The 55,226-nt window shown below is 65.9% G+C and carries 57 protein-coding genes (2 of these 57 cut by a window edge); 29 read left to right on the forward strand and 28 right to left on the reverse strand.

Annotated features, from left to right (window positions below):
• The 4 genes from WJT74_RS03710 to trxB all read left to right on the forward strand — a co-directional run.
• A protein-coding gene (locus tag WJT74_RS03710; RefSeq protein WP_343347020.1) for a hypothetical protein crosses the window boundary here: on the forward strand, nt 1–86 show its final stretch. It extends 550 nt beyond the left edge of the window; 86 of the gene's 636 nt are visible here — the last part of the coding sequence; its start codon lies off the left edge, out of view; its stop codon occupies nt 84–86.
• A 162-nt stretch (nt 87–248) separates the two neighbouring features.
• Entirely contained in the window at nt 249–641 is a 393-nt protein-coding gene (secG, locus tag WJT74_RS03715) for a preprotein translocase subunit SecG (RefSeq protein WP_343347022.1), read from the forward strand.
• Nucleotides 642–722: 81 nt separating this feature from the next.
• Nucleotides 723–2,357, forward strand: a complete 1,635-nt coding sequence (locus WJT74_RS03720) for a CTP synthase (protein ID WP_343347025.1) — start codon at nt 723–725, stop codon at nt 2,355–2,357.
• 35 nt (nt 2,358–2,392) lie between these two features.
• On the forward strand, nt 2,393–3,361 hold the full coding sequence (trxB, locus tag WJT74_RS03725; RefSeq protein ID WP_343347027.1) for a thioredoxin-disulfide reductase: 969 nt from the start codon (nt 2,393–2,395) through the stop codon (nt 3,359–3,361).
• Between the two features lie 84 nt (nt 3,362–3,445).
• On the opposite strand, the gene WJT74_RS03730 is transcribed toward trxB, so the two are convergent.
• On the reverse strand, nt 3,446–3,742 hold the full coding sequence (locus WJT74_RS03730) for an acyl carrier protein (protein ID WP_343347030.1): 297 nt from the start codon (nt 3,740–3,742) through the stop codon (nt 3,446–3,448).
• Between the two features lie 59 nt (nt 3,743–3,801).
• On the opposite strand from WJT74_RS03730, the gene WJT74_RS03735 reads away from it, so the two are divergent.
• Nucleotides 3,802–5,250: an AMP-binding protein gene (locus tag WJT74_RS03735; RefSeq protein WP_343347031.1), complete on the forward strand. Its 1,449-nt coding sequence runs from the start codon at nt 3,802–3,804 to the stop codon at nt 5,248–5,250.
• On the forward strand, nt 5,247–6,479 hold the full coding sequence (locus tag WJT74_RS03740) for a pyridoxal-dependent decarboxylase, exosortase A system-associated (RefSeq protein WP_343347033.1): 1,233 nt from the start codon (nt 5,247–5,249) through the stop codon (nt 6,477–6,479). Before WJT74_RS03735 ends, WJT74_RS03740 begins: the two co-directional genes overlap by 4 nt.
• On the opposite strand, the gene truA is transcribed toward WJT74_RS03740, so the two are convergent.
• Together truA and fmt are read right to left on the reverse strand one after the other, a co-directional pair.
• Nucleotides 6,464–7,210 carry a tRNA pseudouridine(38-40) synthase TruA gene (truA, locus tag WJT74_RS03745; RefSeq protein ID WP_343347035.1) on the reverse strand — a complete coding sequence of 249 codons (747 nt, stop codon included), beginning with the start codon at nt 7,208–7,210 and terminating at the stop codon, nt 6,464–6,466. The genes WJT74_RS03740 and truA overlap by 16 nt on opposite strands.
• The gene (gene fmt / locus WJT74_RS03750; protein WP_343347037.1) at nt 7,207–8,112 is read right to left on the reverse strand and encodes a methionyl-tRNA formyltransferase; all 906 of its coding nucleotides are present in this window, start codon (nt 8,110–8,112) and stop codon (nt 7,207–7,209) included. Before fmt ends, truA begins: the two co-directional genes overlap by 4 nt.
• A gap of 48 nt (nt 8,113–8,160) precedes the next feature.
• Here fmt and recR point away from each other — a divergent pair, with 48 nt between their 5' ends.
• The gene (recR, locus tag WJT74_RS03755; RefSeq protein WP_343347039.1) at nt 8,161–8,757 is read left to right on the forward strand and encodes a recombination mediator RecR; all 597 of its coding nucleotides are present in this window, start codon (nt 8,161–8,163) and stop codon (nt 8,755–8,757) included.
• Between the two features lie 31 nt (nt 8,758–8,788).
• Entirely contained in the window at nt 8,789–9,331 is a 543-nt protein-coding gene (gene def / locus WJT74_RS03760; RefSeq protein WP_343347041.1) for a peptide deformylase, read from the forward strand.
• Nucleotides 9,332–9,355: 24 nt separating this feature from the next.
• Here def and WJT74_RS03765 read toward each other — a convergent pair whose 3' ends face one another.
• Nucleotides 9,356–9,748 (reverse strand): four-helix bundle copper-binding protein, encoded by a 393-nt coding sequence (locus WJT74_RS03765; RefSeq protein WP_343347043.1) that lies wholly within the window; start codon nt 9,746–9,748, stop codon nt 9,356–9,358.
• A 108-nt stretch (nt 9,749–9,856) separates the two neighbouring features.
• On the opposite strand from WJT74_RS03765, the gene rmuC reads away from it, so the two are divergent.
• Entirely contained in the window at nt 9,857–11,188 is a 1,332-nt protein-coding gene (gene rmuC, locus WJT74_RS03770; protein WP_343347045.1) for a DNA recombination protein RmuC, read from the forward strand.
• Nucleotides 11,189–11,191: 3 nt separating this feature from the next.
• On the opposite strand, the gene WJT74_RS03775 is transcribed toward rmuC, so the two are convergent.
• Genes WJT74_RS03775 through WJT74_RS03815 form a run of 9 tightly spaced genes read right to left on the reverse strand, consistent with a single transcriptional unit; the run spans nt 11,192 to nt 17,749 of the window.
• The gene (locus WJT74_RS03775; protein ID WP_343347047.1) at nt 11,192–11,620 is read right to left on the reverse strand and encodes a hypothetical protein; all 429 of its coding nucleotides are present in this window, start codon (nt 11,618–11,620) and stop codon (nt 11,192–11,194) included.
• Nucleotides 11,621–11,644: 24 nt separating this feature from the next.
• On the reverse strand, nt 11,645–12,562 hold the full coding sequence (locus WJT74_RS03780) for an META domain-containing protein (RefSeq protein ID WP_343347049.1): 918 nt from the start codon (nt 12,560–12,562) through the stop codon (nt 11,645–11,647).
• A gap of 23 nt (nt 12,563–12,585) precedes the next feature.
• The gene (locus WJT74_RS03785) at nt 12,586–13,389 is read right to left on the reverse strand and encodes a TrmH family RNA methyltransferase (RefSeq protein ID WP_343347051.1); all 804 of its coding nucleotides are present in this window, start codon (nt 13,387–13,389) and stop codon (nt 12,586–12,588) included.
• A gap of 9 nt (nt 13,390–13,398) precedes the next feature.
• Nucleotides 13,399–13,677 (reverse strand): HPr family phosphocarrier protein, encoded by a 279-nt coding sequence (locus WJT74_RS03790; protein ID WP_343348083.1) that lies wholly within the window; start codon nt 13,675–13,677, stop codon nt 13,399–13,401.
• Between the two features lie 2 nt (nt 13,678–13,679).
• Nucleotides 13,680–14,090 carry a PTS sugar transporter subunit IIA gene (locus WJT74_RS03795; RefSeq protein WP_343348085.1) on the reverse strand — a complete coding sequence of 137 codons (411 nt, stop codon included), beginning with the start codon at nt 14,088–14,090 and terminating at the stop codon, nt 13,680–13,682.
• Nucleotides 14,091–14,101: 11 nt separating this feature from the next.
• The gene (gene rapZ / locus WJT74_RS03800; protein ID WP_343347053.1) at nt 14,102–15,028 is read right to left on the reverse strand and encodes an RNase adapter RapZ; all 927 of its coding nucleotides are present in this window, start codon (nt 15,026–15,028) and stop codon (nt 14,102–14,104) included.
• Entirely contained in the window at nt 15,025–15,444 is a 420-nt protein-coding gene (locus WJT74_RS03805; RefSeq protein ID WP_343347055.1) for an HPr kinase/phosphorylase, read from the reverse strand. The genes rapZ and WJT74_RS03805 overlap by 4 nt, the downstream gene beginning before the upstream one ends.
• Nucleotides 15,441–17,027 carry a sensor histidine kinase gene (locus WJT74_RS03810; protein WP_343347057.1) on the reverse strand — a complete coding sequence of 529 codons (1,587 nt, stop codon included), beginning with the start codon at nt 17,025–17,027 and terminating at the stop codon, nt 15,441–15,443. The genes WJT74_RS03805 and WJT74_RS03810 overlap by 4 nt, the downstream gene beginning before the upstream one ends.
• Nucleotides 17,024–17,749: a response regulator transcription factor gene (locus WJT74_RS03815; RefSeq protein ID WP_343347058.1), complete on the reverse strand. Its 726-nt coding sequence runs from the start codon at nt 17,747–17,749 to the stop codon at nt 17,024–17,026. The genes WJT74_RS03810 and WJT74_RS03815 overlap by 4 nt, the downstream gene beginning before the upstream one ends.
• A gap of 181 nt (nt 17,750–17,930) precedes the next feature.
• Here WJT74_RS03815 and WJT74_RS03820 point away from each other — a divergent pair, with 181 nt between their 5' ends.
• Entirely contained in the window at nt 17,931–19,535 is a 1,605-nt protein-coding gene (locus WJT74_RS03820) for a phosphoenolpyruvate carboxykinase (RefSeq protein ID WP_343347060.1), read from the forward strand.
• A gap of 91 nt (nt 19,536–19,626) precedes the next feature.
• Here WJT74_RS03820 and WJT74_RS03825 read toward each other — a convergent pair whose 3' ends face one another.
• From WJT74_RS03825 to WJT74_RS03845, 5 genes are all read right to left on the reverse strand, one after another.
• The gene (locus WJT74_RS03825) at nt 19,627–20,064 is read right to left on the reverse strand and encodes an FKBP-type peptidyl-prolyl cis-trans isomerase (protein ID WP_343347062.1); all 438 of its coding nucleotides are present in this window, start codon (nt 20,062–20,064) and stop codon (nt 19,627–19,629) included.
• Between the two features lie 145 nt (nt 20,065–20,209).
• Nucleotides 20,210–21,499: an amidohydrolase family protein gene (locus tag WJT74_RS03830; RefSeq protein ID WP_343347064.1), complete on the reverse strand. Its 1,290-nt coding sequence runs from the start codon at nt 21,497–21,499 to the stop codon at nt 20,210–20,212.
• A gap of 43 nt (nt 21,500–21,542) precedes the next feature.
• The gene (locus WJT74_RS03835; protein WP_343347067.1) at nt 21,543–23,372 is read right to left on the reverse strand and encodes a DUF885 domain-containing protein; all 1,830 of its coding nucleotides are present in this window, start codon (nt 23,370–23,372) and stop codon (nt 21,543–21,545) included.
• Between the two features lie 5 nt (nt 23,373–23,377).
• Complete coding sequence (locus tag WJT74_RS03840; RefSeq protein WP_343347069.1) at nt 23,378–23,833, reverse strand: NfeD family protein; 456 nt, start codon at nt 23,831–23,833, stop codon at nt 23,378–23,380.
• Nucleotides 23,833–24,840 (reverse strand): SPFH domain-containing protein, encoded by a 1,008-nt coding sequence (locus WJT74_RS03845; RefSeq protein WP_343347070.1) that lies wholly within the window; start codon nt 24,838–24,840, stop codon nt 23,833–23,835. Before WJT74_RS03845 ends, WJT74_RS03840 begins: the two co-directional genes overlap by 1 nt.
• 54 nt (nt 24,841–24,894) lie before the next feature.
• Between WJT74_RS03845 and WJT74_RS03850 the strand changes: the two genes are divergently transcribed.
• From WJT74_RS03850 to WJT74_RS03865, 4 genes are read left to right on the forward strand one after another with little or no spacing between them, the layout of a single operon-like run.
• Nucleotides 24,895–25,728: an HpcH/HpaI aldolase/citrate lyase family protein gene (locus WJT74_RS03850; protein WP_343347072.1), complete on the forward strand. Its 834-nt coding sequence runs from the start codon at nt 24,895–24,897 to the stop codon at nt 25,726–25,728.
• A gap of 39 nt (nt 25,729–25,767) precedes the next feature.
• Entirely contained in the window at nt 25,768–27,231 is a 1,464-nt protein-coding gene (gene guaB / locus WJT74_RS03855; protein ID WP_343347074.1) for an IMP dehydrogenase, read from the forward strand.
• Entirely contained in the window at nt 27,228–28,397 is a 1,170-nt protein-coding gene (locus WJT74_RS03860; protein ID WP_343347076.1) for an RsmB/NOP family class I SAM-dependent RNA methyltransferase, read from the forward strand. The genes guaB and WJT74_RS03860 overlap by 4 nt, the downstream gene beginning before the upstream one ends.
• A gap of 30 nt (nt 28,398–28,427) precedes the next feature.
• Nucleotides 28,428–28,925, forward strand: a complete 498-nt coding sequence (locus tag WJT74_RS03865; RefSeq protein ID WP_343347078.1) for a hypothetical protein — start codon at nt 28,428–28,430, stop codon at nt 28,923–28,925.
• On the opposite strand, the gene rsmA is transcribed toward WJT74_RS03865, so the two are convergent.
• The 4 genes from rsmA to WJT74_RS03885 all read right to left on the reverse strand — a co-directional run bounded on the left by rsmA (nt 28,922) and on the right by WJT74_RS03885 (nt 34,374).
• Complete coding sequence (gene rsmA, locus WJT74_RS03870) at nt 28,922–29,743, reverse strand: 16S rRNA (adenine(1518)-N(6)/adenine(1519)-N(6))-dimethyltransferase RsmA (protein ID WP_343347080.1); 822 nt, start codon at nt 29,741–29,743, stop codon at nt 28,922–28,924. The two genes, WJT74_RS03865 and rsmA, sit on opposite strands and share 4 nt — an antisense overlap.
• Nucleotides 29,740–30,774, reverse strand: a complete 1,035-nt coding sequence (pdxA, locus tag WJT74_RS03875) for a 4-hydroxythreonine-4-phosphate dehydrogenase PdxA (protein WP_343347082.1) — start codon at nt 30,772–30,774, stop codon at nt 29,740–29,742. The genes rsmA and pdxA overlap by 4 nt, the downstream gene beginning before the upstream one ends.
• A 10-nt stretch (nt 30,775–30,784) precedes the next feature.
• Nucleotides 30,785–32,113, reverse strand: a complete 1,329-nt coding sequence (locus tag WJT74_RS03880) for a peptidylprolyl isomerase (RefSeq protein ID WP_343347085.1) — start codon at nt 32,111–32,113, stop codon at nt 30,785–30,787.
• 65 nt (nt 32,114–32,178) lie between these two features.
• The gene (locus WJT74_RS03885; RefSeq protein ID WP_343347088.1) at nt 32,179–34,374 is read right to left on the reverse strand and encodes an LPS-assembly protein LptD; all 2,196 of its coding nucleotides are present in this window, start codon (nt 34,372–34,374) and stop codon (nt 32,179–32,181) included.
• A gap of 143 nt (nt 34,375–34,517) precedes the next feature.
• Between WJT74_RS03885 and WJT74_RS03890 the strand changes: the two genes are divergently transcribed.
• The 4 genes from WJT74_RS03890 (at nt 34,518) to WJT74_RS03905 (ending at nt 37,568) form a co-directional block, all read left to right on the forward strand.
• Complete coding sequence (locus WJT74_RS03890) at nt 34,518–35,963, forward strand: leucyl aminopeptidase (protein WP_343347090.1); 1,446 nt, start codon at nt 34,518–34,520, stop codon at nt 35,961–35,963.
• Nucleotides 35,964–35,967: 4 nt separating this feature from the next.
• Nucleotides 35,968–36,408, forward strand: coding sequence for a DNA polymerase III subunit chi (locus WJT74_RS03895; RefSeq protein ID WP_343348087.1), 441 nt, complete (start codon nt 35,968–35,970; stop codon nt 36,406–36,408).
• 69 nt (nt 36,409–36,477) lie between these two features.
• Complete coding sequence (gene ndk, locus WJT74_RS03900; protein ID WP_343347092.1) at nt 36,478–36,900, forward strand: nucleoside-diphosphate kinase; 423 nt, start codon at nt 36,478–36,480, stop codon at nt 36,898–36,900.
• A 125-nt stretch (nt 36,901–37,025) separates the two neighbouring features.
• Complete coding sequence (locus tag WJT74_RS03905) at nt 37,026–37,568, forward strand: NADPH-dependent FMN reductase (protein ID WP_343347094.1); 543 nt, start codon at nt 37,026–37,028, stop codon at nt 37,566–37,568.
• Here the strand turns inward: WJT74_RS03905 and purN are convergent.
• Together purN and purM are read right to left on the reverse strand one after the other, a co-directional pair.
• Nucleotides 37,565–38,524, reverse strand: coding sequence for a phosphoribosylglycinamide formyltransferase (purN, locus tag WJT74_RS03910; RefSeq protein ID WP_343347096.1), 960 nt, complete (start codon nt 38,522–38,524; stop codon nt 37,565–37,567). The genes WJT74_RS03905 and purN overlap by 4 nt on opposite strands.
• Complete coding sequence (gene purM / locus WJT74_RS03915; protein WP_343347098.1) at nt 38,514–39,581, reverse strand: phosphoribosylformylglycinamidine cyclo-ligase; 1,068 nt, start codon at nt 39,579–39,581, stop codon at nt 38,514–38,516. The genes purN and purM overlap by 11 nt, the downstream gene beginning before the upstream one ends.
• A 67-nt stretch (nt 39,582–39,648) precedes the next feature.
• Between purM and WJT74_RS03920 the strand changes: the two genes are divergently transcribed.
• Genes WJT74_RS03920 through WJT74_RS03935 form a run of 4 tightly spaced genes read left to right on the forward strand, consistent with a single transcriptional unit; the run spans nt 39,649 to nt 45,129 of the window.
• A complete protein-coding gene (locus WJT74_RS03920) occupies nt 39,649–40,902 on the forward strand; it encodes a heavy-metal-associated domain-containing protein (protein ID WP_343347100.1) in 1,254 nt (417 codons plus the stop codon).
• On the forward strand, nt 40,899–41,507 hold the full coding sequence (locus WJT74_RS03925; protein WP_343347102.1) for an HdaA/DnaA family protein: 609 nt from the start codon (nt 40,899–40,901) through the stop codon (nt 41,505–41,507). The genes WJT74_RS03920 and WJT74_RS03925 overlap by 4 nt, the downstream gene beginning before the upstream one ends.
• Nucleotides 41,504–43,666, forward strand: a complete 2,163-nt coding sequence (locus WJT74_RS03930) for an RNA degradosome polyphosphate kinase (protein WP_343347103.1) — start codon at nt 41,504–41,506, stop codon at nt 43,664–43,666. Before WJT74_RS03925 ends, WJT74_RS03930 begins: the two co-directional genes overlap by 4 nt.
• Entirely contained in the window at nt 43,663–45,129 is a 1,467-nt protein-coding gene (locus WJT74_RS03935) for a Ppx/GppA family phosphatase (RefSeq protein ID WP_343347105.1), read from the forward strand. Before WJT74_RS03930 ends, WJT74_RS03935 begins: the two co-directional genes overlap by 4 nt.
• Here the strand turns inward: WJT74_RS03935 and WJT74_RS03940 are convergent.
• Both WJT74_RS03940 and rnd read right to left on the reverse strand, forming a co-directional pair.
• Entirely contained in the window at nt 45,126–45,356 is a 231-nt protein-coding gene (locus tag WJT74_RS03940) for an I78 family peptidase inhibitor (protein ID WP_343347107.1), read from the reverse strand. The genes WJT74_RS03935 and WJT74_RS03940 overlap by 4 nt on opposite strands.
• Before the next feature lie 59 nt (nt 45,357–45,415).
• Nucleotides 45,416–46,591: a ribonuclease D gene (gene rnd / locus WJT74_RS03945; protein WP_343347110.1), complete on the reverse strand. Its 1,176-nt coding sequence runs from the start codon at nt 46,589–46,591 to the stop codon at nt 45,416–45,418.
• Nucleotides 46,592–46,700: 109 nt separating this feature from the next.
• Here rnd and aspS point away from each other — a divergent pair, with 109 nt between their 5' ends.
• The 3 genes from aspS (at nt 46,701) to WJT74_RS03960 (ending at nt 49,560) form a co-directional block, all read left to right on the forward strand.
• Nucleotides 46,701–48,524: an aspartate--tRNA ligase gene (gene aspS / locus WJT74_RS03950; RefSeq protein WP_343348090.1), complete on the forward strand. Its 1,824-nt coding sequence runs from the start codon at nt 46,701–46,703 to the stop codon at nt 48,522–48,524.
• A 97-nt stretch (nt 48,525–48,621) separates the two neighbouring features.
• Nucleotides 48,622–49,392, forward strand: coding sequence for a hypothetical protein (locus tag WJT74_RS03955; RefSeq protein ID WP_343347112.1), 771 nt, complete (start codon nt 48,622–48,624; stop codon nt 49,390–49,392).
• Nucleotides 49,393–49,404: 12 nt separating this feature from the next.
• Entirely contained in the window at nt 49,405–49,560 is a 156-nt protein-coding gene (locus tag WJT74_RS03960; RefSeq protein ID WP_432215232.1) for a DUF2256 domain-containing protein, read from the forward strand.
• Here the strand turns inward: WJT74_RS03960 and WJT74_RS03965 are convergent.
• A complete protein-coding gene (locus tag WJT74_RS03965; RefSeq protein WP_343347117.1) occupies nt 49,545–50,027 on the reverse strand; it encodes a GreA/GreB family elongation factor in 483 nt (160 codons plus the stop codon). The genes WJT74_RS03960 and WJT74_RS03965 overlap by 16 nt on opposite strands.
• Nucleotides 50,027–52,006 (reverse strand): lytic transglycosylase domain-containing protein, encoded by a 1,980-nt coding sequence (locus tag WJT74_RS03970; protein WP_343347120.1) that lies wholly within the window; start codon nt 52,004–52,006, stop codon nt 50,027–50,029. The genes WJT74_RS03965 and WJT74_RS03970 overlap by 1 nt, the downstream gene beginning before the upstream one ends.
• Before the next feature lie 99 nt (nt 52,007–52,105).
• On the opposite strand from WJT74_RS03970, the gene dapA reads away from it, so the two are divergent.
• The 4 genes in view from dapA to WJT74_RS03990 are tightly spaced (at most 26 nt apart) and all read left to right on the forward strand, a layout consistent with a single transcriptional unit that may run on beyond the window.
• Nucleotides 52,106–52,987, forward strand: a complete 882-nt coding sequence (gene dapA / locus WJT74_RS03975; RefSeq protein WP_343347122.1) for a 4-hydroxy-tetrahydrodipicolinate synthase — start codon at nt 52,106–52,108, stop codon at nt 52,985–52,987.
• Nucleotides 52,984–53,454: an SsrA-binding protein SmpB gene (gene smpB / locus WJT74_RS03980; RefSeq protein WP_343347124.1), complete on the forward strand. Its 471-nt coding sequence runs from the start codon at nt 52,984–52,986 to the stop codon at nt 53,452–53,454. The genes dapA and smpB overlap by 4 nt, the downstream gene beginning before the upstream one ends.
• Nucleotides 53,447–54,001 (forward strand): DUF2062 domain-containing protein, encoded by a 555-nt coding sequence (locus WJT74_RS03985; RefSeq protein WP_343347127.1) that lies wholly within the window; start codon nt 53,447–53,449, stop codon nt 53,999–54,001. Before smpB ends, WJT74_RS03985 begins: the two co-directional genes overlap by 8 nt.
• 26 nt (nt 54,002–54,027) lie before the next feature.
• Nucleotides 54,028–55,226, forward strand: partial view of a M13 family metallopeptidase gene (locus WJT74_RS03990; RefSeq protein WP_343347130.1) — the 5' portion only. 844 nt of this gene lie beyond the right edge of the window; the window shows 1,199 of its 2,043 coding nt (coding positions 1–1,199); the start codon lies at nt 54,028–54,030; the stop codon falls past the right edge of the window.

The raw sequence follows: 55,226 nt of genomic DNA on the forward strand, positions 1-55,226 counted from the left end.
TGGTGGCCACCGAAACCGCTCCGGCCGATGAGATGGTGGAGATGGAAGAAAATGGCGGCGACGCGATGGACGCCGACGTCCTCTAGGCCGATCCATCCCATAACTTTCGAAGGGGTCGGGGCGTCATCGCTCCGGCCCCTTTTCGTTTCGCACGGCAGGACCATTGAAAACCGGCCCCGTCGCGGCTAGGTCGCCTGCTGACCGCCGTCGATGGCGATTAACTTCCTTCCGATCGAGATCCGTCAGCCATGTTCACCTTTCTTCTTGTCGTCCAGACCCTCGTCGCCGCCGCGCTGGTAGGCGTGATCCTGATGCAGCGGTCCGAGGGCGGCGGACTGGGCGTCGGCGGATCGTCGTCCGGCTTCATGAGCGCAAGGGGGCAGGCGGACTTCCTGACGCGGTCGACCGGCGTGCTGGCGATCGTGTTCGTCGTGATGGCGATCGTGCTGGCCGCGCTGGCCGCGACGCGCGACACGGGCGGCGAACTCGACACCAGTCTGCAGGGTGAGACCACGATCGACATCCAGGCGCCGCTGGAGGGCGACGAGCCCGAACCGGTGCCCGTCGGATCGCAGCCGACGCTTCCCGAACAGGCCGATGGTGCGACCGAGGGCGAGGCGGACGTTCCGCTCGGCCAATAGTCGCGCATCGCGAAAAACAATTCGCACCTTCGATTCGTGCGCTTGCCTAAGTCGGCAGGCTGGTCTTAAGGCTCAACTCCCATGACGCGGTTCATCTTCGTGACCGGCGGCGTGGTTTCCTCGCTCGGCAAAGGTCTTCTCGCAGCCTCTCTTGGGGCCCTGTTGCAGGCGCGCGGCTATACCGTGCGCAATCGCAAGTTCGACCCCTATCTGAATGTCGATCCGGGGACGATGAGCCCGTATCAGCATGGCGAGGTGTTCGTGACCGACGACGGGGCGGAAACCGATCTCGATCTCGGTCATTACGAACGCTTCACCGGCGTGTCGGCGCACCAGAGCGACAATGTGACCAGCGGGCGGATCTACCAGTCGATCATCGCCAAGGAACGGCGCGGCGATTATCTCGGCGCGACGGTGCAGGTCATCCCGCACGTGACCGATGCCATCAAGGAATTCGCGCTTTCCAACATCGAAGGGCTCGATTTCGTGATTTGCGAGATCGGCGGGACGATCGGCGATATCGAAAGCCTACCGTTCATCGAGGCGCTGCGCCAGCTGTCCTACGATCTGGGACGCGAGAATGTGTGCTTCGTTCACACGACGCTGGTCCCCTATATTGCGGCAGCGGGCGAACTGAAGACGAAGCCGACGCAGCACAGTGTGCGCGAAATGACCGGGTACGGTATCCAGCCCGACGTACTGCTGTGCCGCACCGAACATGAAATCCCGCCCGAGGAACGGCGCAAGATCGCGCTGTTCTGCAACGTGGACAAGGATGCGGTGATCCAGGCGCTGGACGCCAAGTCGATCTATGACGTGCCGCTGCAATACCATCGCGAGGGCTTGGACGATGCGGTTCTCAAATCATTCGACCTCGACGCGCCCGACCCCGACCTGACCGTCTGGCACGACATCATGGACCGCTTCGACCATCCCGAGGGCGAAGTGACGATTGGCGTGGTCGGCAAATATGTCTCGCTACCCGATGCGTACAAGTCGCTTCGCGAGGCGCTGGTCCACGGCGGGTTCGCCAACCGGTGCAAGGTCCACATCAAGTGGATCGACGCGGAACTGTTCGAACAGGGCGCGGAAGACGATCTCGTCGCTGCGCTCGAGCCACTGCACGGCATCCTCGTCCCCGGCGGCTTCGGCGAGCGGGGGAGCGAGGGCAAGATCGCGGCGATCAGCTTTGCGAAAAAGCGCGACATTCCCTTCTTCGGGATCTGTCTCGGCATGCAGATGGCCTGTATCGAAGCGGCGCGCAGCGAAGCGGGTATCGCGAATGCGACCACCAGCGAATTTGGCGAGCAAGGCGAACCGATCATCGGCCTCATCACCGAATGGATGAGCGAGGAGGGGCTGCAGCAGCGCAGCGCCGACGGCGATCTGGGCGGCACGATGCGTCTGGGTGCCTATCCGGCAACGCTGGACGCGAACAGCAAGGTCGCGAGCATCTATGGCGAAACCGACATCTCCGAACGCCATCGCCACCGCTACGAGGTCAACGCCAACTACATGGATACGCTCGGGAAGGGCGGGCTGGTCTTTTCGGGCATGAGCCCCGACGGGCGGCTCCCCGAAATCGTCGAGCGGCCCGATCTCAATTGGTTCGTCGGCGTCCAATTCCATCCCGAGTTGAAGAGCCGTCCGTTCGATCCGCACCCCCTGTTTTCCAGCTTCATCGCCGCCGCGCTCGAACAGAGCCGTCTCGTCTGATTGAACCCCGCGTCATGCGGGCCTAGGTAGAAACCATGTCCGATACCAAACGCACCAAGTTGCTCGTCCTCGGGTCCGGCCCCGCCGGCTGGACCGCCGCCATCTATGCCGCTCGCGCAGGGCTCGAGCCCATTGTCGTCGAGGGGATCCAGCCTGGTGGGCAGCTGACCACCACTACCGATGTCGAGAATTACCCCGGATTTCGTGACGTCATCCAGGGTCCCTGGCTGATGGAGGAAATGAAGCAGCAGGCGGTCAACGTCGGGACCGAGGCGGTGTGGGACCATATCACCGAGGTCGACGTCTCGAAGCGTCCCATCGTCCTCAAGGGCGACAGCGGGACTATCTACGAGACCGACGCGCTTGTCATCGCTACGGGCGCGCAGGCCAAGTGGCTGGGGCTGCCGAGCGAGGAACATGCCAAGGGCAAGGGTGCGAGCGCCTGCGCGACCTGCGACGGCTTTTTCTATCGCGGCAAGAAGGTCGCGGTCATCGGCGGCGGCAATACCGCGGTCGAGGAAGCGCTCTATCTCACCAATCATTCCGACGATGTCACGTTGATCCACCGCCGCGACGAACTGCGCGCGGAGAAGATCCTTCAGGACCGCTTGTTCGCCAGCGAGAAGATCACGGTCCTGTGGGACCATCAGGTCGAGGAATTCGTTCTGAACGGCGAACCGCAGGCGCTCGTGGGCCTCGACGTCAAATCGACCAAGACGGGCGAGGTCACGCGGCTCGATTGCGAAGGTGCCTTCGTCGCCATCGGCCATGCCCCCGCGACCGAATTATTCACCGAACAGCTGAAGATCGACGATGACGGCTATCTGTGGGTCGAACCCGGCACCAGCCGCACCAGTATCGAAGGTGTGTTCGCCTGCGGCGACGTGATGGACAAGCATTACCGCCAGGCGGTCACCGCCGCGGGCACGGGCTGCATGGCTGCGCTCGATGCGGAGCGGTATCTGGCGGAGATGGCGTTCGCGCAGAAAGCGGCGGCGGAGTAATGATCCGCAGCGGTATTCTTACCGCTGCCCTCACATTATCGAACGCCGCTTGTTCGAATGCCTCGCCATCGACGCCGGGTACCGTTACCCCAGCGCCAGCCGCTCCGCGAAGGCGATGAGGCGGCCGTAGGTGAGGAAATCTTCAGCTTCGACGTCGTCGTCCTCGATCAAAACACCGAGCCGCTCTTCGAGCGCCGTCAGGAACTGGGCGACGGCCATGCTGTCGAATTCGGGCAGGGTGCCGAACAACTCGCTGTTCTCCTCGAATGCAGCGACTCGTTCGGAGTCGAGGCCGACGACTTCGACGAGCAATCGGTCGACGTTGCGGTCGACGAGGTCGCGATCGGTTTCGCTGGGCGTGGCATCGGGTCGGGCCGTCATGGCGCGATGCCCTAGGCAAAGCGTGGCGCGCGCGCAAGCTTGCCGCTAGGGCTTTGGGCATGGACGTGGCGCCGCTCGATCACCTGACGACCTTCGGCAAACCCGATGCGCCTGCGCTGACGGTGGGCGGCGTCACGCTCGATTATGCCGCGCTCGAGACGACAGTCGGTCGAATCGCGCGCTGGTTGCTCGAACAGGGGTTTGCGTCGGGTGAGCGGGTCGCGACGTGGGATGGCAAGGGGCTGACGACCTGCCTGATGCCGCTGGCGGCGGCGCGGGCGGGGCTGGTGCACGTGCCGATCAATCCTGCGCTCAAGGCCGCGCAGATACAGCAGATTATCGACGATTGCGATGCGACCGTCATCTCGACGCGGGCACCCGTCGATGACGCACGGTGGTTGACGCTCGACCCCGCGACCTTGGACGGAGAGCCGATGCCGCCGTCGGACCACGCCATCGATGCGCTGGCCGCGCTGCTCTATACGTCGGGATCAACCGGCAACCCCAAAGGCGTGATGCTGACTCACGCCAACCTGATGCTCGGCGCGGAAGCGGTCGCGGACTATACCGCCATCACGCCCGAAACACGGACGCTTGCCGTCCTGCCGTTGGCCTTCGACTACGGGCAGAACCAGTTGCTGGCCACTTGGCGCGGGGGTGGGCATGTCACCGCGATCGATTATCTCCTGCCGAACGACGTACGGAAGGCGGTGTCCCGCCACGCGATCACCTATCTGGCCGCCCTGCCGCCGCTATGGCACCAGTTAATGCGGCTCGACTGGTCGGCCGGCGAAGGGAAGAGCGTGACCACGATCACCAATACGGGCGGGGCTATGACGGGGCCCCTGCTGGCGCAGCTTCGCGACGCTTTCCCCAATGCCGACGCGCACCTGATGTACGGCCTCACCGAAGCGTTCCGTGCCGCCAGCCTGCCACCCCAACTGGCCGATACGCATCCGACCAGCGTCGGCACCGCGATCCCTCATTGCGAACTGATGGTCGTGCGGGAAGACGGCGCGGCATGCGATCCGGGCGAGGAGGGCGAGTTGGTGCAGGCAGGGCCGCTGGTGGCGAAGGGCTATTGGAACGCGCCGGACAAGACCGCCGAGAAATTCCGTCCCGCGCCGCGGCACAGCCGCTTCGGGGGGATCGCGGTATGGTCGGGCGATCGGTTCGTTCGTGATGGCGACGGCCTGCTCCACTTTCGGGCGCGCGCCGACCGGATGATCAAGATCTCCGGAAACCGCGTCAGTCCCGACGAGATCGTGCAGGTGGCGATGAAGGCCGAAGGGATCGAGGAGGCCGCGGTCACGACGATACCCGACGAGAGCCTCGGCGCTGCGATCGTGCTGCACGTGGTGGGGACGAACGATGAAGAGGCGATCCGCCGCGCGTTTCGCGCCGCGCCGAGCTGGTTCGCTCCGCAGCGGATCGTCCGACACGACCAGCTCCCGCGTAACCCCAACGGAAAGATCGATCATCAGGCGCTGGAACGGCTCGCCCGATGAAATCAATGGGCCCCATTCCCGATAGCTTTGTGCCCGCGTCAAATGGCGCGCTTTGCATCGCCGATCATCCGGTGGCCTATTGGGCCGAGAAGGCCGGGCGTTCGCCCTTCTTTCTCTACGACGCCGATCGGATCGCCGCGAAGGTTTCCGCGTTCCGCGCCGCCATGCCCGAACGAATTCGCCTGCATTATGCGGTCAAGGCCAATCCCTTCGGGCCGTTGCTGAACGCAATCGCGCCCCGGGTCGATGGCTTCGACCTCGCATCGCGCGGCGAGATCGAGCGGGTCGAACCGTTCGCACTGCCCAAATCGATCGCCGGACCCGCAAAGACGGCGGCCGACCATGAAGCGGCACTTCGCGCGGGCGTCACGATCCATGTCGAGAGCGAGGGCGAAGCGCGGCGGCTGTGCGGGGTTGCCAGCCGCGTCGGGGTGCGTCCCCGTGTCGCGGTCCGGGTCAATCCGCCTTTCCTGCTCAAGGGCGCGGGCATGAAGATGGGCGGGCTCGCCAGCGCGTTCGGGATCGAAGCGGGTGATGCTGCCGCGCTCGCGACGTGGCTGGTCGAAGCGGACTGCGACTTTCGCGGCTATCACATTTATGCCGGGTCGCAGAGCCTGTCCGCGCAGGCGATCGTGGAAGCGCAGTCCGCGACCTTCAAGCTGATCGATCGGCTGGTCAGCGAAAACGGCATCGTTCCGGCCGAAGTCAATCTGGGGGGAGGGTTCGGAATTCCTTATTATGCCGGCGAGATCCCCTTGGACCTCGCCTCGATCGGAACGGGATTGAGCGAGCTTCTCGACAGATATTCTGAATATGCGCAGACCGATTTCATCATCGAACTCGGGCGATGGCTGGTCGGTGACTCCGGGATCTATTGCACCCGTGTCGTCGATCTGAAGGAGAGCGGTGGGCAGACGTTCGCCGCGACCGACGGCGGGCTCCAGCACATGCTCGCCGCGACGGGCAACTTTGGGCAGTTCCTGCGTCGAAATTACCCGATCGCGAACGCCACGCGCTTCGTCGAGGCGGCGGACACGCCGATAAACGTGGTGGGGCGGCTGTGCACGCCCCTCGATCTGCTTGGCGATCAGGTGCCGTTGCCCGCCTCGACGCAAGTCGGCGACATCATCGCGATCTTCTGCGCCGGGGCATATGGTCTTTCCGCCAGCCCACAGGGCTTTCTGTCGCAGCCCGAGGCTGCCGAACTGCTCGCTCAATCCTCAGGATAGCGGGCGCGCACGAAATAGAGCCCGTCGGGAGGCGCGTTGAGACCCAGCCGCTGCCGGTCCTTGGCCTCGAGCGCGTCGCGAACATCGTCGGGCGTCCATTGACCCCGCCCCACAAGAGAGAGCGTGCCGACCATCGAACGGACTTGGTGATGGAGAAAGCTGCGCGCGGAAACGTCGAAACGCACTTCATCGCCTTCGCGTGACACGTCGAGCCGGTCCAGCGTCTTGACCGGGCTGCCGGATTGGCAGTGCGCCGATCGGTATGTCGTGAAGTCATGACGGCCGACGAGATGCGCAGCGCCCGCCGCCATCGCATCGACATCGAGCGGCTGAGCCACGTGCCAGACGTGATTGCGGAGAATCGTCGGCGGTCCACGGCGATTGAGGATGCGATAGAGGTAATCGCGGCCCTCGCAGCTGAAGCGGGCGTGGAAATCGTCTTCCGTCGGTTCGGCACGAAGGATCGCCACCGGGTCGGGGCGCAGATGGGCGTTGAGGCCTTCGCGCAAACGTCGTCCCTCGATTTGCTTGTCGAGATCGACGTGTGCCGTCATCGCCAGCCCGTGAACGCCCGCATCGGTGCGTCCCGCGCAGTGCAGCCGTGCCTGCTCGCCGGTCATTGCGGTGATCGCTTCCTCGATCGCCTGCTGCACCGAAGGTGCGCCGTCCTGTCGCTGCCAGCCCGAAAAGGGCGTGCCGTCATACTCGACCGTCAGTCGCCACCGGGTCACGCGAGACGCATCCCGGGGGGCAGGGGGTGGCCGCGCAGCAGTTCCTCGACGGTTTGCACGCCGCGTCCCGCACGCTGCGCCTTCTCGATGCGCACGGCATCGGTTCCGCAGGCGATCGTCATCCGGTCGTCAAGAAGGGTGCCGGGTTCGGCCGACCCTTCCGCCAACACTGCTTCGAGAAGTTTGAGCCGCTCCCCGTCCGCCTCTGTCCAGGCGCCGGGCCAAGGGGCGAGACCCTGAATGTGCCGCTGGACCTGCGCGGCCGGTCGCGACCAGTCGATGCGGGCTTCGGACTTGTCGATCTTGGCAGCGTAGGTGGCATCGTCATCGGACTGTGCGGCGGATACATAGGCGGCAGGTGTGCGGAGCCATTTCACCACCATCTCAGCGCCCATTTCTGCAAGCTCTTCCGTGAGTTGTGCAGCGTTCTTCGCGCCGATTGGCGTTTCATGCTTCGCCAGCATCGGTCCGGTGTCGAGGCCCGCTTCCATCTGCATCAGCGTAACGCCCGTCGCCTCGTCTCCCGCCATGATGGCGCGGTGGACGGGCGCTGCGCCGCGCCAGCGGGGGAGCAGCGACGCATGGACGTTCACGCAGCCGAGGCGCGGGGCGTCGAGAATGGCCTGGGGGAGGATGAGGCCGTAGGCGGCGACGATCGCGACATCGGCATCAAGCGCCGCAAACTCTTCCTGCGCTGAAGATTTCTTAAGGCTGACCGGGGAACGGACCGGGAGACCGAGAGCGCGGGCGCGCCGCTCGATCGGGGTCGGTTGATCCTTCTTGCCGCGGCCGGCGGGGCGGGGCGGCTGGCAATAGACGGCGACGACCTCGTGCCCCGCCTCGACGATGGCGTCGAGCGTCGGCACGGCGAAATCGGGGCTTCCCATCATGATCACACGCATAGCCGCAGCCTATGGCGCAAATGGGCGGTCATTCCTATGTGTTTCCCGATGGCTTCTCCCGAACTCGATGCGTTGACGCAGGCGCTCAGCCGGCTTCCCGGCCTGGGGCCGCGGTCGGCACGGCGGGCGGTGCTGCACCTCGTCAAGAAGCGCGAGAGCAGTCTGGAGCCTCTGCTGAAGGCGTTGTCCGACGTGGCGGAGACGCTGACGACCTGTTCGACGTGCGGCAACGTCGACACCAGCGATCCGTGCGCGATCTGTCGCGATCCGCGGCGCGACGACAGCGCCATCTGCGTGGTGGAGGAGGTCGCCGACCTGTGGGCGCTCGACCGGTCGAAGCTGTTTTCGGGAAGATTTCACGTCCTGGGCGGGCGGTTGAGCGCCTTGGACGGCGTGCGGCCGGAGGATCTGGCCATCGACAGCCTGGTCGAACGGGTATCGGGCGGCGGGGTCGACGAGGTCGTGCTGGCGATGAACGCGACGCTGGAGGGGCAGACGACCGCGCATTACCTTGCGGAGCGACTGGAGAATTTTCCCGTCCGGCTCACGCAGCTCGCGCACGGTCTCCCGGTCGGCGGCGAACTGGACTATCTGGACGAGGGAACGCTGGCGCAGGCGCTGCGCGCGCGGCGCCCCGTTTCTTGAACCGCGAGCGATCCGCGACTAGATAGCGCGCATGGCCATATTGAAGATCTACGAAACGCCCGACGACAACGAGATGCTGCGGCAGATTTCCAAGCCCGTCGAAGAGGTTACCGACGAGCACCGGACTCTGATCGCGGACATGTTCGAGACGATGTACGACGCACCCGGCATCGGGCTGGCGGCGGTGCAGGTCGGCGAGCCGGTGCGCATTCTCGTCATCGACCTCCAGGAGCCCGAGGAAGAGGGCGGCGAGCCGGTGCGCGATCCGAAGGTCTTCATCAATCCCGAGATCCTCGAGACCAGCGAAACCGACATTCCCTACACCGAAGGGTGTCTGTCGATTCCCGAACAATATGCCGACGTCATGCGGCCCGATCGGATCAAGGCGAAGTGGCTGGACGCGGACGGCAAGGAGCATGTCGAGGAGATCGACGGGCTGCTGGCGGTGTGCCTGCAGCACGAGATGGATCACCTCGAAGGGGTGCTGTTCATCGACCATCTGTCGAAGCTGAAGCGCGACATGGTGCTGAAGAAGCTTGCCAAGATGCGCAAGCAGGGACGCGTCGCCGCCTAGGCACGCGCCCCGCTCGGGAAGGGATCAGGCGCTGATCGTCTGGGCGGCCTTGCGGCAATCCTCGGCGGTTTCGCGGCAGATCTGGGCGCACAGCTTGCAGTGCGGATTGTCATGGCCTTCGCATTCCTTGGCGCAGGCATCGCAGACGCGCGCGCACAGCTCGAGCATGTCCTTCAGGACCGCTTCGTTGGTGCCCGAACGACGGGCGCCGAGGCGCGCGGTCGCCTCGCAGACGTCGCTGCAGTCCGAACAGGAACGCACGCACTGCGACATGTCCATGTCTTCGGCGAGGCAGGCGTCTGCGCAGCTCAGACACATCTTCGCGCAATACATGGCGTGATGGACGGCGTCGCCGAGCGGTTCGTTGTTATGGCCCTGAACGTCGGGGTGCAGCGAAATCATCTTGCGAATAGACATATGCTCTCCTCTTTAGCGAACGAGCGCGGGGGCGGGCGGAAGGTTCCGCTTGAGGCTTGGAAGGCGGCACGCTAGGTTCGCGTTTCGTTCCGTTTTGGGGGAAGGTTCGTGGACCCGCTCGTCATCGCCATCGTCATCATCGTCGCGCTGCTCGCCGCAGGCGTCGGGTGGCTGCTCGGAAAGCAGGGCTCGGGGAAAGCCGAGGCGACCGTTGAGAACTTGCGCATGCAACTCGACGCGGTGGCGGAGGAACGGCGCGTCGCGACCGAAGACCGCAAGGCGATGCAGGCCGAACTTGATACGCTACGAACCGAGAAAGCGACGTTCGACGCGCGGCTCGCCGATTTCGAGCGGCAGAAGGGCGAGTTGCAGAATGCTTTCCGCGAGACGAGCGACAAGACGCTGGAACGGCTGTCGAAAGAGTTTCTCGACAAGGCGAACAACCGCTTCTCCGAGGCCGACAAGGAAAGCCAGACCAAGCTCAACGCGCTTGTCGACCCGATCCAGAAACTGCTCAAGGAGCAGCAGGAGAAGATCGATCGGGTCGAGAAGGACCGGGTCGGCGCCTATGCCGAGCTGAAATCGCTGACGACCGAGCTGCGGCAGGGGCAGGGCGAGGTCCGCGACGAGGCGCGCAACCTGGTCATGGCGCTGCGCGCGCAGCCCAAGACGCGCGGGCGCTGGGGCGAGAAGACGCTGGAAAACGTGCTGGAGCAGGCGGGGTTGAGCCAACACGCCGATTTCGCCACCGAAGTGTCGGTGGACGGGGAGGACGGCCGGCTGCGCCCCGACGTGGTCGTCAACCTGCCGGGCGGGCGCAAGCTGGTGATCGACGCGAAATGTTCGCTCAATGCCTATCTCGACGCTTTCGAGGCGACCGAGGACGAGGTCCGCGACCGGCACCTGGACGCGCATGTCGGTTCGATCCGCAACCATGCACAGCAGTTGGGCTCGAAGAGCTATTGGGCGCAGTTCGAGGATGCGGCGGACTATGTCGTGATGTTCATCCCGGGCGAGCATTTCCTGACCGCCGCGCTGGAGCGGGACCAGGGGCTGTGGGACTGGGCGTTCGATCGCAAGGTGTTGCTGGCGACGCCGACCAACCTCGTCGCGATCGCGCGGACGGTGGCGAGCGTGTGGCGGCAGGAGAAACTGGCGAGCGAGGCGGGGCAGATCGCCGCGCTAGGCAAGGAATTGCACGCACGGATCGCCACGATGGCCGATCACGTCGCGAAGATGGGCAATCACCTCGGGCGTGCGAACGACAGCTACAACAGGATGGTCGGAAGCCTGGAAAGCCAGGTGCTGACACAGGCGCGGCGGTTCGAAGAGCTGGGCGCGGGAAGCGTGAAGGACATTCCGGACGCCGGCCAGATCGAGACCAACCCGCGATCGCTCACGAAGCTGTCGGGGTCGATCGACCCCGACGAGCGCAATTAGCCCTTAGTAGCGATTGCCGGTCGGCGGGACGATGCTGGGCTGGCCGCAACCGCGGAAGGTCTGACCGCCCAGTTGCACCATCACCTGGTGCGGATAGGTCTGGCCACCGGCGCCGATGGTGCACGAGCCGTACATGATCGTGACCAGCATGTCCTCGCCCCGATAAATGTCGCCGCTCTCGCGGTTGGGGGTGAAGTCGAGGAGGTTGTCGGTGGCGGCGAAACCCTGGTCCGTGGTGAGCTGCATGCGGTTCTGGTCGATGGTCATCGTCCAGTTCGCGCCGCGCGCGCCGTAGCGGAAGTCGGTATTGGGCCCCGCCTGGACGGGCTGGCCGTAATAATCGTCGTCGTAGTCGCTGTAGCCGCGCTGCTGTTGCGTCGCGCAGGCGGCGAGAGGGAGGGCGAGGACAGCGAGAAGGGCAAGACGGGTCATGGACAAGGTCTCCTTGGAGGATGATCAGCCGGCGCGGCGGGCTTCGATCGTGCCGCGGTCGTTGGACAGGGTGAGGGTGTCGCCGTTCTGCCGCACACGCATCGGTACGGACAGGATGTTGGAGGCGCGCGTTTCGGCGGCGATATCGGGGCAGGCCATGCGCGTGGAGGCGATGCGATCGACGCTCAGCCGCTCGCCCTGCTGTCGGTAGGGGGCGTTGAGATTGTTGCAGCCGAAACGCGCCTGCATCCGGTCGGGAAGGAAATTGAGGTAGAAGCCCTCGTCGGGGACCGGTCGACCGTTGAGGCGGGTGACTCGCCAGTTGGTCCGCGCAAGGCTGCCCTGCGCGCCGTAGCCATCATTGCCGTAGCGGTCGTACTGGCCCCGACCGCTGCCGTAGCGATCGTCGCGATAGCGGTCGTATCCCGGTGCCGCGCCGCTTTCCCAACCCTGCTGGAAGAAGCGGGCGGGAGCACCGCAGCCCCGCCATTCGCGGCCGTCGACGCGGACCTGCACCTGGTCGGGATAGATGCGATCGCTCATCCCGTCGGAACAACGCTGGCGGATGATGTTCACCTCGATCCGGTCACCGCGGTAATAGTCGCGGTCGTAGCTTGCCTGAACGCGCGGCGTGTTTTCGGTGACCGAACGCGCCCCGGCCGCCTCGAAGCGCATCGAGCGCGGATTGATGTCGAGGCTCCAGAATGGTTCGGTGCCGACCGCGCGATAGGGGTCCATGACCTGCGACCCGTCGCCGTAGCGATCGTAGCCGTCGTTTCCATAGCGCTCGCCGCTGCCGTAATCGTCGGGATACGGCCCGCCCGGATACTGGCCCGTGGGGGGCGGCGTGGGGGGATAGCCGTACGGATCGCCATAGTCGTCGTAGGGCTGGGTACAGGCGGCGACGGTCGCCGCGGCGGCGAGGAGGACACAATACTTCATGGACCCGAAACGAGCGCCGGGGTTCAGCGGTTCCGCCAGCCCGATCGGACCTGGTAGGCGGTGACCGCCGCAGCGATCGCCGCATTGAGGCTGTCGGCGCGCCCGTGCATCGGAATCCGGACGAGGAGGTCGCACGCGGCCTCATATTCCTCAGGCAGTCCCTGCGCCTCGTTGCCGACCAACAGGAAGCAGGGCGCGGTGTAGGGCGCGTCGCGATAGTCGTGATCGGTCTGGAGACTGGTGCCGACGAGCTGGCCGTCGCCGCTGCGCAGCCAGTGGAGGAAGTCGCCCCAGTCGGCCTGCGCCAGTTTCTGGGTGAAGAGGGCGCCCATCGAGGCGCGGACGGTTTCGACGGCAAAGGGATCGGCACTGTCGTCGAGCAGGATCAACCCGCCCGCGCCGACCGCATCGCCGGTGCGCAGGATGGTGCCGATATTGCCGGGATCGCGCAGGCTCTGTCCGACGAACCAGATGTCGCTGGTGGTGCGGTCGATCGCCGACAGCGCGGTGTCGGGCTGTTCGTAGGCAGCGACGAGCGCCTGCGGGTTGGACTTGCCGCTCATCTTGGTCAGGATGTCGGGGGTGGTGAGAATGGTATCGCCACCCGCCGCCTCGACCTGCCCGATGATCTCCTGTGCCAGCGGGTGGCTCGCGCCGGCCTCGGCAAAGGCGAGGATGCTGGGCAGCCGCCCTTCGTCGCGGGCCTCGGTGACGATGCGCAGACCTTCGGCGAGAAAGAGGCGTTCGGCGCGACGCGCCTTTTTGTCGCGCAGGGAGCGCAGGAGCTTGACGGTCGTATTGGAGAAGGACGTGATCTCGCGCGGCATGGCCCCGGCTCAGTCTTCGTAGAAGCGGTCTTTGACGAGCCCCGAAAGCCTGTCGAGCGCGGCTTGTTCGTCATCGCCCTCGACGTGGATCGTGATGCAGTCGCCCATTGCCGCGCCCAGCATCATCAGGCCCATGATCGAACGGCCGGTCACGCGGTTGCCGTCCTTTTCGACCTCGACCGTCACGCCGTCGCCGATCTCATGGACGAGGTTGACGAACTTGGCGCTGGCGCGGGCGTGAAGGCCGCGGCGGTTGGCGATCCTGAGTTTGCGGTGGACGGGCATGATTTCTACGCGGCTGCCTCGCCCAGCACTTCGCTGGCGACGGAGATGTATTTCTGCCCCGCCTCGCGCGCGGCGGCGACGGCATCGTGGACGCCCATCGTCTTGCGCGCGCTCGACAGTCGGATGAGCATCGGCAGGTTGATCCCCGCGATGACTTCGACGCACTCGGTCTCGCCCATCAGGCTGATCGCGAGGTTCGACGGCGTGCCGCCGAAAAGGTCGGTCAGGATGATGACGCCCTTGCCCTGATCGACGCGGGCGATGGCGTCGGCGATGTCGGAGCGGCGGGCTTCAATGTCGTCGTGGGGACCGATGCACAGACCCTCGATGGCCTCCTGCGGACCCACCACGTGTTCCATCGCCGCAATGAACTCGGGCGCCAGACGCCCGTGAGTCACCAGAACCAGTCCGATCATGAAAGTACCGCTCAATCCTTCGTTTCTGCCGTGTCGGGCGGTTCGCGCCGCGGGCCACGTTTCTCGAGCCGGTCGTCGGGCCGCGCCGTAAGGTCGCGGTGCCGGATCGAGACGTCGTGCCCCATCGCACCAAGCCGTCCTGCCATATCTTCCGCCGCGGCGACGGATCGATGTCGCCCCCCGGTGCAGCCGAAGGCAATCGTCAGATAGTTTTTGCCCGCGTCCCAATAGCGCGGAATGAGGCTTTTCAACAATGTTTCAATTTGATCCATCGTCTCGCCATAGGCGGGGTCGGCGGAAACGTGGGTTTTCACGGGCTCGTCACGCCCCGTCAACGGCCGCAACTCGGGATCCCAGTGCGGATTGTCGAGAAAGCGCATGTCGAACGTCAGGTCGGCGGTACGCGCGACTCCACGGGCGAATCCGAAACTGGCGACCGTGATGACGGGCCGTTCGGTGCCGTGGCGATAGCGTTTCTGCAATTCTTCGCGCAGTTCGACCGGCTTCATCGAGGTCGTGTCGATCAGCGCGTCGGCCTGTTGCCGGACGGGCTTGAGGAGCCGTCGTTCGAGCCACACCCCGTCCTCGGGCGGGCGGTCGGTGGCGAGCGGATGGCGGCGCCGCGTCTCGTCGAAGCGGCGCACCAGCTCGGACGACGAGCAGTCGAGAAACAGCAGCTGGCAGTCGATGTCGTCGAGCGCATCGAGCCTTTCCGAGAGGGCTTCGGGGGAAAAGCCCCGGCTGCGGATATCGACGCCGATGGCGCGCGGCATCTGGTCGGTTTCGTCGGCGCGGGCGAAGTCTCCGATGAGCGCGAGAGGGAGGTTGTCGACGATCTCCCAGCCCCAGTCCTCGAGCGTGTCGAGCACGGTCGACTTGCCTGCCCCGGACATGCCGGTGACGATCAGCAGATCGGGAATGGTATCGGGCGAGGTCATTCGCGCTCCAGCCTTTCCAGCGCCCATTCGACGATGACGGGAGCCGAAGGACTGCGGGCATCGACGCGAAGGAGGGGAAGGTCAACCCCGGCGACGGTCTCGACGGCGTCGTCGGGCGGCAGGCGGTCGATCTCCTCCCCCAGCCGGACGAGGAGGGCGACGGGAGCGGAGGCGAGGTGGGGCAGCGTGACGATGCCGAGGCCGCGCACCTCGATGCGCCCCGCGATCGTTGCGGGCGGGGTGGCGACCAGTGCGGCATCCTCTTGGTCGAGGAGCGTCCGGTCGTCGGACACCAACGACCAGCCCCGGTCGATGAGGCGAAGCGCCAGGTCGGACTTGCCCACACCGGAAGCGCCCGTCAGGAGCACGGCCCGACCCCGCAGCGCGACGCAGGTGGCGTGGACGTTCTCGCTCATTCCTCGAGCCAGGCGGGGAGGAGGATCGAGAAGCAGGCGCCTTCGGCCCCGTCGGGCCGGTCGCACAGGACGATCTCGCCCTCATGCCCCTCGACGATGGCGCGCGCGATGGCGAGGCCGAGGCCCGAATGGCGTCCGAACTCGCTGGTGTCGGGGCGGTGCGAATGAAAGCGGTGGAAGACGGCATCGCGCTCTTCGGGGGGAACGCCGGGCCCCTGGTCGGTGACGATCAGCCGCACCGCATGGGGTTCGCGTTCGAGGATGACGTCAACATGGCCACGGGCGGGGGAGAAGCTGACCGCATTGTCGATGAGATTGTCGATGGCGCGCGCCAGCCGGTTGGGTTCGCCCGCGACGAGAAAGGGGCCGCGCCCGCGTGTTTCGATCGCGAGGCGCGCGTCCCCCAGCTCGCGCCGTTCGCGCCATGACTCAACGAGTGTGGCGGCGAGGCGGTTGAGCGAGACCTTCTCCATGGTGGTGCGGGTCAGTTCGGCATCGGTGCGTGCGGCCTCTGCGATGTCGCTGATGAGGCGGTCGAGACGGATGACGTCCTGGCGCACGACGTCGAGGAGCCGGTCGCGGACGCGGGGATCGTCGATCTTCTCGAGGCTGTCGACCGCGCTACGGAGCGAGGCGAGGGGGTTCTTCAGCTCGTGGCTGACGTCGGCGGCGAAGGCTTCGGTCATGTCGATGCGCTGCTGGAGCGCGCGGCTCATGTCGCTGACGGCGCGGGCGAGGGCGCCGACCTCGTCGTAGCGATTGGGGAGGCGGGGGACCTTCACCTCGCGCGCGCGACCGAGGCGCACGCGCTGCGCGGCCAGACCGATCCGGCGCAGCGGGCGCGCGATGGTGCGGGCCAGAAAGAGCGACAGGAGGATGCCGAGCAGCAGCGATCCGACCAGCAGGATCGCGACCGAACCGCGCTCGCGCCGTACGGTCTCGGTATAGTCGCGGTCGTTGAGGGTCGCGAGCAGGGTGCTGCCGTCGCCGAGCGGGGCGGCGGCGGAGAAGACGGGGGTCAGGTCGGGGGCCTCGCGAACGCGGGTCCAGACGCGGTCGGTCGAGCGGACGCGCGTGATCTCGGGCCACGCGCCGGCGCGGTCGACCGCGGGCTCGGCAAAATCCTCGATATCGGGGGCGCCGACGAGGAAGTTGAACCCGCCGTCGATGGCGCGCGCGGCCTTTTGCGTCCAGGGCTGGGTCGCCGGATCCTCGAGCGTGTAGGTGACGGGGCCGGACTGCCAGCTGTCGACCGAGCGTTCGCCGTCGGGAGCGTAGATACGCAGCCGCGCGCCTTCGGCCCGTCCCATGGCCGCCAGCAGGCCGGGGCGGTCCTCGTCGTCGACCTGCATCACCGCCTGTGCTGCCGCCATCGCGTCCTTTGCAAGCCGGTCGACGCGCTCGTCGCGCAGCTGGTTGCGATAGGTATCGAGCCAGACGATCCCCAGCGCGAAGATCAGGACCGGCAGGATGTTCACGGCCAGGATGCGATGGACGAGGGTCCAGTACTTCCAGAAGGCGGGTGCCTCGACCTCGCGCACGGGGGCGTCGGGGAGCGGGTCGACGGGGCGCTCCGCGTTCATTCCTCGCCGTACCGGTAGCCCACGCCGTAGAGGGTTTCGATGCCGTCGAAGCTCTCGTCGGCGGCGCGGAACTTGCGGCGGATACGCTTGATATGACTGTCGATGGTGCGGTCGTCGACGAACACGTCGTCGTGATAGGCGGCGTCGAGCAGCTGGTTGCGCGATTTGACGACGCCGGGGCGCTGGGCGAGGCTTTCGAGAATGAGGAATTCGGTGACGGTCAGCGTGACCGGGCGACCGTCCCAGGCGACCTTGTGCCGCGCGGGATCCATCTCGAGCCGGCCGCGCACGATCGGCTCGGCTTCCGCGCCCACCTCCGCCTCGCCGTTGCCGTTGCCGACCGCCAGATCCTGTCGCCGGAGGATGGCGTGAATGCGCGCGATCAGGAGGCGCTGCGAGAAGGGCTTGGTGATATAGTCGTCCGCGCCCTGGGCCAGCCCCTCCGCCTCGTCCAGTTCGTCGTCCTTCGAGGTGAGGAAGATGACCGGCATGGAGCCGACGGGCGGGTCGGCGGCGCGGACGTGGCGCAGCAGTTCGAGCCCGTCCATCTGCGGCATCTTGATGTCGAACACCCCAAGGTCTGGCGGATTGTCGGCAAATGCCCGCAGCGCGCTGGGGCCGTCGGTATAGACGCGCGTGACGAACCCTTCCGCCTGTAAAGCGACCTGCACGGAGGTCAGGATATTGCGGTCGTCGTCGACGAGGGCGATCGTCTTGGCCATCGACCACAGGCTTGGCCGCACGATGCCGGAAATACAAGTCGTTCGCCGTGTCTATCCTGGGTTAGACACTTTGTGAGCGTTCACAGCTTTGACGGGTGGAACCGCCATTGTCTATCGGTCGCTGCATACGTATGCGGTGCCCGTTCGCCGTGCCCGATCATCGCTTGAAGGAATTTCGTTCGTGACCGACCGTACACCCACCAAGGGCCTCGACCATGTGGGACTGAAAACCGACGCCAAGATCCACTGGAACCTGACCAGTGCGCCGCTGGTCGAGACCGCGGTCCAGCGCGGCGAGGGCAAGCTGGCGAAGAACGGCCCGCTGGTCGTCGAGACGGGCGAGCACACCGGGCGCAGCGCCAAGGACAAGTTCATCGTCCGCGACGCGGTCAGCGAGGGCGAGGTGCATTTCGGCAAGGTCAACGCCGAGATGAGCGAGGCGCATTTCGACGCGCTCTACGAAGACTTCAAGAAGCATCTGGAAACCAAGGACGAATTGTTCGTCGCGGATCTTTACGGCGGGTCGCAGCCCGAGCATCGGGTGCGGGTCCGCGTGGTCAACGAATATGCGTGGCACAACCTGTTCATCCGCACGATGCTGGTCCGGCCCGAGGCATCGGACCTGCCGGGTTTCGATCCCGAATATGTCATCATCGACCTGCCGAGTTTCCGCGCCGATCCCGAGCGTCACGGCACGCGCAGCGAAACGGTCATCGCGGTCAGCCTCAAGCACAAGCTGATCCTCATCGGCGGGACGGAATATGGCGGAGAGATGAAGAAGAGCGTCTTCGGCCTGCTCAATTTCATCCTGCCCGAGAAGAACATCATGCCGATGCACTGTTCGGCCAATATCGGCCCCGACGGCGATACGGCAGTGTTCTTCGGCCTGTCCGGGACCGGCAAGACGACGCTTTCGGCGGACCCGTCGCGTACGCTCATCGGCGACGACGAGCATGGCTGGTCGGACGAGGCCGTCTTCAACTTCGAGGGCGGTTGCTACGCCAAGATGATCCGCCTGTCGGAAGAGGCCGAGCCCGAAATCTTCGCGACCACCAAGAAGTTCGGCACGATCCTCGAGAATGTCGTGATGGACCCGGAGACCCGCGAACTGGATCTCGACGATCCCAGCCTCGCGGAGAACAGCCGCGGCGCCTATCCGATCGACTATATCCCCAACACTAGCGACAACAATCTGGGGCCGCCGCCCAAGAACATCATCATGCTGACCGCCGATGCGTTCGGTGTGCTGCCCCCGATCGCCAAGCTGACGCCCGATCAGGCGATGTACCACTTCCTGTCAGGTTATACCGCCAAGGTCGCCGGCACCGAGATCGGCGTGACCGAACCCGAAGCGACCTTTTCGACCTGTTTCGGTGCGCCGTTCATGCCGCGCCATCCCAGCGTCTATGGCAATCTTCTGAAGAAGCGGATCGCCGAGGGCCAGGTCGATTGCTGGCTGGTCAACACGGGGTGGACCGGCGGCAAGTATGGCGTCGGCAGCCGGATGCCGATCAAGGCCACGCGAGCGTTGCTCAACGCCGCGCTCGACGGCAGCCTGAAGGACGCGGAGTTCCGCATGGATCCCAATTTCGGGTTCAAGGTTCCCGTCGCGGTCCCGGGGGTCGACGGTTCGATCCTCGACCCGCGCGAGACGTGGGCCGACAAGCAGGCCTATGACGCGCAGGCCGCCAAGCTGGTCGACCTGTTCAACGAGAATTTTTCCCAGTTTGCCGAGCATGTCGACGCGGGTGTCCGCGAGGCAGGTCCGGTGAAAGCGACGGTGTAGTTCACCGACTGCCCCGTCAGGAGAGAGAAAGGCCCGGAACCCCTGATGGGGAGCCGGGCCTTTCGTTTTCGGCCTGGAATGGCGCGGGAAGTCAGGCGGCCGCCTTCACCTCGCGCACGGTCAGGTCGAAGGTCAGATCCTCGCCCGCCAGCGGGTGGTTGCCGTCGGCCTTCACCGTTTCATCGCCGACATCGACGATGACGAGATTGACGGGCTGACCCTGCGGTCCCTGCGCCTGCAGTCCCATGCCGGGCTGCGGGTCCATCTCGGCGGGCAGGCTCTGGCGCGGAATATCGACGATCAGTTCGGGACGGCGTTCGCCAAAGCCCTTGTCGCGCGGGAGGTCCACGCTGGTCTGTTCGCCTTTGCTCATGCCGGAGAGCGCTTCCTCGATCGGCGGGAAGATTTCGCCGCCGCCGAGCGTGATCGTCTGCGCGCCGGTTTCCTCGGTGTTCGCGACGACGGTGCCGTCGTCCTTCTTGACCACGAAGTCGATGGTCACGGTGTCGCCTTGTTTGGCTGAAGTCATAAAAAGCCTCTGATTTTTGAGAATTATCGCTCTGATCGGAGGCGAAAACGCGTTTTCCGCCACAGGAGCATTGCCCATATTGTCGCAAGCGAGCGGCGCGGCGTCAAATGGAGCGGCGAAAGGGCAGTTCGCCGAGTGCTTACACTTAATCCCGGTCGGCGGTCAGGACGAGCTTTCCGTTTTTCAGGACGGCCCTGACAGAACGGATGCTGGCAATGTCCGCGAGGGGGTCGGATTCGAGGATGATCAGATCGGCTTGTTTGCCGACATCGATGGTGCCGTGGGTCGCGTCGATGCCGATGCTTGTCGCCGCATTGCGGGTCGCGGCCACGATCGCGTCCATCGGAGACAGGCCGCAGGCGACGAGGAGTTCGAGTTCGCGATGGACGCTGGCACCGCCCGCGGTGTCGGTCCCGGCGCTGATGGTGACGCCGGCGCGGTGCGCCGCCCCGGTCGCAGCGCAGCCCCAATCGCGCATGGCATCCCAGTCGATCTCCGACAAGTTGCTGCCCTGCGCATTGCTGGCGGCGAACCGTTCCGATCCGGCCAGTGTCGGCTCGTAGATGGTCCCCCGCTCGACCATTTGTTCGTAGAACGCCGACATGACGGGGGCGTCGGGCGCGACGGCGGAAAAGTCGCGCTCGGCCATCCAGGTGCGAACGCCGGTATGATAGTCGCCGGGAAGGCCGTCCTGTGTTTCGGGAAAAAGCATGCCGTTGTGGACGATCGTGTCGACACCGGCGGCCACGGCATCGCCGGGCTTGCTCGGAAAGATCGTGGCGTGACTCCACACTTTCAGTCCCTGACGATGGGCTTCCGCGACGATCGCGCGGGCCAGCGGGGGGTCGATCTCGGAGTAGAGCTTGATGCCGACCGCGCCGCTGGCCCTGGCGTCGGTGACGGCCTGGACGAGATCGGTGTCGGCGGTGACCATCTTGTGCCACGGTGCCTCGCCCGGAGGAAAACCGCTACCCGCGACCTGAATACGTCGATCCTGGAGGAAGAGCGGGCCGAAGAAGGTAGCGGAAGAATGGAGATCGGGAGCGAGGAGCGCGCCCTTGGCGACGCGTTCGCGGATATCGGCGGCGATCCGGACGTCGCCACCCATGTCGCGAAGCGTGGTGACGCCGCTTTCCAGTAATCGGGTCAGCTGTGCGTCGCGATCTCGCCACGGCGTGACGTGGACATGGCCATCGATCAGCCCGGGGAGGACGAAGGTTCCCGCGGCGTCGACGATGCGGTCGTCGGAGCGGGGGGAAAGCTCGTTGCTGGGCGCGATGGCGGTAATCACGCCCCTTTCGATCAGGATCGAATGGTTCGTGAGCGGGGCGTCGCCGGTTCCGTCGATGACGGTCGCGTCGCGAATGACCAGCCGCGACGGGTCGGTCGGTATGGAGTCGGAGAACAGAAACGCAATTGCCAGCAGCCAGTCCATCTGGTTTCTCCTTCCAAGCCGATCGATCCGATCGACCGTCTGTCTACCCCCGAATCCTCGCGATATACTGCCCGACATTCGCCGCGAGCACGTCCATCGGGACGTTCCCGCCGAGGACGACCGCGTCGTCGAACGCCTTTAGCCGGTAGGCCTCGCCGAGCGCCGCCTGCGCTCGGTCGCGTTCGCGGTTGATGGCGATGTGGCCGACTTCGTAGCTCGTCGCCTGGCCGGGCCAGCTGCAATAGCGGTCGATCTCGGGCGCGACCTCGGCGATGGCGTTGCCGTTGGTTTCGTGGAACCACTGGACCGCCTGCTCGCGGCCCCAGCCTTTGGCGTGGAGGCCGGTATCGACGACGAGGCGGCAGCCGCGAAAGGCGATCGACTGGAGATAGCCCAGTTTGAAGACACGGTCCCCTTCGTAGACGCCGAGTTCGTCGGCGAGCTGTTCGGCGTAGAGTGCCCAGCCTTCGGAATAGGCGCCGAAGGAGAGCAAGGTGCGGATGAGCGGGAGGCGGTTGGCATATTCGCCCTGCCAGACGTGACCCGGGATGGCTTCGTGATGGAGCAGGCTGGGAAGGCCGAAACGCGGATGGATCGCGGTATCGAGGAGGTTGATCCAGAACTTTCCGGGGACGGTGCCGTCGATCGACCCCGCGCCGCCGTAGGCGCCGGGCGCGCCGGGCTCTTCCTCGGGCGGAAGGCGGCGGATCTCGACGTTGCCGGGGACGAGCGTGTCGAACGCGTTGGGCAATTCTGCACGAATGACCTCGAGGCGATCGTCTAGGAAACCGAGGAGCTGCTGCCGACCGGCGTCGGTGTTGGGGAACAGATAGTCGGGGTCCTCGCCCAGCGCCTTCATGCGGTCGCCGACGCTACCCGAGGTGTAGCCGATGCCGTTCAGGATCTCGTCCATCTCGGCATAGATCTCGCGCAGCCGCTGGTGACCGAGTTCGTGGATCTCGTCGGGGGTAAGGGTGGTGGTGGTGGAGGCCTTGAGCGCCCAGCGATAGAAATCGGGACCGTCGGGACGCGTGCCCATGCCGGGCTGCGACGAGGCCATGGGGCGTTGCCGCTCCATTTCCGCGATCTGGCGTGCCATCGCAGCGGCCAGCGGGCCCTGCGCGATTTCGCGGGCGCGAACGCCCCAGTCGCGGGCGATGTCGGTCGTGCGGCCCGTCAGCGAAGTGACGAGCGATCCGTCGGCGGCCCGCATATTGGCGTGCGCTGCGCGCATCTGCGGGAGCGCCTTGTCGATCAGGAAGTCGGGGGGGACGAGGCCATAGTCCGCGGCCGAACGCATGCGGGCCGTTTCCCCGTCGAGCTGGTCGGCCATCGAGGACAGGCGGGCGAGATAGGCTTCCGCATCGCCCGCGTCGTTCACGGGATGCTCGCTGTCGAGGAAGCGGGGAATGTCGAGATAGGCGCCGACGTTCTGGATGACGACGTAGGGCGTGTTGCGCCAGCCACCGACGGGGACGTCGCCGTACGGAAGGGCCATGCCGTCCAGTGCGGTGCCGTAGGCCGAGCGGATGACGCGCATCGAGGTCGCCTGGTCGTAGGGCAGCGTGTCGAGGTCGAAGCGATCGACGAGCGCAAGATCGCGGCGAAGCGTGGTGGCGATGGCGGCCTGGCCCACGGCGCTGCGGTCGGCCAGCATCGAACGGAGCGCGGCGTTGGCACCCGTGTCGATGCCGAGCGTGGTGGCTTCCTCGGGCTTGTGGGCGAGCAGACGCTGGCCAATGCCTTCGAGCGCGGCGGCGGCATCGCCGGGCGCGGCGCGGGTCGAGGCCAGCGGGGCGGCGCAGCCGGACAAGGCGGCGGTCGTGACGGCGCCGCTGGCGAGCAGCATCTGGCGACGGGAAAGAGCGGGCATCGGGACTATCCTTCGATCTGGGGGCGGGGGCGGCCGACCCTGAGGCACGTGCCTTCGACCGCGCGGATTTCGAGCCGGTCGCCGGTCTTCACGTCGCTGGGCCCGCGGGCGCTCCATTCACTGTCGCCCAGTTTCACCCGTCCTTCGCCATGATCGAAGTCGCGCACCGCGACGACGCTGCGGCCGATGACGCGCAGCGACAGGTCGTTCATCATCCCGTCGCTCTCGTCGATGGCGGGGCGGGCGTACATACGCTTGCCGATCAGGACCGCGACGGTGGTGTAGAGCGCCATCAGGACCAGGCTTTCGGTTACGCCGAGGTCGAAGGCCCAGACGAAGGCGCCGGTCGCGACGGCGGCGGCGCCGACGAACACCAGGAAGACCCCCGGCAGTAGCAGTTCGAGCGCGACGAGCAGGAAGCCCGCGACGATCCACCAGCCGCCTGGAGGAAGCGCGTCCATCAGCTATCGTCGCCCGAACGGGGGATCCCGCTGCCGAGCTGGGGCGAGTCGTTGGTCGAGCGGCGCACCTGCGGCTGCGTCGGGGGAGAGCGTTTGTCGCTGTCGTCGCCCAGGATATCCTTGGACAGTTCGGCGATTCCGCCGAGCGAACCGATCAGATTGGTCGCTTCCACCGGGAAGAGGATCGTCTTCGCATTGGGCGAGGTGGCGAACTTGCCGATCGCGTCGACATATTTCTGCGCGATGAAGTAGTTGATCGCCTGCCGGTCGCCGCCGGCGATGGCGTTGGAGACCGCCTCGGTCGCGGTCGCCTCTGCCTCCGCAAGGCGGACGCGGGCTTCGGCTTCCGCATAGGCGCTTTCGCGTTCGCCCTCGGCCTCGAGGATCTGGCTCTGCTTCTGACCTTCGGCGCGCAGGATGTTGCTGGCCCGCTCGCCCTCCGCCTCGAGGATGGCGGCTCGTTTCTCGCGCTCGGCCTTCATCTGACGGGTCATGGCGTTGATGATGTCGCTGGGCGGACGGATGTCCTTGATCTCCACACGGGTGATCTTCACGCCCCACGCCTCGGTCGCCTGATCGACGACCGAGAGCAGCCGCGCGTTGATCTCGTCGCGCTTGGACAGGGTTTCATCGAGGTCCATCGAACCCATCACCGTCCGCAGGTTGGTGGTCGCCAGTGCGAGCAGTGCCGAATAGAGGTCGCTAACCTCGTAGGCGGCCTTCGAGGCGTCGAGCACCTGGAAGAAGACGACGCCGTCGACCGAGACCATGGCGTTGTCCTTGGTGATGATTTCCTGCCCGGGAATGTCGATCACCTGCTCCATCATGTTGATCTTGTGGCCGACGCGGTAGAAGACCGGCGGCACGAAGTTGAAGCCCGGCAGCGCGGTTCGGGTGAAGCGCCCGAAATGTTCGATGGTGTAGCGATAGCCCTGTCGCACGATCTTGATCGCCATGGCGAAGTAGACGAGGACGACGAAGACGATGGCGCCGACGATATATTCCATGACGATTTCCCCCGGGAAAGAATGGTGTCGGCACATGATGCAGGAGCGGCCTTGATGACGCAAAGAAAATTCGCCCGACGCGCGGCGCTGTTCGACCGGCCCGCGGTGCTGTTCTGCCCCGCGAACCGGGCCAGCGCGATCGACAAGGCGAAAGCGTCGGGTGCGGACATGGTTATCCTCGACCTCGAGGATGCCGTGCCGATGGAGGACAAGCCCGGCGCGCGCGATGCGGCGATCGCGGCGGTGAAGGCTGATTGGCCGATGCCGGTGGGCATCCGCGTCAACGGCCTGGGCCATGGCTGCCATAGCGCCGACCTGGCGGCGGCGAGTTCTTCGGAAGCGGATTTCGTCGTCCTGCCGCTGGTCGCCGACGGCGAGGCGGTGGGATCGGTCGCGGCCAAGTGCGATCAGCCGGTGGCGGCGATGATCGAGACCGCGCTCGGGGTTACCAATATCGGCGAGATCGCCGATGCGGCCGCGATGCTGATCGTCGGAACGAACGACCTGGCCGCCGACCTGCGGTTGCCCGCGGGCGTGGGCCGCGAGGGGATGATGTACGCGCTCGAGCGGACGGTCATGGCGGCGCGGGCGCGGGGCATCGCCGCCTATGACGGGGTGCACAACCGGATCGACGATGCCGAGGGGCTGGAGGAGGCGACGCGGCACGGCTACCGGCTCGGTTTCGACGGGAAGACCGTCATACACCCCTCGCACATCGCGCCGGTGCAGGCCGTGTTCGCGCCGAGCGAGGCCGACGTGGAACGGGCCCGAGCCATCCTGGCCCATGCCGAGGACCGCGGCGGCGCGATCAATTTCGAGGGCGAGATGGTCGAGGCGATGCACGTCGCCTCGGCGAAACGGGTGCTGGAGCGCGCCGGAGTTTCCTAACGGGGTTGGCGAATCGCGCGTGATTTGACAGGGGAGGGGATGGCCCACGACATTCCCCTCGCATTGACCTTCGACGACGTGCTGTTGCAGCCGTTGCAGTCCAACGTGCTGCCGAGTGCGACCGACACCGCCTCGCAACTGACCCGCGACATCCGGCTCAAGATCCCGCTGCTGTCCAGCGCGATGGACACGGTGACCGAAGCCGACATGGCGATCGCCATCGCGCAACTGGGCGGGATCGGCGTCCTGCACCGCAATCTGTCTATCGGGCAGCAGGCGGGGGCGGTCCGCGCCGTCAAGCGGTTCGAGAGCGGGATGGTGGTCGAGCCGATTAGCATGCGTCCCGAGCAGACGCTGGCCGAAGCGCTCGAACTGATGAAGGCCAACAACATTTCGGGTATCCCGGTCGTCGAACAGGGAGGCAAGCTGACGGGTATCCTGACCAACCGCGACGTGCGCTTCGCCGAAAATCCCGATCAGCCGGTGAGCGAATTGATGACGTCAGAGAATCTGGCAACGGTTCGCGAAGGCACCAGCCAGGAAGAGGCGCGGCGCATCCTGCACCAGCGGCGGATCGAAAAACTGCTCGTCACCGATGACGAGGGACATCTGGTCGGGCTCATCACCGTCAAGGACATCGAGAAGTCGGTCGCCAGCCCCGATGCGACCAAGGACGAAGCCGGGCGGCTTCGCGTAGCCGCGGCATCGACGGTGGGGGAGAAGGGCCTAAAGCGGTCCGAAGCGCTGATCGATGCGGGTGTCGACTGCATCGTCATCGACACCGCGCACGGACACAACGACGCCGTCTCCACCGCGGTAAGCGACGTGAAGAAGCTGTCGAACAAGGTGCAGGTCGTGGCGGGAAACGTCGCGACCGCGGCCGCGACAAAGGCGCTGATCGACGCGGGCGCCGATGCGGTGAAGGTCGGAATCGGACCGGGGTCGATCTGCACCACGCGGATCGTCGCGGGCGTGGGCGTGCCCCAGTTGTCGGCCATTCTCGATTGCGCCGAAGCCGCGCGTTCGGCGGGTGTGCCGATCATCGCGGACGGTGGCGTTCGCACGTCTGGCGACATGGCCAAGGCGCTGGCCGCCGGCGCGTCGAGCGTGATGGTGGGCAGCCTGTTCGCCGGGACCGAGGAAGCGCCGGGCGAGACCTTCCTGTACCAGGGCCGCGCCTACAAGAGCTATCGCGGCATGGGCAGCGTGGGGGCGATGAGCCGCGGCAGCGCCGACCGCTATTTCCAGCAGGACATCAAGGATCACATGAAGCTCGTTCCCGAAGGGATCGAGGGACAGGTGCCCTTCAAGGGGCCGGTGCGCGACATCGTCCACCAGCTGGTCGGCGGGGTGAAGGCGGCGATGGGCTATACGGGCTCGGCGACGATGAACGATTTCCGCGAACGCGCGAAATTCGTGCGGATCACGGGCGCGGGCCTGTCGGAAAGCCATGTCCACGACGTCGCGATCACTCGCGAGGCGCCGAACTACCCGACGCGATGAGACCGGCCGCGCGTCTTCAGGCAGCGATCGAGATCGTCGATACGGTGATCGAGGCGGCCCGAAGCGGCGGCCCGCCCGCCGACGCGATCGTTCGCGAGTATTTCCGTACGCGGCGATACGCCGGGTCGAAGGATCGGCGCGCCGTGCGCGAGCATGTCTACGCCATGATCCGTCGCAGCGCGGTGCCGCCCGCGTCGGGACGTGCGGCGGCGATCGGGCTGGTGGACGAGAATGCCGAAGTGCGCGACCTGTTCGACGGCAGCGATCATGGCCCCGTGCCGATCCGCGAGGATGAAGAGGGCGCGCAGGCGGGGGTGGTGCCCGAGTGGATCGGGGCGCTGCTGTCGCCGCTGGTAGGCGAAGAGGGCCGCGATGCGCTGCTCGACCGTGCACCGCTCGACGCGCGGGTCAATGTGGCGCGTGCGGACCGTGGGACGGTTAGGAACGAACTGGGTGGCGATTTCACGCCCTTGAGCCCTTGGGGACTGCGCTTCGAGAGCGAGACGCGGCTCGACGACACACCGGCGTTTCGCGAGGGCCGCATCGAGATACAGGACGAGGCCAGCCAACTGGTCGCGCTTGCGTGCGATCCGAAGGCGGGCAAGACGTTCCTCGACCTCTGCGCGGGGGCGGGAGGAAAGAGCCTCGCGCTTGCGGCCATGGAGCCCGAAGCGCGGATCGTCGCCGCCGATGTCGACAAAAGGCGGTTGCACCAGCTGCCGCCCCGCGCCGAGCGGGCGGGCGCGGTGATCGAAACCCTGTTGATGAACCCGCCGCGCGAGGCCGAGGCACTGGCCGACTTTCACGGGCGGACCGACGGCGTGCTGGTCGATGCCCCGTGCAGCGGTTCGGGGACGTGGCGGCGGAGCCCGGAACTGCGCTGGCGACTGACGCCCGACCGGCTCGATGCACTGGTCGAGACGCAGGCCCGCATCCTCGATCTCGCCGCGCCGCTGGTCAGGCCGGGCGGACGTCTCGTCTATGCGACCTGCTCGCTGATCGAGCAGGAAGGAGCGGATCAGATCGAGCGGTTCCTCAGCCGACATTCAGGATGGAGCGTGCATCACGATCTTTCATTCGGACGGCAATCGGGGGCGGGTCGACTGCTGACCCCCGGCCACGAGGGCACCGACGGATTTTTCATCGCGGCGCTTCTTAAAGACTGATAGGCTGGACGAGACGAAGTGGAGATATTGATGCGCCTCACCCCCCTCATCCTCGCCCTCGGACTGGCCACGTCGACGATCGCGGCCCCCGGTTTCGCGCAGGACCGCGACGCCCAGATCGCGCCGCTGTCGATCGAACTGGTCGAGGAAGGGCAGGCGGCGCTGGCGGCGGGCGATCTCGTCGGCGCGGACAACGCATTCGAGGCCGCTTTGGTCGCCGATCCGCGCAACCGTGCCGCTTACGTCGCGATGGCGAAGGTGGCGATCGAGCAGGAACTGTTCGGCCAGGCGATCCGACTGGCGCGCAAGGCGCTGACCATCGAACCGACCGATCGCAGCGCGCTGGCGGTGCAGGGGCAGGCCTATGCCGCGCTGGGCGCGGTGGAGAAGGCCGAAGCCAACATCGCACGGCTCGAACGGATCTGCGGGTCGGAGTGCGCCGAGCAGGACACGATCGCCGCGGCCATCGCGCGCGGTCCCGTGCTCGCGGTCAACGACAATGATCCTGCCGAGGTCGAAGCAAACTAGAGCTTTGCGGCGATCGCCACGAATTCCCCGACACTGAGCGTTTCGGCGCGTCGCGTCGGGTCGATCCCCACTTCTTCCAACGCGTCGAGCGCACCCGCCATCCCCTTGAGCGATTGGCGCAGCATCTTGCGGCGCTGTCCGAAGGCGGCGGCGGTGAGGCGCGAAAGGGTTTTCGGATCCACGCCCTCGGGCGCGTCGCCCGGCACGATGTGCACGACCGCGCTTGCGACCTTGGGGGGCGGCGTGAAAGCCGCGGCGGCCAGCTTCATGGCGATCCGCGCTTCGGAGCGCCACTGGGACAGGACCGACAGCCGCCCGTAGGCGCTGGTTCCCGGTTGCGCGACGATGCGTTCGGCGACCTCGCGCTGGAACATCAGGGTGAGCGAGGCCCAGAAGGGGGGCCAGTTGTCCGCCTCGAGCCAGTCGACGAGCAGTTGCGTGCCGATATTGTAGGGCAGATTGGCAACGATATGCAGCGCATCGTCGGTCAACGATGCGGCGTCGACCTCGAGCGCGTCGCCCTCAATCAGCGTGAGCCGGTCGTCGCTTTCTTCCTGGAGTTCGTGGAGCGCCGGAAGGCAGCGGGCATCCCGCTCGACCGCAACGACACGGGCGCCGGTGTCGAGCAAAGCGCGGGTCAGGCCGCCGGGTCCGGGGCCAACCTCGAACACCATCGCGCCGGCCAGATCGCCGGGGATGGCGGCGATGCGGGCGAGCAATTGGCGATCGAGAATGAAATTCTGGCCGAGCGCCTTGGATGCGCTCAATCCGTGGCGACGGATGACGTCGCGCAGCGGTTCGGGCGCGCTTTCGCTCATTCGGCGGGGGCGTCGATGGCCTGGGGTAGAGGATTGCCCTGCGACGCGCGGTGGCGGACTGCCTCGGCCGCCATCGTCAATGCCGCGATGGTCGCATCGGGAAGCGCCACATCGGTTCCCGCGATGCCGAAGGCGGTGCCATGATCGGCGGAGGTGCGCACGATCGGCAGTCCCAGCGTCATGTTGACGCCTTCGTCGAAATGCAGTGCCTTCAGCGGGATCAGCGCCTGGTCATGATACATCGCCAACGCCGCGTCATAGTCGGCGCGGGCCCGGGCGTGGAACATGGTATCAGCGGGCAGCGGACCCACGACGTCCCAGCCTTCTTCGCGCAGCTGTTTGACGGCGGGTTCGATGAGGTCGATTTCCTCGCGACCGATCGCGCCATTCTCGCCCGCATGCGGGTTCATGCCGGCGACCGCGAGGCGGGGACGTTCAATGCCGAAGTTGCGAATGAGGCCGCGCAATGTCGCTCGGGCGCGGGCGACAATGAGCTCGGTCGAAAGGAGGCCCTCGACCTCGACCAGCGCGACGTGACCGGTGACCGGCACGCAGCGGAGGCTTGGCCCTGCCAGCATCATGGCCACGTTGGTCTTGGAGACGCCGCAGCGTTCGGCGATGAACTCGGTCTGGCCCGGATGGGTGAAACCGATGTCGTAGAGCCGTTCCTTCGATACAGGCCCGGTCACGACGGCGCCGACCGATCCGGCCCGGGCGAGGCCGACGCCCAGTTCCAGCGCCTGAAGCGCGGCACGGGCGCCGTCTTCGGTCGGGCGGCCCGGTTCGACCGGACGTTCGGTACGAACGGGGATGACGGGGAGCGCATGGTCGAAGACGTCGGCCGCAGCCTCGGGCGTGCCGATTTCCTCGACGGGCCCGTCCCATACGGCGCGCACCGCGGCCGGATCGCCGATCAGGGCGAACACCGGAAGGTCGTGGGCCGTGCGCGCACGCCAGCTCTTGGCCGCAATTTCGGGACCGATCCCGGCGGGATCGCCCATCGTCAGTGCGACCGGGAGCCCGGCGTCCACGACGATGGCCCTAGCGGAAGTCGATGATCGCGTCGCGGCGCAGGTCGCGCAGGTAGCGGCGGGCACGCATGGCGACCCGTTCGTCCACCTTCTGGTTCTCGATCTCGCGTCGGCTCGGCATGTTCACGCGCGCATCCTCGCGGCCGCAGATGACGAGCGTGGAAACCGCATCGTCGACCGCGCCGAAGGGACGAGTAGCCTGACCGATCTGCATGTCGGCCATCATCGCCTGGAGCGCGGGCGGCAGATCGCGGATCACGATGCCGTCCTGACTGACCACGCGCCCGCCGAAATCGCTGGCGAGCCGTTCGGCCCCGCCGCAACCCTGGTTGGCGGCAGCCGCATCGGCGAAGCGGTCGAGCAGAGCCTGAATCTGGGCTTCGGGCATGTCGGCCTGCATCGGAATCGATACCTGTTTGAGGCTCAGGACCGCGTCGCGCGGATCGGCGGCCAGAATGGTGCGCTTGTCCGACAGCGTCATGATCGAATAGCCGCCGGGAATCTTGATGGGGATCGTGACGGCGCCGACTTCCATGTTGGTGAGCGCGGTGCCCAGTTCGGCGGGAAGATCTTCGGGACGGACCCAGCCCAGAAGACCGCCGACCGCAGCATGGCTGGCTTCGGAATATTGCCGCGCGATGGCACGAAAATCGACGCCCTGCCGAAGGAGTTCGATGATCTGCTCGGCGTTGGCACGGACCTGGTCGTCGGTCGCGGGGGTGGAGGACAGAAAGATTTCGCCGACGCGATATTCGACCTGTCCCTTGTTGGCTTCCATCTTCTCGATGACCGCGTCGATCTCGTCGTCGCCGACGCTGATGCCGCTGGCGATCTTCTTGTCCTGGAGACGGTACCAGGCGAGTTCGCCGCGGATCTGGCGGTCGAGCGAGCGCTTGGACGAACCCGATTGTTCGAGCAGGACGAGCAGTTCGGGAACCGAAACGTTGGCGTTTTCGGCCACGCGCTGCACCGAACGGTCGATGTCGGCCTGCGGAAGTTCGATTTCCTCGGCGATCGCGGCCTGCGTCTGGAGCGTCTCGTCGATGAGGTTGCGCAGGGCCTGCTGCTGCAGACGGCGCAGATCCTCTTCGCCGATAGTCGCGTCGCTGCCGATGAGCGACAGGGCGACCCGCTGGTCGATGTCGGTCTGGGTGATGATCTCGCCGTTCACGATGGCGGTCGCCTTCACCACCGAGGGCAGGGTGTCGCCGAACAGCTGGATGTTCTCCGGCAGCCGGAGCCCGCTCGCGCTGTTGAAATCCTGGGCCTGCGCCGCGCCCGAAAGGCTCATGGCGCCAAGGCCCGCGAGGGCGGCGGTCATCATGGTCAATGTGTTCATGGTCGAAATCGAATCCCTATGGTCAATTCGTCGTTTCCAATGGGCAAGCGCGGCTGAACCTGCGCTTAGCGGCCGAGACCCTTCAGATTGAAGGTAACCGAAAATGTGGATCCCCGGCGGAACGCTCCGATGCGTTCATAGTCGCGTTTCCACGAAAGCCCAAGCTCGATGTAATCATCGTCGTAAAACACGCCGATCCGGTGGCGCGCCGGTTCGAACCCGTCGGAGAGGGACAGCGGGTCCTCGGCGCTGTCGGTGAGGTCGAGCACGGTCGAGCCGAAGATCGAATAATGGTCGAGGAAATGGAAACGTCCGGCGAGACGCAGTTCTTCCTTGTCGCGCAGATCCTCGATGGTGGGGTCGATGTCGCGGTCGAGACGGAGATAGCCGATGGTGGCGTAGGTCTCGATCGTCCCGACGGTGAGATCGAGTTCGCTGCGCCGGAACGCCAGCCCGTCCTTGTCGAGGCGGTAGCGCGCGGTGAGATCGACGAAGCGGCCATAGCGGAAGCGCGTACGCCCGACGAAATCGCTCCACTGGTCGGTGAGCCCGGTGCCGTCGGGAAAGATGAGCGGCTCGTCGGTCAGGCGATAGCTTTGCCCGAGATTGGACCGGACCTGGAAATTAGGTCGGTCGAGAAGCCATTCGACACCGTAGGTCACGCGGCTGCCGTCTTCCCACCGGTCGTAGCCGGGGAAGCGGTTAAGGGCGAACAGGTTGCTGTCCTCGAGGTCGATGGCGCGCGCATCCTCGTTCGGAATGTCGAGGTTCTTGGTCGGCGGGGTGAGGACCAACTGGACGCGCGGGATGACCCGCAGCGTGCCGCCCAATGCTTCGCCGATCAGCGGCCAGCGCAGGTCGGCGGCCGCAGCGGCGATTCCGCGCGCGTTCCAGCCCTCTTCGCCGCGATAGATGGGCACGGCGGTCTCGAGCACCTCGTCGGTGTGGTAGAGATCGCCGCGCAGATAGCCCGTCAGCGTCAGTTCCTGTCCGAGCGACGTCAGCAGGCGACGGTCCCACCGGCCGAGCGCGAACGCGCGTTGCGTGTCCTGACCGTCGGTACGGAGGATGGCGAGGCTGTTGCCCTGCAGCTCGACCTGGCCACCCGCCACGGGGTCGTCGAGACGGAACCGCGCGTCGATCGCGGGCAGCGCGATCGGCAGCGTGTCCTGCACGTCGTCGACGCGCAGGCCCTGGAACGCCCATCCGGCGATCGAGATGTAGCTGTCTTCGTCCAGTCGTTCGACGTTGACGACGTTGCGCAGGCGGTCGTCGCGGGTCAGGTCGAAGCGGCGGGTGACGGTCTTGTCGGTGGTGTAGCGAAGCGATCCGGTCGCGCGCCAATAGGGATCGAACTGGAAGCGCCCGTTGGCATCGAAATAGCCGCGCACGTCCTCCCCGAGGCTTTCGGGCCTTGCACCGACATCGGGATTGTCGATGTCGCCGTAGGTGAGAAAGCCGCCGACCTGGAACGCGCCGCTTTCGCCGAGCTGGCGATAACGGGTCGAGAGGCCGGGAAGGTTGCCCGTGTACAGGTGCGGCGTGACGGTGACGTCGCGATTGCGGGCGAGGCGGCGGTAGTAAGGGAAGCTGAGCTCCAGCCCGTTGACGCCCGAAATGCTGACGTCGGGGATCATGAAGCCGCTGGTGCCGCCAAGCGGACCCGGATCGCCGATCGAGAAGACCGGCAGGAGCGGGAGGTCGAGCCCGAAGATGTGCAAGCGCCCCCCGCGGAACGTCAGTCGACCCGTGTCTTCCTCGCGGATGACCTGCGCTGCGGTGATGCGCCAGGACAGTCCGTCGCAGTCGGCCGCACAGGGCGAGTAGGCCGCATTGTCGACGATGAAGTCGCCGTCCTCGCTCCGCCCCTGCTCGCCCGCCACGCGGCCGCCGGTTTCTAGCGCGAGGAGGAAATTCTCGATGCTGGCCGCCTCGAGCGTTTCGTCGAGGAGGACGCTGTCCCCGACCAGTCGGTCGCCGGTCGGGGCGAGCAATACGACGTTCCCGCTGGCGATGATCGTGCCCGCGACCCGATCCCAGACGAGGCGGTCGGCGGCCAGCGCGTATCCGTCCTGCCGCACCCGCACCTGCCCCGCCGCGGTCACGGTATCGACGTTGGCGTCGTAGATGATCTCGTCGGCGTTGAAGGCGAGTTCGCTACCGGGCAGCGCGACGGGGGTCAGATCCTCGCCGATGTCCTGCGCGACGGCCGTCGAAGGCAGCGCAGCGAGGCCGAGCGCCACCCCTGCGAGCCACCGCATCCTATCCCTCGAACCGCTCATGATCAGGCCTATGCCCGCTTCGCCGGTGAGCGGCAATCCGCCTTTGCCTTTTCGCGCTCACCCGTTCTAAGACGCACGCGAACGGCCGATCGGCCCGATGTTTCAGACCAGAGGTATTTTCCATGCAGATCCGCTTCGCTTCCGCTCTTCCCGACGGCGACTACACGCTCGTCCTTCCCGCCACCGGTGCCGACGACGACGCCGTCGGTGCGTGGAAGGGGGTCGCGAAAAGCCTCGAGAAGCAGCGGTTCGAGGGCAAGGCCGGGAAGGCGGCGACGGCCTACGATCCCGATGACGGACGCCGGATCCTGGTGGTCGGGATCGGCGCGGGGAAGGATCATGACGCCGAGGTCATCGGCGCGACGCTCGCCAAGCATCTGCTGACGTCGGGAGAAACCCACGCCGTCGTCGATCTGCGCGACAAGGACGTCGAGGCCGACCATGCCGCCCGCATCGCGCTGGGCGCGGTGGTGCGCGGATGGCGTTTCGATCGCCGTACCAAGCGCAAGAAGAGCGAGGAGATCTCGCTCGAGACGGTGACGATCGTCGGCGCGCCCAAGGGAACCGAGGATCGGTGGACGAACCGGTGGGAGCCGTTGTCGCGCGGCCTCGCGCTGACACGCGAGTTGGTCACCGAGCCGGCCAACATCATCTACCCCGAAAGCTTCGTCGACCGCGTCAAGGAACATGCCGAGGGCACCGGCCTGGTGATCGAGACTCTCGGGAAGGAAGAGATGGAGAAGCTGGGCATGGGCGCGCTGCTCGGCGTCAGCCAGGGTTCGGTCAAACCGCCGCGTCTGCTGGTCCTCAAGTGGATGGGCGGCGAGGGCGACGATACGCCCACCATGCTGGTCGGGAAGGGTGTCACCTTCGATACGGGCGGCATCTCGATGAAGCCGCCGCAGGGCATGGAATCGATGAAGTGGGACATGGGCGGCGCGGGGGCGGTCGCGGGTGCCATGCTCGCGATCGCGGGGCGCAAGGCGAAAGCCAACATCGTGGGCCTGTGCGGGCTGGTCGAGAACATGCCCGACGGCAATGCGCAGCGCCCCGGCGACGTCGTGACCAGCATGTCGGGTCAGACGATCGAGGTCATCAACACCGACGCGGAAGGGCGCCTCGTCCTGTGCGATGCGCTGACCTACGGACAGCAGGAATATAATCCCGAGACGATCATCGACCTCGCCACCCTCACCGGTGCGATGGTCATCGCGCTGGGCAACGAACAGGCGGGTTTTTTCACCAACAGCGACGACCTGGCCGCGACGCTGACGGAAACGGGCAAGACGTCGGGCGACAAGCTGTGGCGGATGCCGCTCGGCGAAGGGTACGACCGTCTGCTCGATACGCCGATCTCGGACATGAAGAATGTGGGCCCGCGCGAGGCGGGTTCGATCACGGCCGCGCAGTTCCTGCAGCGGTTCATCGACGATGGCGTCAAATGGGCGCACCTCGACATCGCGGGCATGGCATGGAGCGGCAAGCCGCGCGCCAAGATCGACAAGGGCGCGACGGGCTTCGGCGTGCGCTTGCTCGATCTCTACGTCGAAGAGCATTGCGAGGGATAAAGCGCTGCGCGTCGATTTCTATCAGCTCGACGATGCAGCGGCGGGGGCGGCCATTCTCGCCGCCATCGCGGGCAAGTTGCTGGACGGGGGAGATCGCCTGCTCGTGACCAGTGCCGACGAGGCGCAGCTCGCGACCCTCGACCGTTCCTTGTGGACGCACACCCCCGACAGTTTCCTGGCGCATGGTCGCGAAGGCGGGCCGCGCGACGTGGATCAGCCGATCCTGCTGTCGACCCGAACGGTCGCGCCGAACGGTGCGCGCAACATCGCGCTCGCCGACGGGGAGTGGCGCCCTGCGGCACTGGGGTTCGATCGCGCCTTCATGCTGTTCGATGGGGAGACGATCGAGGCGGCGCGTGTCGCATGGAAGGAGCTTGGCGACGAAAAGGGCGTCGAGCGACATTACTGGGCGCGCGAGGATGGAAAGTGGGTGCAGCGCGCCTGACGCTTGCGCGGGCAGCGGCGGGCGGGTAGGGGGCGCGCGCAACAGCCCCCCTTCATCCGGAGACATATCATGGCGGTCACCCGCACCTTTTCGATCATCAAACCCGACGCCACCCGCCGCAACCTGACCGGCGCGGTCACCAAGATGCTGGAAGAAGCCGGCCTGCGCGTTGTCGCTTCCAAGCGCATCCAGATGACCGAGGAGCAGGCCAAGGGCTTCTACGAAGTCCACAAGGAGCGCCCCTTCTACGACGATCTCGTCTCGTTCATGACCTCGGGCCCGGTCGTGGTCCAAGTTCTCGAGGGCGAGGACGCCGTGAAGCGCAACCGCGACATCATGGGCGCGACCAATCCGGCCGACGCCGACGAAGGCACGATCCGCCGCGAACACGCCGAATCGATCGAAGCCAATTCGGTCCACGGATCGGACAGCGAAGAGAATGCCGCGAACGAAATCGCCTTTTTCTTCGACGAAAGCGAAATTGTCGGCTAAGAGACTCTCATTAACTCGTGCCATGGGGGTCGCAGGGTCGTGCCTGCGGCCCCTTTCTTTTGGGATGGGGCACTTGAGCGGAACTGCGGTCCCAGCCTTCCGTTGCGTTTCTAAAGGAGACGCAAATGCCCCGAATTCTTTCGATCAACGGCTCGATCCGCAGCGGGAGTTTCAATCAGGCGGTGCTCGATGCCGCCGTCGAACTCGCGCCTGAAGGGATGCAGATCGACTCGCACTCGCTCGCCGACGTCGAGCCGTTCAACGAGGACGTCGAGGACAATCCGCCGCCCGGCGCCGCGGCACTGATTGCGGCGGCCAAGGGCGTCGATGGCATCCTGATCGGCAATCCGGAATACAATCATTCGCTTTCGGGCGTGCTGAAGAACGCGCTCGACTGGCTCAGCCGTCCGTCGGCGGGACAGCCGCTGAAAGACCTGCCGGCGATGTCGGTCGGCGCCACCCCCGGGCCGACTGCGACGGCGCGGGCGAGTGCGCACCTGCGCGTCGTGGCCTGGACCATCGGCATGCGGTTGTGGCCGGGACCCGAGGTGCTGGTCGGCAATTGCAAGGACAAGATCGAGGACGGCAAGCTGACCGACGAGGATTCGCGCAAGTTTCTTTCGAAGTCGCTGAAAAGCTTCGCCGACTGGATCGAGCGCTTGTCCTAGAAGGCGTCGGCGGCGCGCTGCAGCTTCGTCAGACGAGCGGGCGCGCAGATCGACCAGCTTTTGCGAAGCCAGTGATCGACATGGTCCCAGTCGGTGCGCGGGGAATCGACTCGCAACCCGATCCAGTCCGACGGCCCGTAATAGGCTGGACGGAAATAGAGGTCGGGATCGGCGTCGATCAGGGCGGCCATCTCGTCCTGTCCGCTGGTCTTGACGAGTACGGCGACATGGTCCTCGCCGTGATGCCGGTTCCACAGGATCGCGAAGAACTTGCCCGACGATTTGGGCCCGACGCGCCATGCGGGGGCGCCATGACTGGTCTTCGCCGTCGTTTCGGGTAGCGAAAGAGCGCGAGCCTCGATCTGCCTTTCGATCCAGGCAGCGTCGGAGAAGCGCGCGAAATGGTCGCGGAGAACGCGCGGGTAGAGCTGATGTTCGGCGAGCAGAACGCGCGCGGCGAGGGTGTCCGGCGTATCGTCGGGAAGAACCGCGACCTCGATCGCACCGAGGACCTCGCCTGCATCCAGCTCGCTCGTCACATGATGAACGCTGGCGCCGCTGACCGTATCGCCCGCCGCGAGAACCCGCTGGTGGACGTCGGTGCCCTTGTAGGCGGGGAGAAGCGACGGGTGGATATTGTAGATCCGACCCTTCCAGCGATCGAGGAAATCATCGGGAATGATCCGCATGAAACCAGCGCAGGCGATCGCGTCGGCGCCATGCCTTTCAAGGGTTTGGTCGAGCTGGTCCCAAAATGTCGGGTCCTTTCCGTCCAGACGGGCGGTCGGGATATGTTCCGCCTCCGCGAGGTCGAAGCCCGCGGCTTTCGGCTTGTTGCCCGCGACGAGCGCGATCTCGAAGGGGCAGTCGTCATCCTTGGCCGCATAGAGAAGCGCCGCCATGTTGCTCCCGCGTCCCGACACGAGGACGGCGAGACGAACGCGTTCAGCCTTCATGCGTCGCCGACCAGCCGTCGCCGGAAACGGTGCAGCCTCTCTTCCCTTCGCGCACGTCGCCGATGCGATGCGTCTCGACGCCCGCGCGGCCGAGCGCCAGAGCGACGTCGTCCGCTCCAGCCGCGGGAACGATCGCGACCATCCCGATCCCGCAGTTGAAGGTGCGCGCCATTTCCTCTTCGCTCACCCGGCCGCCGCGTTGCAGCATGGCGAACAGGGGCGAGCGCTCCCATGAGGTCATGTCGACGTGGGCATGGCAACCGTCGGGAAGACTGCGCGGGATGTTTTCCAGCAGGCCCCCGCCGGTGATGTGCGCGAGCGCGTGGACATGGCCGCTGCGGATCGGGTCGAGCAGCGCGCGCACGTAGATGCGGGTCGGAGCGAGCAACGCCTCGCCGAGGTTGCGATCGTCGCCTTCGACAGGCGTGTCGAGCGACCAGCCTTCGCGTTCGATGATCCGGCGCACGAGCGAAAAGCCGTTGGAGTGGACGCCGTTCGACGCCAGTCCCAGCAGCGCGTCGCCGGGTGCCACGCGCGTCCCGTCGAGAAGCTGGCCGCGCTCGACCGCACCGACGCAGAAGCCGGCGAGATCGTAGTCGCCGTCCGAATACATTCCCGGCATTTCCGCCGTCTCGCCCCCGATCAGGGCGCAACCCGCCTCGCTGCAACCGTCAGCGATCGAGGCGACGACGCTGGCGGCCGTTTCCCGGTCGAGCGCGCCGGTGGCGTAATAGTCGAGAAAGAAGAGCGGTTCGGCGCCTTGCACGATGAGGTCGTTGACGCACATCGCGACGAGATCGATGCCCACACCCGAGTGGTCGCCAGCCTCGATCGCCAGCTTGAGCTTCGTGCCCACGCCATCGTTCGCCGCGACCAGGAGGGGATCGACGAAGCCGGCCGCCTTCAGGTCGAACAGTCCGCCAAAACCGCCGAGAGCGGCATCGGCGCCGGGCCGCGCGGTCTGGCGGGCGAGAGGGGCGATGGTCTTGACGAGCGCATTGCCCGCTTCGATCGAAACACCGGCATCGGCGTAGGTCAGGGGCTTGTCGTCGCTCATGGGGGTGAGGGGCTAGCGACAAGACGCTTGGATTTCCATTCCCAAATCGCCACAAGGCGGGCCGATCATGTCGCTTCGCCTGTTTCTCTCCATCCTGTTCGTGACCGTGCTGTGCGCGGGCGTCACGCGTGCGCAGATGGAAGACGGCGATCGGGGCATCCTCCCGCGCGACACCGCGCAGGTGCTCGAGGTCGACGGGGTTGAGGTCGACGTGACCGGCGAAACCCCGCAGGAGGCGCGCTTCAACGGGTGGCGCGAGGCGCAGCGGCTCGGTTGGGCGAAACTGTGGGCGGAAACGACGGGACGTCCCCGTTCCGAAGCGCCGGAACTGGCCGATTCGGTGCTCGACGGGCTGGTCACCGCCGTGGTGGTCGAGCGCGAACAGATCGGGCCGACCCGCTATATCGCCAGCCTCGGCATCCAGTTCGACCGGGCCCGCACGGGGCAGCGCCTCGGGCTGTCGGGCGGACGGCGGCGGTCGGCTCCCATGCTGCTCGTTCCGGTCTTGGTGACGGGCGGAACGGTCACCTCGGTCGAGACGCGCAACGAATGGCAGCGGGCCTGGGCTCAGCTGCGGACCGGCGACAGCAGCGTGGATTATGTCCGCGTATCGGGACTTGGCGTGGATCCGCTGCTCGTCAACGACGCGGTCACCCGCCGCCCCGGCGCGGAATGGTGGACCAACGTCGTCGATCTCTATGGCGCGGCCAACGTCCTTGTCGCCGAGGTGACGGTGAAGAGGTTGTATCCCGGCGGACCCGCGGAAGGCCGCTTCGTCGCGCGGATCGGTCGGGGTCGCGATTCCATCGGGAGCTTCCGGCTGCGCGTTCAGGATTCCAGCGGTATTCCGGCGATGATGCGGCAGGGTGCCGAACGGATCGACGATCTGTACCAGCAAGCGTTCGAAGCGGGCCTGATCGGCACCGACGAGGACCTCGTGATCGAGGAGGCGCCGCCTCCGGTTCCCGAAGAAGAGGAAGCCGTGCAGGAAGAACGGGAGATCGCGCCGTCGAGCTATCAGCTGCGCGTGTTCGTCCAGTCGACCGAACAGTTCGATCAGGCGCTGGGCGCGGTCCGCGCGGTTCCCGGCGTGATGAGCGTCTCGCCGCTGTCGACCGCGATCGGCGGAATCAGCAACGTGCTCGTCTCGTATCGCGGCGACGTCGCGGCGCTGCGCAATGCGCTGGCGCAGCGCGGTTGGTATTCGACCTACGTCGGCGGCGTGCTTCAGATCCAGCGGCAGGAAATTACCAATCCCGCGCCCACGCCCCCGCAACCCCCTTCCGCACCGCCGCCGCCACCGCCACCACAGGGCGAATGACGCGCCAGATCGCCCTCCCGCTCTCCTGGCCGGTCGCTCCCGCGCCGGGCCGCTTCATCGCGGCCGAAGCCAATGCGGAAGCGCGGCGACACCTCGAACGGTGGAACGCCTGGCCGGTCAGGGCGAGCCTGCTGATCGGGCCGCGCCGTTCAGGCCGCAGCCTGCTGGCGCAGGCGTTCGTCGAGCGAACGGGCGGGCGACTGTTCGACGATGCCGAACGACACGACGAGGAAGAGCTCTTCCATGCCTGGAACCGGGCGCAGGAAGAGGGGCGACCGCTGCTGCTGGTCGCCGACCGCGCGCCGCCCGCGTGGGAAGCGGCACTGCCCGATCTTCGTACCCGTCTCGCGATCACGCCGGTCGCTCTTATCCGAGAGCCGGACGATGCGCTGTTCGGCGAACTGCTGGCGCTGCATTTCGCCGATCGCGGGTTGCATCTGGCCCCCGACGTCATGCGTTATCTCGTCGAACGCTGCGAGCGCAGCTATTTCAACGCCGAGCGGTTGGTCGAACGGATCGACCGACATGCGGTGGCCAGCGGATCGCGGCTGACCATCCCGACCGTACGGGCGGCTCTGGAGGCAAGGGGAGAGGCGGCAGAATGAGCGAAGCGGACCCGCAGATCGTGGATCCCGAAACGGCGATCGCCGAATTCGGACCCGGCCGCTTCTTCAATCGCGAACTGTCGTGGTTGCAGTTCAATCGTCGCGTGCTCGAGGAAGCGATGAACGAGAAGCATCCGCTGCTCGAGAGATTGCGGTTCCTCTCGATCTCCGGATCGAATCTCGACGAATTCTTCATGGTGCGCGTCGCGGGGCTGAAGGGTCAGCAGTTGCAGGAGATCGAGGAACGCTCGATCGACGGTCGCACCCCCGCGCAGCAGCTGGACGAGATCGCGGTGTTGGCCGACGAATTGACCGCCGAGGCGCAGCGCGTTTGGCAGGTGCTGTCGGACAGGCTGGACGAGGCGGGCGTCAATGTCATCCACCGTGACGAATTGACCGAGAGCGAGCGCGATTTGCTGTCGGAGCGGTTTGATGCCGAAATCCTGCCCGTCCTGACCCCGCAGGCGGTCGACAACGTCAATCCGTTCCCGTTCGTGCCCAACGCCGGGTTCGGGCTGATCTTCAACCTGTTCGATCCGTCGCGGGAGGAGAACATCGTCGAATTGCTGATGATCCCGGCCTCGCTGCCGCGCTTCATCGAATTGCCGGGTGACGGCGATGCGCGGCGCGTGATCGCGATCGAGATGCTGGTGCGCGAATTCTTCGACCGGCTGTTCCCCGGCTTCGAACGGCGCGAAAGCGGGGCGTTCCGCGTGCTGCGTGATAGCGACATCGAGATTGAGGAGGAGGCCGAGGATCTCGTGCTGACCTTCCGCAGCGCCATCAAGCGGCGGCGGCGCGGGCGGGTCATTCGGCTCGAGATGGCGGCCGACACGCCGGACAGCCTTCAGTCGGTCATCAGCGAGGGATTGGAGGCCGATGAGGCGCTCGTGGTGGAAAGCTCGGGGCTGATCGGGATCGCGGATCTCGAACAGGTAGTCGACGTCGACCGCCCGGACCTCAAGTTTCCCCCCTACAATCCGCGTTTCCCCGAACGCATCAAGGAATATGGCGGCGACTGCTTCGCGGCGATCCGCGCCAAGGACATCATCGTCCATCACCCCTACGAGACATTCGACGTGGTGGTCAGCTTCCTGCGGCAGGCGGCCGAGGATCCCGACGTCGTGGCGATCAAGATGGCGCTGTATCGCGCGGGCAAGCAGTCGGAGATCATCGAGGCGCTGGCAGCCGCCGCCGAAGCGGGAAAATCGGTGACCGCGGTCGTCGAGCTGAAAGCGCGGTTCGACGAGGAGCAGAACCTCTACTGGGCCGCGCGGCTCGAGCGAGCGGGGGTGCAGGTCGTCTACGGCTTCTTCGAGTGGAAGACCCACGCGAAGACGTCGATGGTCGTCCGGCGCGAGGGCGACAGGATGCGGACCTACACGCACTGGGGAACGGGGAATTATCATCCCGTCACGTCCAAGATCTACACCGACCTCAGCTATTTCACGGCGAGCACGCGCGCGGCCCGCGATGCCGCCAAGATGTTCAACCTCGTCACCGGCTTCATCCAGCCCAGGGGTGTCGAACTGGCCACGTTCAGTCCCGCGAACCTTCGCAGCCGTATCCTCGGCCTCATCGACCGGGAGATCGAGTTCGCGCGCGAGGGCAAGCCCGCGGCGATCTGGGCAAAGATGAACCAGCTGGTCGATCGGGAAGTGATGGATCGCCTCTATCTCGCCAGCCAGTCGGGGGTGTCGATCGATCTGATCGTGCGCGGGATCTGCTGTCTGCGGCCCGGGGTGCCCGGCCTGTCGGAGAACATCCGCGTCAAGTCGATCGTCGGGCGATTTCTGGAACATAGCCGTATCTTCGTGTTCGCGAACGGCGCGCGGCTGCCGCATCGCAAGGCGCGCGTGCTGATCTCCAGCGCCGACTGGATGCCGCGCAACTTCGACCGTCGGGTGGAGTATATGATGCCGCTGGAAAACCCGACCGTGCACGCACAGGTGCTCGACCAGGTGATGATCGCGAACCTCATCGATAACGAGCAGAGCTGGGTCCTGAACGAGGACGGGAGTTACGAACGGATCGTGCCGGGCAAGCGCAAGTTCAACTGCCACCATTATTTCATGAACAATCCCTCGCTGTCGGGACGCGGTGCGGCGCTCGCGGGGAAGCGCATCCCCAAACTCCGACTGACCCAGCGCGGCGGATGATCGACAAGCTCGATTTCGGCCCGGTCGGCATCATCGACATCGGGTCCAACTCGGTCCGCCTGGTCGTCTATGGCGGCAACGAGCGCGTGCCGAGCATTCTCTATAACGAAAAGGTGATGGCGGGGCTGGGGCGGAGCCTCGGTGCGGACGGCGCGATGGACGAGGAAGCGATGGCGATGGCGCTCGATGCGCTGGCGCGCTTTCGCGTCCTGTCGAAGCAGATGCGGGTGAAGCGCCTGCGGACCGTCGCCACGGCGGCCGTGCGCGACGCGACCAACGGGCCCGACTTTCTTCATGCGGCGGCGAAAATGGGGCTGAAGCCCGCCTTGCTGTCCGGCGAGGAGGAAGCGGTCGGGTCGGCCCTCGGTGTGATCAGTGCGATCCCCGAAGCCAACGGAGTGATTGCCGATCTGGGCGGCGGCAGTCTCGAACTGGCGGGGGTCGCGCGCGGGGCGGTGGGCGCGGTGTCGAGCGAACCGATCGGCGTTCTGCGCGTGGGCGATCCGCCCGATCGCGAGCGGGTCCGCTCCAAGCTGGAACATGCCCTATCCGACGGGAAGCTGATCGCTGCGGCGAAGGGGCGGGGGCTCTACCTGGTCGGCGGCAGTTTCCGCGCGATCGCCCAGCTGGACCTTCGCCAGTCGGGACACCCCCTACCGATCGTCCATGCGCATCGGCTCGACAAGACGCGCCTTTCGGAGCTGTCCAAACTCGCCGACACGTGGAGCGAAGAAAAGCTGAAAGACGTGGGAATGATCTCCGGGCGTCGGGCACCGCACCTCGAGGCGGCGACGATCATCCTCGAGGAACTGGTCGCCAAGCTCGCTCCCGCCACGATCACCGTGTCGGCCTTCGGCCTTCGCGAGGGCCTGCTCTACCAGGATTTGCCGCTTCACAAGCGGGAAGAAGACCCATTGCTCGCCGCCGCGTTGGAAGTCGGCCGTCGGCTTGGACGGTTCGGCAGCATCGGCGCGCTGCTCGACCAATGGATCGCCCCGCTGTTCCCGGACGACGGAGCGCGCCGCGCCCGGTTGCGGCTCGCGACCTGCCTGCTCGGCGATATCGCGTGGAACGCGCACCCCGACTATCGCGCCGAACGGGCGGTCGATCTGGCGCTACACGGCAATTGGGTGGGGATCGATGCGCAGGGAAGGGCGCTGATCGGCCGCGCGCTTTACACGGCCTTCGGCGGAAGCGATCCGCACAATACGGCGGTCGGCGAACTGCTCGACGAGGCAGCGAGCGAGCGGGCGATCATCTGGGGGCGTGCGATCCGGCTCGGTCAGCGGCTGTCCGGCGGGATCGAGAAACTGTTGCGGCAGACGCGCATCGAGCGATCGCAGGGGCGCCTCGTCCTCGGCATGCCGGAAAAGCAGTATCGTCTCTACAGCATCGCGGTCCAGAAACGGCACGAACAGCTGGCGGAAGCGATGAGCCTCGGGCCCGCGGTCGACTTCGCCTAGCCGCAGTCGATTTCGGTGACGCGGTTCGTATCGTCGAGCCGCACGTTGACGCGATCTTCGCGATAATCGGCGGTGACGATCGTATCGGGCGTGATCCAGCGCAGCCGATCCGCCGTGGTGACGCGCAGGACGGCGGCGCCCAATTCGCTCGTCGCCCGCTGGCCGACGAACCGATCACCCGCTGGCACGGTGCAGCTCCCAGCGCCGCGGACGGTCGCGTCGTCCATCGTTTCGGTCGTTGCGCATCCGGCGACGCAACCGAGGGCGAAGAGAATCAAGATCGTCTTCACGATGCGGCGTCCGTTCGGGTCATCTTCAGTTTGCCGTTCTCGGTCGCGAAGGCGAGGCGGCCCTCAACGAGGTCCAGCGCATCCTGCCCGAATTCCTCGAACCGCCATCCGGACAGGATGTTGAGATCCTCGCGTTCGCCCGCCGCCAGCAATTCGAGTTCCTGCGCCCGCGCGATGAGGCGAGGCGCGACTCCGCTTTCCTTGGCGCGAATCTTGAGCAGGAGCTTGAGCAGATCGCTGACCAGCGACGCATCCTTCGTCAGACCCGGCCGCCGCGGCGGCTTGGGTGGCATCTCCTCCTTGGTCAGCGGTTCGGCATCCTTGAGCGCTTCCATCAGCCGCCCGCCGATATCATTGTCCTTCCACCCCTTCGAGAGGCCGCGGATCCGGACGAGATCTTCCTGCTTGCGCGGAGGGTTGTTGGCCAGTTCGCCGAGCGTGTCGTCCTTGACGATCCGCCCGCGCGGCAGGTCCTTGCCCCGCGCCTCGGTCTCGCGCCACGCCGCCAGCGCCTTCAGTCGGCCCAGCACGTCGGGTTTGCGGCTCGGCAGCTTCACCCGTTTCCAGGCCTCGTCGGGTTCGAAGGCGAAGCTGGAGGGATCGGCGAGCCGCGCCATTTCCTCGTCCAGCCAGTCGCCGCGCCCGGTATCCTTCAACCGATCGAGCAGCATCGGGAAGATTTCGGCGAGGTGGGTCACGTCGGCAATGGCATAGTCGAGCTGGCGCTTGTCGAGCGGACGGCGCGACCAGTCGGTGAAGCGCGCGCCCTTGTCGAGTTGGTGGCCCAGCGTGGCGGCGACGAGGTTCGCATAGCCGACCTGTTCGCCGTAGCCGAGCGCCATCGCGGCGATCTGCGTATCGAACAGCGGTGCGGGCACCTTGCCGGTAAGATTATGGAAGATCTCGAGATCCTGTCCCCCGGCATGAAAGACCTTGAGCACGTCGTGATTGTCGACCAGTAGTTCGAGCAGAGGCGACAGGTCGATGCCGTCCGCCAGGGGATCGATGGCCGCGGCCTCTTCCTCGGTCGCGATCTGGACGAGGCAGAGGATCGGCCAGTAGGTGTTCTCGCGCATGAATTCGGTATCGACCACGACATAGCCGTGGACGCTCATGCGGTCGATCAGTTGGGCGAGACTTTCGGAGTCGGTAATCAGGTCGTGGATTTTCATGTGGAGGCGGCCCTAGCGCACCGCGCGCGCCTTGACAAAGACGATTGTGAAGGCGAGTGCGGGCGCGCTTTCGGGCGGCTTGCCCCAATCCCTAATTTCCGGAACGATCATGCACGCTTACCGCACCCACCATTGCGCCGAACTCACCGCCGAAAATGTCGGCGATACCATCCGCCTGTCGGGCTGGATCCATCGCAAGCGCGATCATGGCGGGGTGTTGTTCGTCGATCTTCGCGACCATCACGGCCTGACCCAGATCGTTGCGGACGAGGACAGCCCCGCGCTGCCGATTCTCGACCGGCTCCGGGTCGAGAGCGTCGTCACCATCGACGGCGAGGTGAAGGCGCGCAGCGAAGGCACGGTCAACGACAAGCTGCCGACCGGGCAGATCGAGGTGTTCGCGCGCGGCGTGACGGTGCAGAGCGAGGCCAACGAGCTTCCCATGCCGGTCGCGGGCGAACAGGATTACCCCGAGGATATCCGTCTCAAGTATCGCTATCTCGACCTTCGCCGCGAGACGATGCACCGCAACATCATGCTGCGGAGCAAGGTGATTTCCTCGCTGCGGCGGCGGATGCAGGATCAGGGCTTCACGGAGTTCCAGACGCCCATCCTCGGCGCGTCGAGCCCCGAAGGCGCGCGCGACTATCTGGTGCCGAGCCGCCTGCATCCGGGGCGTTTCTACGCGCTTCCGCAGGCGCCCCAGATGTTCAAGCAACTGCTGATGACCGCCGGGTTCGACCGCTATTTCCAGATCGCGCCCTGTTTCCGCGACGAGGATCTGCGCGCGGATCGCAGCCCCGAATTCTATCAGCTCGACTTCGAGATGAGCTTCGTGACGCAGGAAGACGTGTTCCAGGCGCTCGAGCCGGTGCTGGCGGGTGTGTTCGAGGAATTCGCCGACGGAAAGAGCGTGACGCCCGCGGGCGAATTCCCGCGCATTCCCTACAAGGAAGCGATGCTCAAGTACGGATCGGACAAGCCCGACCTCCGCAACCCCATCGTCATCAGCGACGTCGGCAATCATTTCGAGGGTTCGGGCTTCGGCCTGTTTGCGGGCCTCGTCGAGAAGGGCAAGAAGGTTCGCGCCATCCCCGCGCCGAATACCGCCGACAAGAGCCGCAAATTCTTCGACGAGATGAACGACTGGGCACGGGGCGAGGGCTATCCGGGCCTTGGCTACGCCACGCGCAAGGGCGGCGAATGGGGCGGCCCGATCGCCAAGAACCACGGCGCCGACAAGATGGACAAGCTGGCCGACGAACTCGGCCTCGGTCCCGACGACGGCATTTTCTTCGCAGCGGGGGACGAGAAGGACGCCGCCAAGCTGGCGGGCGCCGCGCGCACGCGCGTCGGGGAGAATCTCGGTCTCATCGAGGAAAACACGTTCAAGTTCTGCTGGATCGTCGATTTCCCAATGTACGAATATGACGAGGAGCGGAAAAAGGTCGATTTCAGCCACAATCCCTTCTCGATGCCGCAAGGGGAAATGGAGGCGCTGGAAACGAAGGACCCGCTCGACATCCTCGCGTGGCAGTACGACATCGTCTGCAACGGCTACGAACTGTCGTCGGGCGCGATCCGGAACCACCGCCCCGACATCATGTACAAGGCGTTCGAACTGGCCGGCTATTCGCAGAGCGACGTCGACGAGAATTTCTCCGGCATGATCGAAGCCTTCAAGCTGGGCGCGCCGCCGCACGGCGGGTCGGCGCCGGGGATCGACCGCATCGTCATGCTGCTCGCCGACGAACCCAACATCCGCGAAGTCATCGCCTTCCCCATGAACCAGCGTGCGCAGGACCTCATGATGGGCGCGCCCAGCCTGGTATCCGACCGCTCGCTCGAGGAGCTTTCGATCGCCGTTACTGCGGAAATCGAAGAAGACGATGTCCGCGATCCCACCGATGTCGTCGAGGACAAGGACGCCTGACGAGGCGACGTCGCATAAGCGCCACACTGTCCCGAAAATGGACGGGGTGCATCGGCGAGCACTAGGCGGGTTGGCGGCCTCCCGTTAATTCGTCGGTATGGCGATTGATTTAACGCAAGTGCCGGAACGAGAGAGCCTGGCAGGAGATCCCAACGCGCGGCTCGCCGAATTGCGCGTGTCGCTCGCCGAATTGCAACTGCGCCAGACCGCCCATCGCCAGCGGCTCATCCTGATCGTCGAGGGGTGGGAGGCGACCGGCAAACGGGCGCTGCTTCGTCAGATTCTCGCCAGCCTCGATCCCTGCTCTTCCGCAGTGCATTGCAGCGACGTCGCGCCGATCATGCGCCCGTCGCGGCACTGGCTTGCAGACTATTGGGAGCGGCTGCCCGAGGCGGGCGCGAGCGCCATCTTCTATCGCAGCTGGTATCGCCGCCTCGTCGAGGACCGGGTCCGCCGCGACATGAAGGCCTCCGAATTCTCGCGCGCCTGCGACGAGATCAACGAATTCGAAGCGCAGCAGCGCGATCACGACACCACTATCATCAAGTTCTTCTTCCATTGCAGCGAGGAACGGCAGGTCGAACGCACGGTTCAGCGTCTTGCCGATCCGTGGCAGCGTCACATGGTGGACGAACCCGAGACCGAGCGTGGCGAGCGCGCCGAGGCATGGAACGCGCTGTTCGCCGAGACCGACACGCGCTGGGCGCCGTGGACGCTGGTCAATGCCGAATGCGAGGCAACGGGCCAGACGGCCGCGATGCAGCACCTCGTCGCGACGCTCGACAAGGCGCTGCCGGCCGATCCCGTGGGGATCGATGGCAAGCAGGTCGGAGAAATCGTCGACTTTCCGAGCGGACTGGTGCGTTGAGGGATGGCGCGAATGCGTCGCAAGGGCGACCTCCCGCAAAAGACATGCGCTACCTGCGGGCGGCCATTCAACTGGCGCAAGAAATGGGCGAAGGTGTGGGACGAGGTCCGATACTGTTCGGACCGGTGCCGCGGTGAACGGCCCCGGTCGGATCAGTCGCCGGGATAGGTGATCGCTTCCACTTCGTAGAAGGTCTGGCCGGAGGGAAGGATGACCGCGCGTTCGTCGCCGACCCTGGCGCCGATGATGGCACGGGCGATCGGCGCGGACCAGCCGACCCGTCCCGACGACGCATCGCTTTCATCGTCGCCGACCAGCATCACCACGCGCCGCCGTTCTTCTTCGTCGACCAAGGTAACCGTCGCGCCGAACCGCACCTCGTCGCGCTTTTCCGCGGCGGCCGGATCGACGACCTTGGCGTCTTTCATGACTTTCGACAGATAGCCGATGCGGCGGTCGATCTCGCGCAGCTTCTTGCGGCCGTAGATGTAATCGCCGTTCTCGGACCGGTCGCCATTGCCCGCTGCCCACGACACGATCTCGACCAGCTTGGGCCGTTCGGTCCCGAACAGATGGTCATATTCGGCGCGGATCGCCGCCATCCCCTGCGGCGTGATGTAGCGGGGTTTCCCCATTAGCCGGGGCGGTTCGACTTGCCGAGATGCCGCGAGACGTGGACCGCGCCGTAGGACGGCACATAGGGATTGAGCCGGTCGTAGACGGTCGCATTCTCGACCACCCGCTGCACGTACCCTCGCGTTTCGCTGAAGGGTATGCTTTCGATCCACTGCAGCGTGTCGACGCCGCTGGTGCGCGGGTCGCCGTAGCGGCGCACCCACTTGAGGGCATTTCCGTGACCCGCATTGTAGCTGGCGGCGGCGAGCGCGAGATTGCCGTCCCACTGGCCAAGCCGCAGCGCGAGATAATCGCTGCCGAGACGCACATTGTATGCCGGATCGCTGGTCAGCCGTCCGTAATCGTAGGGAAGGCCGCTGCGACGCGCCTGATCGCGCGCGGTGCCGGGCAGAAGCTGCATCATGCCGAAGGCGTCGGCATGACTGCGCGCCGAGCGGTCGAAGCTGCTTTCCTGGCGCGTGATGCCGTGCGCGAAGCTCCACAGCTGTCCGCCGGGCGCGCCGGCGTCGTGGATCGGCCAAGCGCTCTTGTAATAGAAATCGGTACCGCTGTTACGCGCTGCGCGGGCCACCCACACGCCGAGATCGGGGCGACCGATCTGCGCGGCGAGGCGGCTAGCCATCACGCGCTCGCCCTGGCTTTCCAGGCTTTCCGCCAGCGAACGAACGAACAACGCCTGCTCGTCACGGCTGTTGGCGAGGCGGGGAAGGGCGGACACGATCGGGCGCGCGTTGAATTCCGCAACAACCGCGGGTTCGACCGCGGGCAGGTCGGCCGGGACGGGGACTTCGCGGCCCAGACGCTCGAGCGCGAGTTGGGCGTAGAACAGTTCGGGGGTTTCGGCGGCGCGTTCGAACATGGCGCGGGCGCGCTGCGGATTGTTCGCTTCCGCCGCACTGCGGCCGGCCCAGTAGAGACCCTTGGTCTTGACCTGTAGCGACTGTCCGCCGCCCGAATAAAGTTCGAACATCGTGCTGGCGGCATCGAAGCGGCGCAGCCGGTCGCGCGCGACCGTTCCCGCCAGCCAGGCGAGGTCGGTGTATTTGTCGCGAACGCCATAGGGCTGAAGCGTCTTGTCGTCGCCGGGAACGAACGCGTCTTCGAGCTGACGCGCAATATTGAAGGCGGTGGAATAGTCCTGTGCCCGGTTCGCCTCGTCGGCGGCGAGCAGCAGCATTTCGAACCACTTGTCGATGTTGATCGGACGCGTGGTGAACTGATGCGGCTGCGCCAGCAGGCGCTGCGACCCGGTCACGTCGCCGTTGGCCCGATAGTAGCGCGCGCGGTCCATCAGGAGGCCGGCGTGGCTCGACACGCGGTCCTGGACGCGTGCGAAGAGCGCATTGGCATCGGCGGAATTGCGCTGAAGAGCGATGCGGGCCTCGATGACCGGGCGCTGCGCGGGGCTCGACAGGTCGAGGATCTGCGCCGCGCGGTTGGTCTCGCGCTCGAACAGCAGCGCATCGATGCGGCGGTCATGGTCTTCGCGGGTGAGCGCACTCCAGAAGCGATCGCGTACGACTGCCTCGGCGCTTCCCGACAGGTCGGGCTGCATCCACGCGGTCCGCGCCGCGCCGTAGGCCTCGGCGTTGCGTCCCTGCGCCGCATAAGCTTCGGCGAGCCTGGCCCAGCCGTTGCCGGTGACGGGCGGCGACTGACGGAAGAATTCGGTCACCAGTTCGGCGCGAGCGCTGCTATCGAGCGCGGCTTCCGCGCGCGCCCGGATCACGGCGGCTTCGGGCCAGTCGGAATAAGCGATGGCGAAGCGCGCCGCGCGTTCGAAGCTCGGGCGATTGTCGCGGCGCAACTGGCGCCATTCCGCGATGGCCTGATCGGTCTGCTGCACGGTCGGGCGGACCTGCGCGACCGTCTCGACACTGGCGGCTACCGCGCCGGGCTGCACCTTCTCGGTGATCACGGACGAGGTGGCGGCGCCGGACAGAAGGACGACGGAAGCGAAAAGCAGTTTGTTTCTCATGGTGGACATTATGGGGAGAGACTTCTTATCACGCGCTGAACACAATACTCCCATAAGGGGTTGGGACGCCAAGACGTTCCAAGGAAAGGACGAATTGCAATGTTCAAGGGTTCGATCCCCGCACTGGTCACGCCGTTCGACGCGAATGGCGACGTCGACGAGGCGGCGCTGCGCGATTTCGTCGAGTGGCAGGTCGGCGAGGGCAGTCACGGGCTGGTGCCCTGCGGCACGACAGGCGAGGTCGCCACGCTCGACGCCGACGAACATCGCGCCGTGGTCGCCGCGACGGTCGAGCAGGCGAAGGGGCGCGTTCCCGTCATCGCGGGGTGTGGGGGCTACGACACCCGCGCGGTCGCACGGAACATCGAGATGGTGGCCGAAGCGGGTGCCGACGCCGCGCTGTGTGTCGTTCCCTATTACAACAAGCCCAACCAGACGGGTCTCGTCGCCCATTTCACGCACCTGGCGCAAATGTCGCCGATCCCGATCATGGTCTACAACGTCCCGAGCCGCACCGTCGCCGACATCGGCGTCGAGGCGATGGGCAAGATCGCCAAGCTCGAGCGGATCGTGGCGATCAAGGACGCCTCGGGCGACCTGACCCGCGTGACCGCGCATCGTGCGTTGTGCGGCGAAGAGTTCGCGCAGCTGTCGGGCAACGATGATCTGGCACTCGGCTTCTCCGCGATGGGCGGGACGGGATGCGTGTCGGTGAGCGCCAACGTCGCGCCGAAATTGTGCAGCCAGTTCCAGGAAGCGATGCTCGAAAGTCGCTGGGACGACGCCCGCTCGCTTCAGGACAAGCTGTTCCCGCTGCACGGTGCCCTGTTCGCCGACGCCTCGCCCGGTCCAGCGAAATATGCATTGTCGAAGGTCCGTCCCGGCAGTTCGACGAAGGTCCGCCTTCCGATCACCGAACCGTCCGATGCCGCGAAGCAGATTGTCGACGCCGCGCTGGCCCATGCGGGGCTGACTGGATGAGCAAGGTCTTCAACAAGGAGCGCGTCGTCGCCGACAATCGGCGCGCGCATTTCGACTATGCGGTCGAGGAACGGTTCGAAGCGGGGATCGCCCTTCAGGGCACCGAGGTGAAGGCGCTGCGCAATTCGGAGGGCTCGATCAAGGAGAGCTATGCCGCGATCGAGGATGGCGAGGCATGGCTGATCAACGCGCATATTCCCGAATATTCGCACGGCAACCGCCTCAACCACGAGACGCGACGTCCGAGAAAATTGCTGCTTCACGCACGCGAGATCAACAAGTTGCTTGGTGGGGTGCAGCGGCAGGGGATGACGATCGTCCCGCTGTCGATCTACTTCAACAAGGAAGGTCGCGCGAAGGTCGAACTGGGTCTCGCAAGAGGCAAGAAAACCCACGACAAGCGTCAGACGATCAAGGACCGCGACTGGAAGCGGCAGCAGCAGCGTATCATGAAAACCCATGGCTAAACCGACGGGCGCGTTGCGCCGTTTTCTGGTGCGCCACGCCCCGACGCGACAGCAATTGCTCGAGATCCGTTGGCTCAAACCCATCCGGCGCTACATCGCCGCGCACGAATATTGGCGCTTCACCCGGCGCAGCGTGCCACGCGCGGTGCTGATCGGAATGTTCATCGGCGTGTTCCTGATGCTGCCGGGACTTCAGATGATCGCCGCGGCGGCGCTTTCCGTGCCGATCCGTGCCAACATCCCGATGGCCGCGGCGGTGACATGGGTCAGTAATCCGCTGACGACCCCTGCCTTCCTGCTCGCGGGGCTGGAGGTCGGCAGCCTGTTCGGCTTTCCGACCGACATGCACGCGCTGACCCGATTGGTGCGCGAGCGCGCCTCGCTCGACGAGTGGGCGGCGTGGGCAGTCTCGGACGCGGCGCCGGCGATGATCTTCGGATTGTTTGCGATCGCGCTGGTTCTCGCGCTCGTCGCCTATGGCGTGTCGCTGGTCGGATGGAGATTGTGGATTGCGCGGCGGTGGAAGCATCGTCATCTTCATTACTGACGTGGATTCTGTTCGGAGAGGTTGAAATGAAACGCTTTTTGATTGCGCTTGCCACGAGCAGCGCGCTGGTCGCAGTAACGCCCGCCGCGGCGCAGCAGGTCGCCGACATGGGCAACCCCGCCAACACGGACGAGCCGCAACTGGGCAGCTACGGCTTCGAAACGTCGGGCATGGACCGCAGCGTCGATCCGGGCGACGATTTCTATGAATATGCCAACGGCACATGGGCGGACGAGACCGTCATTCCCGACGACAAGACCAACTACGGCATGTTCACGGCGCTCGCCGATCTGTCGGAAGAACGCACGCAGGGGATCATCGACGATCTGAGCGCCGAAGGCGAAAGCCGGGTCGGCCTCGCCTACAACGCTTATCTCGACACCGACGCGATCGATGCGCGCGGCTTGGAACCGTTGCAGCCCATCCTGTCGCGGATCGATGCCATTTCCAGCTTCGCCGATTATGCGCGCGTCATGGGCGGGCTCGACCGGATCGGGGTCGGCGGCATGCCCTTTGGTATCGGTATCGGGCAGGACCGCGGCGACAGCACCCGTTACCTGGCGGGCATCTATCAGGGCGGTACGACGCTCCCCGATCGCGACTATTATCTCGAGGACAACGAACGGTTCGACGGCATCCGCAGCGCCTATCTGGACCTCGTCACCGACATGCTGACGCGTCTCGGCGAGGACAATGCACGGGCCCGTGCGGAAGCGCTTCTGGCCTACGAGACCGATCTGGCCGAGGTGCATTGGGATCGCAACAAGCGGTCGGACAGCGAGGCGACCTACAATCTGTCCAGCTATGACGAGCTGAAGGAGCTGGCGCCGCAGTTCGACTGGGACGCCTATTTCGCTGCCAACGGCCTGTCGGTAGAGGAAATCAACATCGGGATGCCCGATGCCATCGCGGCGGGCGTGGCGCTGGCGAGCGACGTCGATCTTCAGGTCCTGAAGGACAAGGCGCGCCTGTCGGCGATCGGCAGCTATTCCTCCGTGCTTCCCACCGCGCTCGACGAGCGGATGTTCCAGTTCCGTCAGGTCCTGACCGGTCAGCCCGCTCAGGAAGAGCGGTGGAAACGATCGGTGGGTTGGGTTTCCAGCAACCTTCGCGACGATCTCGGCAAGGTCTACGCCGAGCGCTACTTCCCGCCTGAAACCAAGGCGGAGATGGACAAGCTCGTCGCCAACGTCTTGGCCGCGATGCAGGACCGGATCGAGAACGC

Source organism: Sphingomicrobium sp. XHP0239 (assembly GCF_039555325.1).
Taxonomy (GTDB): domain Bacteria; phylum Pseudomonadota; class Alphaproteobacteria; order Sphingomonadales; family Sphingomonadaceae; genus Sphingomicrobium; species Sphingomicrobium maritimum.

Bases quoted from the DNA above. Each gene is read 5' to 3' on its own strand.
- secG (WP_343347022.1), top strand. From the start codon at position 249: ATGTTCACCTTTCTTCTTGTCGTCCAGACCCTCGTCGCCGCCGCGCTG.
- WJT74_RS03720 (WP_343347025.1), top strand. From the start codon at position 723: ATGACGCGGTTCATCTTCGTGACCGGCGGCGTGGTTTCCTCGCTCGGC.
- trxB (WP_343347027.1), top strand. From the start codon at position 2,393: ATGTCCGATACCAAACGCACCAAGTTGCTCGTCCTCGGGTCCGGCCCC.
- WJT74_RS03730 (WP_343347030.1), bottom strand. From the start codon at position 3,742: ATGACGGCCCGACCCGATGCCACGCCCAGCGAAACCGATCGCGACCTC.
- WJT74_RS03735 (WP_343347031.1), top strand. From the start codon at position 3,802: ATGGACGTGGCGCCGCTCGATCACCTGACGACCTTCGGCAAACCCGAT.
- WJT74_RS03740 (WP_343347033.1), top strand. From the start codon at position 5,247: ATGAAATCAATGGGCCCCATTCCCGATAGCTTTGTGCCCGCGTCAAAT.
- fmt (WP_343347037.1), bottom strand. From the start codon at position 8,112: ATGCGTGTGATCATGATGGGAAGCCCCGATTTCGCCGTGCCGACGCTC.
- recR (WP_343347039.1), top strand. From the start codon at position 8,161: ATGGCTTCTCCCGAACTCGATGCGTTGACGCAGGCGCTCAGCCGGCTT.
- def (WP_343347041.1), top strand. From the start codon at position 8,789: ATGGCCATATTGAAGATCTACGAAACGCCCGACGACAACGAGATGCTG.
- WJT74_RS03765 (WP_343347043.1), bottom strand. From the start codon at position 9,748: ATGTCTATTCGCAAGATGATTTCGCTGCACCCCGACGTTCAGGGCCAT.
- WJT74_RS03775 (WP_343347047.1), bottom strand. From the start codon at position 11,620: ATGACCCGTCTTGCCCTTCTCGCTGTCCTCGCCCTCCCTCTCGCCGCC.
- WJT74_RS03780 (WP_343347049.1), bottom strand. From the start codon at position 12,562: ATGAAGTATTGTGTCCTCCTCGCCGCCGCGGCGACCGTCGCCGCCTGT.
- WJT74_RS03785 (WP_343347051.1), bottom strand. From the start codon at position 13,389: ATGCCGCGCGAGATCACGTCCTTCTCCAATACGACCGTCAAGCTCCTG.
- WJT74_RS03795 (WP_343348085.1), bottom strand. From the start codon at position 14,090: ATGATCGGACTGGTTCTGGTGACTCACGGGCGTCTGGCGCCCGAGTTC.
- rapZ (WP_343347053.1), bottom strand. From the start codon at position 15,028: ATGACCTCGCCCGATACCATTCCCGATCTGCTGATCGTCACCGGCATG.
- WJT74_RS03805 (WP_343347055.1), bottom strand. From the start codon at position 15,444: ATGAGCGAGAACGTCCACGCCACCTGCGTCGCGCTGCGGGGTCGGGCC.
- WJT74_RS03810 (WP_343347057.1), bottom strand. From the start codon at position 17,027: ATGAACGCGGAGCGCCCCGTCGACCCGCTCCCCGACGCCCCCGTGCGC.
- WJT74_RS03815 (WP_343347058.1), bottom strand. From the start codon at position 17,749: ATGGCCAAGACGATCGCCCTCGTCGACGACGACCGCAATATCCTGACC.
- WJT74_RS03825 (WP_343347062.1), bottom strand. From the start codon at position 20,064: ATGACTTCAGCCAAACAAGGCGACACCGTGACCATCGACTTCGTGGTC.
- WJT74_RS03830 (WP_343347064.1), bottom strand. From the start codon at position 21,499: ATGGACTGGCTGCTGGCAATTGCGTTTCTGTTCTCCGACTCCATACCG.
- WJT74_RS03835 (WP_343347067.1), bottom strand. From the start codon at position 23,372: ATGCCCGCTCTTTCCCGTCGCCAGATGCTGCTCGCCAGCGGCGCCGTC.
- WJT74_RS03840 (WP_343347069.1), bottom strand. From the start codon at position 23,833: ATGGACGCGCTTCCTCCAGGCGGCTGGTGGATCGTCGCGGGCTTCCTG.
- WJT74_RS03845 (WP_343347070.1), bottom strand. From the start codon at position 24,840: ATGGAATATATCGTCGGCGCCATCGTCTTCGTCGTCCTCGTCTACTTC.
- WJT74_RS03850 (WP_343347072.1), top strand. From the start codon at position 24,895: ATGACGCAAAGAAAATTCGCCCGACGCGCGGCGCTGTTCGACCGGCCC.
- guaB (WP_343347074.1), top strand. From the start codon at position 25,768: ATGGCCCACGACATTCCCCTCGCATTGACCTTCGACGACGTGCTGTTG.
- WJT74_RS03860 (WP_343347076.1), top strand. From the start codon at position 27,228: ATGAGACCGGCCGCGCGTCTTCAGGCAGCGATCGAGATCGTCGATACG.
- WJT74_RS03865 (WP_343347078.1), top strand. From the start codon at position 28,428: ATGCGCCTCACCCCCCTCATCCTCGCCCTCGGACTGGCCACGTCGACG.
- rsmA (WP_343347080.1), bottom strand. From the start codon at position 29,743: ATGAGCGAAAGCGCGCCCGAACCGCTGCGCGACGTCATCCGTCGCCAC.
- WJT74_RS03880 (WP_343347085.1), bottom strand. From the start codon at position 32,113: ATGAACACATTGACCATGATGACCGCCGCCCTCGCGGGCCTTGGCGCC.
- WJT74_RS03885 (WP_343347088.1), bottom strand. From the start codon at position 34,374: ATGCGGTGGCTCGCAGGGGTGGCGCTCGGCCTCGCTGCGCTGCCTTCG.
- WJT74_RS03890 (WP_343347090.1), top strand. From the start codon at position 34,518: ATGCAGATCCGCTTCGCTTCCGCTCTTCCCGACGGCGACTACACGCTC.
- ndk (WP_343347092.1), top strand. From the start codon at position 36,478: ATGGCGGTCACCCGCACCTTTTCGATCATCAAACCCGACGCCACCCGC.
- WJT74_RS03905 (WP_343347094.1), top strand. From the start codon at position 37,026: ATGCCCCGAATTCTTTCGATCAACGGCTCGATCCGCAGCGGGAGTTTC.
- purN (WP_343347096.1), bottom strand. From the start codon at position 38,524: ATGAAGGCTGAACGCGTTCGTCTCGCCGTCCTCGTGTCGGGACGCGGG.
- purM (WP_343347098.1), bottom strand. From the start codon at position 39,581: ATGAGCGACGACAAGCCCCTGACCTACGCCGATGCCGGTGTTTCGATC.
- WJT74_RS03920 (WP_343347100.1), top strand. From the start codon at position 39,649: ATGTCGCTTCGCCTGTTTCTCTCCATCCTGTTCGTGACCGTGCTGTGC.
- WJT74_RS03925 (WP_343347102.1), top strand. From the start codon at position 40,899: ATGACGCGCCAGATCGCCCTCCCGCTCTCCTGGCCGGTCGCTCCCGCG.
- WJT74_RS03930 (WP_343347103.1), top strand. From the start codon at position 41,504: ATGAGCGAAGCGGACCCGCAGATCGTGGATCCCGAAACGGCGATCGCC.
- WJT74_RS03935 (WP_343347105.1), top strand. From the start codon at position 43,663: ATGATCGACAAGCTCGATTTCGGCCCGGTCGGCATCATCGACATCGGG.
- WJT74_RS03940 (WP_343347107.1), bottom strand. From the start codon at position 45,356: ATGGACGACGCGACCGTCCGCGGCGCTGGGAGCTGCACCGTGCCAGCG.
- rnd (WP_343347110.1), bottom strand. From the start codon at position 46,591: ATGAAAATCCACGACCTGATTACCGACTCCGAAAGTCTCGCCCAACTG.
- aspS (WP_343348090.1), top strand. From the start codon at position 46,701: ATGCACGCTTACCGCACCCACCATTGCGCCGAACTCACCGCCGAAAAT.
- WJT74_RS03955 (WP_343347112.1), top strand. From the start codon at position 48,622: ATGGCGATTGATTTAACGCAAGTGCCGGAACGAGAGAGCCTGGCAGGA.
- WJT74_RS03960 (WP_432215232.1), top strand. From the start codon at position 49,405: ATGCGTCGCAAGGGCGACCTCCCGCAAAAGACATGCGCTACCTGCGGG.
- WJT74_RS03965 (WP_343347117.1), bottom strand. From the start codon at position 50,027: ATGGGGAAACCCCGCTACATCACGCCGCAGGGGATGGCGGCGATCCGC.
- WJT74_RS03970 (WP_343347120.1), bottom strand. From the start codon at position 52,006: ATGAGAAACAAACTGCTTTTCGCTTCCGTCGTCCTTCTGTCCGGCGCC.
- dapA (WP_343347122.1), top strand. From the start codon at position 52,106: ATGTTCAAGGGTTCGATCCCCGCACTGGTCACGCCGTTCGACGCGAAT.
- smpB (WP_343347124.1), top strand. From the start codon at position 52,984: ATGAGCAAGGTCTTCAACAAGGAGCGCGTCGTCGCCGACAATCGGCGC.
- WJT74_RS03985 (WP_343347127.1), top strand. From the start codon at position 53,447: ATGGCTAAACCGACGGGCGCGTTGCGCCGTTTTCTGGTGCGCCACGCC.